This window comes from Mucilaginibacter angelicae, from assembly GCF_042434235.1.
Classification (GTDB): Bacteria; Bacteroidota; Bacteroidia; order Sphingobacteriales; family Sphingobacteriaceae; genus Mucilaginibacter; species Mucilaginibacter angelicae.
Genome location: NZ_JBHLTS010000001.1, coordinates 1 through 53,331 on the forward strand (window position 1 = coordinate 1; position 53,331 = coordinate 53,331).

Annotated in this window: 40 protein-coding genes, 1 tRNA gene and 1 riboswitch; of the genes, 24 read left to right on the top strand and 17 right to left on the bottom strand. The window is 42.8% G+C overall.

Features of this window, described 5'->3' with window-relative positions; translation table 11 throughout:
• The 3 genes from ACFFGT_RS00005 to ACFFGT_RS00015 form a co-directional block, all read left to right on the top strand.
• Positions 1-190: hypothetical protein (locus ACFFGT_RS00005; protein WP_377020431.1), on the top strand; the 190-nt coding region annotated here is incomplete at its 5' end.
• Between the two features lie 235 nt (positions 191-425).
• A complete protein-coding gene (locus tag ACFFGT_RS00010; RefSeq protein ID WP_377020432.1) occupies positions 426-4,130 on the top strand; it encodes an FtsX-like permease family protein in 3,705 nt (1,234 codons plus the stop codon).
• 403 nt (positions 4,131-4,533) lie between these two features.
• A complete protein-coding gene (locus ACFFGT_RS00015) occupies positions 4,534-5,340 on the top strand; it encodes a hypothetical protein (protein ID WP_377020433.1) in 807 nt (268 codons plus the stop codon).
• A 177-nt stretch (positions 5,341-5,517) separates the two neighbouring features.
• On the opposite strand, the gene ACFFGT_RS00020 is transcribed toward ACFFGT_RS00015, so the two are convergent.
• The 4 genes from ACFFGT_RS00020 to ACFFGT_RS00035 all read right to left on the bottom strand — a co-directional run bounded on the left by ACFFGT_RS00020 (position 5,518) and on the right by ACFFGT_RS00035 (position 10,387).
• The gene (locus ACFFGT_RS00020) at positions 5,518-7,209 is read right to left on the bottom strand and encodes an outer membrane protein assembly factor BamB family protein (protein ID WP_377020434.1); all 1,692 of its coding nucleotides are present in this window, start codon (positions 7,207-7,209) and stop codon (positions 5,518-5,520) included.
• 262 nt (positions 7,210-7,471) lie between these two features.
• A complete protein-coding gene (locus ACFFGT_RS00025) occupies positions 7,472-7,879 on the bottom strand; it encodes an EthD family reductase (RefSeq protein WP_377020435.1) in 408 nt (135 codons plus the stop codon).
• Between the two features lie 366 nt (positions 7,880-8,245).
• Positions 8,246-9,121 carry an alpha/beta fold hydrolase gene (locus tag ACFFGT_RS00030; RefSeq protein ID WP_377020436.1) on the bottom strand — a complete coding sequence of 292 codons (876 nt, stop codon included), beginning with the start codon at positions 9,119-9,121 and terminating at the stop codon, positions 8,246-8,248.
• Between the two features lie 135 nt (positions 9,122-9,256).
• Positions 9,257-10,387, bottom strand: a complete 1,131-nt coding sequence (locus ACFFGT_RS00035) for a sensor histidine kinase (RefSeq protein ID WP_377020437.1) — start codon at positions 10,385-10,387, stop codon at positions 9,257-9,259.
• A 230-nt stretch (positions 10,388-10,617) separates the two neighbouring features.
• Here ACFFGT_RS00035 and ACFFGT_RS00040 point away from each other — a divergent pair, with 230 nt between their 5' ends.
• Entirely contained in the window at positions 10,618-13,068 is a 2,451-nt protein-coding gene (locus ACFFGT_RS00040) for a TonB-dependent receptor domain-containing protein (RefSeq protein WP_377020438.1), read from the top strand.
• 30 nt (positions 13,069-13,098) lie between these two features.
• Here the strand turns inward: ACFFGT_RS00040 and ACFFGT_RS00045 are convergent, their stop codons facing one another.
• Entirely contained in the window at positions 13,099-13,470 is a 372-nt protein-coding gene (locus ACFFGT_RS00045) for a hypothetical protein (protein ID WP_377020439.1), read from the bottom strand.
• Between the two features lie 248 nt (positions 13,471-13,718).
• On the opposite strand from ACFFGT_RS00045, the gene ACFFGT_RS00050 reads away from it, so the two are divergent.
• The 3 genes from ACFFGT_RS00050 to ACFFGT_RS00060 all read left to right on the top strand — a co-directional run bounded on the left by ACFFGT_RS00050 (position 13,719) and on the right by ACFFGT_RS00060 (position 20,310).
• Complete coding sequence (locus tag ACFFGT_RS00050) at positions 13,719-14,621, top strand: VOC family protein (RefSeq protein ID WP_377020440.1); 903 nt, start codon at positions 13,719-13,721, stop codon at positions 14,619-14,621.
• 196 nt (positions 14,622-14,817) lie between these two features.
• Positions 14,818-18,468, top strand: a complete 3,651-nt coding sequence (locus ACFFGT_RS00055) for an ABC transporter permease (RefSeq protein WP_377020441.1) — start codon at positions 14,818-14,820, stop codon at positions 18,466-18,468.
• Positions 18,469-18,615: 147 nt separating this feature from the next.
• On the top strand, positions 18,616-20,310 hold the full coding sequence (locus tag ACFFGT_RS00060; RefSeq protein ID WP_377020442.1) for a serine hydrolase domain-containing protein: 1,695 nt from the start codon (positions 18,616-18,618) through the stop codon (positions 20,308-20,310).
• A 200-nt stretch (positions 20,311-20,510) separates the two neighbouring features.
• On the opposite strand, the gene ACFFGT_RS00065 is transcribed toward ACFFGT_RS00060, so the two are convergent.
• Positions 20,511-21,899 (bottom strand): carboxylesterase family protein, encoded by a 1,389-nt coding sequence (locus ACFFGT_RS00065; RefSeq protein ID WP_377020443.1) that lies wholly within the window; start codon positions 21,897-21,899, stop codon positions 20,511-20,513.
• 235 nt (positions 21,900-22,134) lie between these two features.
• On the opposite strand from ACFFGT_RS00065, the gene ACFFGT_RS00070 reads away from it, so the two are divergent.
• The gene (locus ACFFGT_RS00070; RefSeq protein ID WP_377020444.1) at positions 22,135-23,625 is read left to right on the top strand and encodes a serine hydrolase; all 1,491 of its coding nucleotides are present in this window, start codon (positions 22,135-22,137) and stop codon (positions 23,623-23,625) included.
• A 163-nt stretch (positions 23,626-23,788) separates the two neighbouring features.
• Positions 23,789-25,072 carry an MFS transporter gene (locus ACFFGT_RS00075; protein WP_377020445.1) on the top strand — a complete coding sequence of 428 codons (1,284 nt, stop codon included), beginning with the start codon at positions 23,789-23,791 and terminating at the stop codon, positions 25,070-25,072.
• A 41-nt stretch (positions 25,073-25,113) separates the two neighbouring features.
• Here the strand turns inward: ACFFGT_RS00075 and ACFFGT_RS00080 are convergent, their stop codons facing one another.
• Together ACFFGT_RS00080 and ACFFGT_RS00085 are read right to left on the bottom strand one after the other, a co-directional pair.
• Complete coding sequence (locus tag ACFFGT_RS00080) at positions 25,114-26,730, bottom strand: hypothetical protein (RefSeq protein WP_377020446.1); 1,617 nt, start codon at positions 26,728-26,730, stop codon at positions 25,114-25,116.
• A gap of 106 nt (positions 26,731-26,836) precedes the next feature.
• Positions 26,837-27,454 (bottom strand): SUKH-4 family immunity protein, encoded by a 618-nt coding sequence (locus ACFFGT_RS00085; RefSeq protein WP_377020447.1) that lies wholly within the window; start codon positions 27,452-27,454, stop codon positions 26,837-26,839.
• Positions 27,455-27,647: 193 nt separating this feature from the next.
• On the opposite strand from ACFFGT_RS00085, the gene ACFFGT_RS00090 reads away from it, so the two are divergent.
• The 4 genes from ACFFGT_RS00090 to ACFFGT_RS00105 all read left to right on the top strand — a co-directional run bounded on the left by ACFFGT_RS00090 (position 27,648) and on the right by ACFFGT_RS00105 (position 33,086).
• Positions 27,648-30,068 carry a hypothetical protein gene (locus ACFFGT_RS00090; protein ID WP_377020448.1) on the top strand — a complete coding sequence of 807 codons (2,421 nt, stop codon included), beginning with the start codon at positions 27,648-27,650 and terminating at the stop codon, positions 30,066-30,068.
• A 145-nt stretch (positions 30,069-30,213) separates the two neighbouring features.
• Positions 30,214-31,074, top strand: a complete 861-nt coding sequence (locus ACFFGT_RS00095; protein ID WP_377020449.1) for an SDR family NAD(P)-dependent oxidoreductase — start codon at positions 30,214-30,216, stop codon at positions 31,072-31,074.
• An 89-nt stretch (positions 31,075-31,163) separates the two neighbouring features.
• Complete coding sequence (locus ACFFGT_RS00100; RefSeq protein ID WP_377020450.1) at positions 31,164-32,087, top strand: helix-turn-helix domain-containing protein; 924 nt, start codon at positions 31,164-31,166, stop codon at positions 32,085-32,087.
• 150 nt (positions 32,088-32,237) lie between these two features.
• Positions 32,238-33,086, top strand: a complete 849-nt coding sequence (locus ACFFGT_RS00105) for an FkbM family methyltransferase (RefSeq protein ID WP_377020451.1) — start codon at positions 32,238-32,240, stop codon at positions 33,084-33,086.
• An 86-nt stretch (positions 33,087-33,172) separates the two neighbouring features.
• Here ACFFGT_RS00105 and ACFFGT_RS00110 read toward each other — a convergent pair whose 3' ends face one another.
• Positions 33,173-35,116 carry a glycoside hydrolase family 127 protein gene (locus ACFFGT_RS00110; RefSeq protein WP_377020452.1) on the bottom strand — a complete coding sequence of 648 codons (1,944 nt, stop codon included), beginning with the start codon at positions 35,114-35,116 and terminating at the stop codon, positions 33,173-33,175.
• Between the two features lie 226 nt (positions 35,117-35,342).
• On the opposite strand from ACFFGT_RS00110, the gene ACFFGT_RS00115 reads away from it, so the two are divergent.
• Positions 35,343-35,930 (top strand): C40 family peptidase, encoded by a 588-nt coding sequence (locus tag ACFFGT_RS00115; protein ID WP_377020453.1) that lies wholly within the window; start codon positions 35,343-35,345, stop codon positions 35,928-35,930.
• A 114-nt stretch (positions 35,931-36,044) separates the two neighbouring features.
• On the opposite strand, the gene ACFFGT_RS00120 is transcribed toward ACFFGT_RS00115, so the two are convergent.
• A complete protein-coding gene (locus ACFFGT_RS00120) occupies positions 36,045-36,458 on the bottom strand; it encodes a hypothetical protein (RefSeq protein WP_377020454.1) in 414 nt (137 codons plus the stop codon).
• A complete protein-coding gene (locus ACFFGT_RS00125; protein WP_377020455.1) occupies positions 36,455-37,012 on the bottom strand; it encodes an RNA polymerase sigma factor in 558 nt (185 codons plus the stop codon). The genes ACFFGT_RS00120 and ACFFGT_RS00125 overlap by 4 nt, the downstream gene beginning before the upstream one ends.
• Before the next feature lie 125 nt (positions 37,013-37,137).
• On the opposite strand from ACFFGT_RS00125, the gene ACFFGT_RS00130 reads away from it, so the two are divergent.
• Together ACFFGT_RS00130 and ACFFGT_RS00135 are read left to right on the top strand one after the other, a co-directional pair.
• On the top strand, positions 37,138-37,470 hold the full coding sequence (locus tag ACFFGT_RS00130) for a DUF6249 domain-containing protein (protein ID WP_377020456.1): 333 nt from the start codon (positions 37,138-37,140) through the stop codon (positions 37,468-37,470).
• 133 nt (positions 37,471-37,603) lie between these two features.
• A complete protein-coding gene (locus tag ACFFGT_RS00135) occupies positions 37,604-40,027 on the top strand; it encodes a TonB-dependent receptor domain-containing protein (RefSeq protein ID WP_377020457.1) in 2,424 nt (807 codons plus the stop codon).
• 163 nt (positions 40,028-40,190) lie between these two features.
• Here ACFFGT_RS00135 and ACFFGT_RS00140 read toward each other — a convergent pair whose 3' ends face one another.
• From ACFFGT_RS00140 to ACFFGT_RS00155, 4 genes are read right to left on the bottom strand one after another with little or no spacing between them, the layout of a single operon-like run.
• The gene (locus tag ACFFGT_RS00140; RefSeq protein WP_377020458.1) at positions 40,191-40,448 is read right to left on the bottom strand and encodes a Trm112 family protein; all 258 of its coding nucleotides are present in this window, start codon (positions 40,446-40,448) and stop codon (positions 40,191-40,193) included.
• The gene (locus ACFFGT_RS00145; RefSeq protein WP_377020459.1) at positions 40,429-41,097 is read right to left on the bottom strand and encodes a thiamine phosphate synthase; all 669 of its coding nucleotides are present in this window, start codon (positions 41,095-41,097) and stop codon (positions 40,429-40,431) included. Before ACFFGT_RS00145 ends, ACFFGT_RS00140 begins: the two co-directional genes overlap by 20 nt.
• Complete coding sequence (locus ACFFGT_RS00150) at positions 41,097-42,149, bottom strand: AIR synthase family protein (RefSeq protein WP_377020460.1); 1,053 nt, start codon at positions 42,147-42,149, stop codon at positions 41,097-41,099. Before ACFFGT_RS00150 ends, ACFFGT_RS00145 begins: the two co-directional genes overlap by 1 nt.
• 9 nt (positions 42,150-42,158) lie before the next feature.
• Positions 42,159-42,872, bottom strand: a complete 714-nt coding sequence (locus ACFFGT_RS00155; protein ID WP_377020461.1) for a class I SAM-dependent methyltransferase — start codon at positions 42,870-42,872, stop codon at positions 42,159-42,161.
• Positions 42,873-42,968: 96 nt separating this feature from the next.
• A riboswitch (TPP riboswitch) is annotated at positions 42,969-43,070 on the bottom strand.
• Between the two features lie 101 nt (positions 43,071-43,171).
• Here ACFFGT_RS00155 and ACFFGT_RS00160 point away from each other — a divergent pair.
• Positions 43,172-44,197, top strand: coding sequence for a hypothetical protein (locus ACFFGT_RS00160; RefSeq protein ID WP_377020462.1), 1,026 nt, complete (start codon positions 43,172-43,174; stop codon positions 44,195-44,197).
• Between the two features lie 46 nt (positions 44,198-44,243).
• On the opposite strand, the gene ACFFGT_RS00165 is transcribed toward ACFFGT_RS00160, so the two are convergent.
• Positions 44,244-44,660: a nuclear transport factor 2 family protein gene (locus ACFFGT_RS00165; RefSeq protein WP_377020463.1), complete on the bottom strand. Its 417-nt coding sequence runs from the start codon at positions 44,658-44,660 to the stop codon at positions 44,244-44,246.
• 221 nt (positions 44,661-44,881) lie between these two features.
• On the opposite strand from ACFFGT_RS00165, the gene ACFFGT_RS00170 reads away from it, so the two are divergent.
• The 4 genes from ACFFGT_RS00170 (at position 44,882) to ACFFGT_RS00185 (ending at position 47,742) form a co-directional block, all read left to right on the top strand.
• A tRNA-Met gene (locus ACFFGT_RS00170) sits at positions 44,882-44,954 on the top strand.
• A 277-nt stretch (positions 44,955-45,231) separates the two neighbouring features.
• Positions 45,232-45,570 (top strand): hypothetical protein, encoded by a 339-nt coding sequence (locus ACFFGT_RS00175; RefSeq protein ID WP_377020464.1) that lies wholly within the window; start codon positions 45,232-45,234, stop codon positions 45,568-45,570.
• 367 nt (positions 45,571-45,937) lie between these two features.
• Positions 45,938-46,525: a TetR/AcrR family transcriptional regulator gene (locus ACFFGT_RS00180; RefSeq protein ID WP_377020465.1), complete on the top strand. Its 588-nt coding sequence runs from the start codon at positions 45,938-45,940 to the stop codon at positions 46,523-46,525.
• 257 nt (positions 46,526-46,782) lie between these two features.
• On the top strand, positions 46,783-47,742 hold the full coding sequence (locus tag ACFFGT_RS00185; protein WP_377020466.1) for an alpha/beta fold hydrolase: 960 nt from the start codon (positions 46,783-46,785) through the stop codon (positions 47,740-47,742).
• 290 nt (positions 47,743-48,032) lie between these two features.
• Here ACFFGT_RS00185 and ACFFGT_RS00190 read toward each other — a convergent pair whose 3' ends face one another.
• A complete protein-coding gene (locus ACFFGT_RS00190; RefSeq protein ID WP_377020467.1) occupies positions 48,033-50,393 on the bottom strand; it encodes an ABC transporter permease in 2,361 nt (786 codons plus the stop codon).
• Positions 50,394-50,816: 423 nt separating this feature from the next.
• Here ACFFGT_RS00190 and ACFFGT_RS00195 point away from each other — a divergent pair, with 423 nt between their 5' ends.
• From ACFFGT_RS00195 to ACFFGT_RS00205, 3 genes are all read left to right on the top strand, one after another.
• On the top strand, positions 50,817-52,001 hold the full coding sequence (locus tag ACFFGT_RS00195; RefSeq protein ID WP_377020468.1) for an acetyltransferase domain-containing protein: 1,185 nt from the start codon (positions 50,817-50,819) through the stop codon (positions 51,999-52,001).
• A gap of 134 nt (positions 52,002-52,135) precedes the next feature.
• Complete coding sequence (locus tag ACFFGT_RS00200) at positions 52,136-52,534, top strand: (R)-mandelonitrile lyase (protein ID WP_377020469.1); 399 nt, start codon at positions 52,136-52,138, stop codon at positions 52,532-52,534.
• A gap of 10 nt (positions 52,535-52,544) precedes the next feature.
• Positions 52,545-52,994, top strand: a complete 450-nt coding sequence (locus ACFFGT_RS00205) for a putative quinol monooxygenase (RefSeq protein WP_377020470.1) — start codon at positions 52,545-52,547, stop codon at positions 52,992-52,994.
• The last annotated feature ends 337 nt before the right edge of the window (positions 52,995-53,331 follow it).

Consider the following 53,331-nt stretch of genomic DNA (forward strand, 5'->3'; position numbering starts at 1 on the left):
AAATGGCAAAAGGAAAAAACGCTCGTTGTGCCCGTTTAAGTTAAATGAGTTATCCACAAAAAAGGGAGGTCCCACAAAAAGAAAAAAAGAAGCAAAAAAAGAAAAACGCATTAGCATGTGGGAAACTCCTTCAGTTTCCCACATGCTAATGCGACAAACAAGCAACAAGTTATTTAATCCTTATCTTTAAAAAAAAGACCTGTATAGTTCATCTTAGGACTAACAGAATAGCTTGTATAGTATTTACAGGATTTACTCACAAATCTGTATAGCTTTTTCAGGACGGGTCAATCGCCCAAAAGCTATTTCGAAACCGAACGCCTTAATGTCCGTTTTTGTTACAAATGTATATATTAGTTGTGGTGCAATTTTTTATATATCAATGTGTTATGAATTTGGAACATCAATTGAGTTAATTTGCATACTTGAATTCTTACACGCTCCATATCACCCTGTATGATCTGTTTTTCTTCGGAATGATATTTCTCGGGCTGAATTTTGCCGTGCTGCTGGCATTCGTAAAAAGTATAAATCGCAGTGCAAACCGCCTGCTTGTCCTGGCGCTGGTTACGATGATCTTATGGATGATGCGGGTATTAGCTATTGATATCCGGCTGGAAACCTTCCTGCCAGGCTGGGACCGGTTACCCATGCAGTTTTTATTGGCGCTGGGTCCGCTGATGTATTTCTATGTGCTGAAAATAACACGCCCGGAATATAAATTCACCTGGAAAAACCTGCTGCACTTCAGTCCGCTTTTGCTGGAACAGGGCGCCTTCATATTGGAGATGTGGGAAAGCGACAGGATAGGAGTTGCTACCTATGCTACGCCGGCCTTTCTTCAACTGAACCCGGTATTACAACTGCTGATATTTATTTCGATCATAATCTATCTGTATCGCGCACACAAACTCATTGAAAACTTTTACCGGCGATTACAGCCTGTCCTGATGGACCGCTCCCGTCTTGAATTTCGCTGGCTGCGCCGTTTACTGGTGGCAACTGCTTTGCTATGGTTATTGTGGATAGCTTATGCCGCCGTTAATTATTTTGGCTACCGCAATCAATTGGGGATACACGTTTATTATCCTTTTTATATCTTTTTCGCAGTAATTATTATCTGGACCGCCATGGCCGCCTTTTTAAAGCCGCAAGCCGGAGCTATCATACGGCAATCTCCGCCGGCGCCCAGGTCATCACCACCGGCTGAATTTAGGGGAAAAGGCGTCTGGCTCAAAAAAGCAATGGAAGCCAACTTGTATCACCGGGATCCGGAATTAAGTCTTAGTTTGCTGGCCGAACAGCTTGGGATACATCCGCACGAATTATCCCGGATCATCAATACAGCGCTGAAGAAAAACTTCAATGATTTCATCAATGAATACCGTGTACGGGATGTGGCATCAAAAATGCAAGACCCTGCTTATGACAGGATAACCCTGTTGGGCATGGCGTATGATGCCGGGTTTAACTCTAAAGCCACTTTCATCCGGGCATTTAAGCAACTGACAGGAAAAAATCCTGCGGCCTACAAGCTCGAACTTGAAAAAGAGGTTTCAACTTATCATTTGCAACCCCGGTTTCAAACAAGACAGATAATTTTAGTTCCTGAAGTCCCCAAATGGTCTCATGAACAATTAAATTATCATTTTATGTTCCGCAATTATTTAAAGATTGCTTTCCGCAACTTCTGGAAGCACAAAGTTTTTACCCTGATCAATATCATCGGGCTGTCAATAGGCATTAGTGCGTCATTGGTGATCTACCTCATCGTGCACTACGATTTTACTTTCGACAAATTTCATAAAGACGGCGACCGCATATACCGTGTGGTGAGCAATTTTAAGTTCCAGGGCAACGAGAGCCATAGCTACGGCGTTGCCACCCCGATGGCCGCCGGAATAAAAAACAATGTAACAGGGGTTGAAATAATAGCGCCTTTATATACATTGAACCCTGATATAACAGTTGCCGGCAAGCACAACGAGCCCGTAAAATTTAAAGGACAGGACCATATAACCCTGGCCGACCAGAATTATTTTAAACTCATCCATTATACTTGGCTTGCCGGTTCACCCACCGCAGCACTAAATGAGCCGTACCATGTAGTGCTTACGTCTGAGCGGGCAAAAGTCTATTTCCCTTCGCTTAGCTATGACCAGATGCTGGGCAAGACAATTACCTACGACACACTGAAAACGACGGTATCCGGCATAGTTGAGACCATCAAAGAGAACACCGATTTTTCGTGCCACGATTTTATTTCATTTAGTTCGGCCAGGCCAAAAACCAGGCTTGGTAACGATCTGCAACTGGATCAATGGGGAAGCACCAATTCTGCATCCGAAGTGTTTATCAAGCTGCTCCCCCAGGTTAAAGTAGCCGGCGTGCAAAAGCAGGTAAATGCGATGTACAAAAAGAATAACCCGCAAAGCGCCGACGATCTGAAAAACAACAGTTCACAGAGTTACACTGTTCAGCCGCTAAGCGATATCCATTTCAATCAAACTTATGGCACTTTTGATTTCAGCGGGCCTGCGAGTAAAACCAGGGCATATATGCTGCTGGCCATTGCAGGTTTCCTGTTGCTGCTGGGCTGTATCAACTTCATCAATTTAACTACGGCACAGGCTACCCAAAGGGCAAAAGAGATAGGTATCCGCAAAACGATGGGTAGTAGCCGCCCGCAACTCATCGTGCAGTTTTTAAGCGAAACATTCCTGATCACACTTTTTGCGGTAATTATTTCTGTGGGTTTAACGCCATTGATCTTAAAGTTGTTCTCAGATTTTATAGCTCCGGGAGTCAGGGCCGATTTTATTCACCAACCCGATATTTTCCTGTTTCTGTTCATTTTGATTGCAGTAGTTGGTGTGTTATCCGGTTTTTATCCTGCGCTTATGCTGTCGGGCTACAAGCCTGTGCTGGTGCTCAAAAACCAGGCGCAAAGCAACGTCCACAAAACAAGGAATGCCTGGCTGCGCAAATCACTCACGGTGTCGCAGTTTGTGATAGCCCAGTTCTTTATCATGGCTACCATGCTGGTAAGTAAACAAACTTATTATGCATTACACAAAGACCTCGGCTTTAAAAAGGATGCTATAGTTTATGCCGAAACCCCGTACAAAACCCGCAAAGCGGCAACCAACAGGGTAATGGCAAGCAAAATCGCGGCCTTGCCCGGAATAGAAATGGTAAGCGTAGGTTTCCCACCACCGTCTTCCAATTCCACCAATAGTACCATTGCAACATACAAGGATGGGAAAAAGGAAATTACTACGCCGGTAGAATTGAAATATGGCGATGAAAATTACATGAAGCTGTATCATATTAAAATACTTGCCGGGCGTGGAATACTGCCAAGTGATACATCGCATGCGCTGGTGATTAACGAAAAATATGCTAAAATACTTGGATTTAAAACCCCAGGCGATGCCATCGGCAAAATACTCGGAAAAATGAATAGTTCAACCGATATGCGCATTGTTGGTGTAGCCGGCAACTTTTACACGCATTCGCTCCAATCTCCAATAAGTCCGGTCGTGATACTGGCCGCTGGTGATAAAAACAATTACCAGAACGGAAATATCCACATTGCGCTGAAATCGGAAACTGCTGGTGGCGGCGAATGGGCAAAAACCATGGCCGCTATGACAAAAATATGGAAAGAGATGTACCCGGATGACGATGCCAATTTCCAGTTTTACGATAAATCGATAGCTCAGTTTTATAACCAGGAAAGACAAACTTCAACCTTGTTAAGCTGGGCCACCGGGCTGTCGGTACTAATCAGCTGCCTTGGATTGCTGGGCCTGGCTATTTATACTACAAGCCAGCGCACCAAGGAGATCGGCGTACGCAAAGTTCTCGGCGCATCCGTGGCTCAAATCGTAACCCTGCTATCTACTGAATTGGTATTGCTCCTCCTGCTGGCATTCGCCATAGTAACACCATTGGCGTGGTATGCTATGAACAAATGGATGGAAAGCTATGCAGACAGGACGATCATCAGCTGGTGGATTTTTGCGGTCAGCGGGGTGGGCATGTTGCTGGTTGCGTTCATAGCCTCCAGTTTTCAGACAATTAAAGCAGCTATTGTGAACCCGGTGAAAAGTCTGCGTGCTGAATGAATGAGCCAGCGCTGCCGAAGAGAAAGTTTGAGAATTGAATGATTTAAACAGATCGTCAAATACTGGCTTTATCATCTGCCATTAAGGGGGGCTGTTCTTGAAGTTTTGGAAAAACGATTTCGATATGAATCATTGCTCGCCGACCGGATTCAAATCAAGGAGGTAATTGTAGATACAAGTCTCATACTTTTAACCAGGAGGTTCGATTTTAGTCCTGCTCCCGTTACAAAACAAAAGCCGCAAATCGAAAGATTTGGGGCTTTTGTTGTTTTCAGAGTTGCGCTTGCAGGTTAGTTTGTGCCTAAAATCCCGGCTTCGGGCGCAGCCCTGAAGCGGTTATCTTATTGAATTAAAATGTTGATTATATTGGATGCAGAAATAACACCAATAAAGGCTGTATTTTATGGGAAGGGAAACGTATACTTTTAGATTGAACGAGCAGGCGCTTTCAACCACACTCGCCGATACTCTCCAAAACGAACTAAGGGGCAATTTATCATTCTTTGAATATGTTTTGAGAGAAAATGAACAGTTAATTAAATATGGATGGAAATATATTAATCTCCAACAGTATTTAAGTGCAGGAGAAATAATTACGACTTTTAGAAGCGATCCTGCAAAGGCAAACGTGCTATACCTGGGTGTGGCTATGGATTGGCTATGGGAGTCGGATATGATAGAGTATTCATCAATTGATAGATTTAATTCAAGTTTTGCTAAGTATGGATTTGAGCAAATTTATGAACTCGGACAAAAGGATAAATGCTGGGTCTATCTTAATCAACTCTATACATATACTGACATGAATGATTTAGAGAATAAGATAGATACCTATGACGGGCATTACTACTTATGGGAGAATGATGTATATAAAGATGGCCTGGATTATCTGCTTGTACTTTTAAATAAAGTTTGCCTGGATAAGGATTATAAGTTTAGCGATGGAAATTATTATACAGAAAAAACATTGAATTTCTTAAATGATTATAAGAAAGATCGCCGATTGATTGAGCAGGCAGAACTGGCTTTAATCGATATCAGGGCTGAAAATGAAGAAGCTGATCTTAAAGAAGAAGCTAATCCTAATTATCGACGCTCTTATACAAATAATCATTATGGCGTTGCAGAAACAATGTTTAGCCAAATAAAGGAAGTACAAAAAAGTATTAAGGAGTACTCCGGCAAAATATTTATACTTGATAGTCAGTAATTATATATGATAATACAGCTTTGGAGGTATCTGTGATATAAGCGAGGAGCTTCTTTCAAAATCAAATCTTTTAAGGCATCCATTAATAGTTCGATTTTAGTCCTGCTCCCACTACAAAACAAAAGCCTCAGTCGAAAGATTGGAGGCTTTTGTTTTAATCAGTATATAAAATTCCACTCAATTTTGTTCACCGCTGTTTCCCGGGCGGGTGATATTTCCGCTTCCGTCAATAAATAATGGCGGCGCAGCAACTGCAGCAGTGGCTACAAATTGCCATTTAGTTGCACCGTGATACGGATCAAATGCCCATAAGCTTTGCCCCTTATCCGGCTGGAATAAGGTATTACCGGCCATAAACGGATCAATGCTGGTAGTGATCGGTAGTTTAAAAGTTGTTTTTTGCTGACCGGTTTGGGCATCCAGTATAAAAATGGCGTCGCGGTTAATGTCGGTTGTCCAGATAGAACCATTTTGTACAAGTGGTGCGCGTTGATAGGTGTGCGGTGCATACCATTTTGGCTTGCCGGTAATGGCATCAAGTGCATAGATCCCGAACTCGCCGGTGTTTTGGCCATAACCGCAAAAATAAACGATGCCATTATTTACAGTCGGATCTGAAGAAACAGGTATTCCGGCCACACCGGGCAGGTTATAGGTCCACAAAGGGTCGAGACTGCCTGCTGTAAAGGCTTGCAACAGGCTTTCGGCACCCTGCGTGTAAACCCTTCCGTTTGCCACTGCCGGATTGGGGAGTCCGAGATAGGAAACGCCTTTTGCCGGCAGCTTTTCGCCCGTTAAGGCGTTGTAGATGACAAGTCCATAATAAATCGAGCCGTCTGTAACATAAGCTATGCCGCCACTCACCGTTACACTTACCGAACCTCGGTAACCAACGTTCCATATTTCTTTACCGGTTCGGGCATCCAGGGCATAAAGTGCAAAGCCGGCAACGTAAATCATATCGTTGGCTACGCAAGGCGGCTCCGCTACTCCGCCTTCCACAAATGCTTTCCATACCAGTTTCCCTTTAGCTGTATCAATTGCATAAACGTAAGCATCGCTGCTACCCGCAATCAACGTATTTTTATAAACAGTAGGCGTAGCTGCAATAGCGCCGCCGGTTTGAAACTTCCATTTAACGCGGGCCGTTACCGCATCCAGGGCATAGATATAGCCGTTGTTATCGCCAAAATATAAGGTGCCCGGTGCGCCGGCAAATACCTTATAGGTAACGCTTGTGATGTCTTCGGCAGTAAGGGAATAGCTCACCGTTCCGTTAAAATCCTGGGCTGTTTTATTTGCGGGCGATATAGTTTGGCTGTTATAGGTGATATCAGGTACCAGCTTGCTCAAATCAGTACCGGGTGGAACGATGGCTACAATAGAATCATTTTTGATCTTCGCCGTTATGTCTTTGCTTAGTACGCCGTTATTGTCGGCAGCTTTGAATACAAAGGAAGTAATACTTTTTTTCGATGAATAAAATCGAACCAATACCACATAGCTTTTAGTGCTCCCATCCTGCGCAGTGATAGTGTAGCGAAGAGGTTTGCTAAAATCCTCGCTTGATGTTGCCGAAGGACTGATACTTTTTCCCTCAAATGTGACAGTCGGCGTGAGGCCGGATAGCGAAACGCCCGGGGAGACGCTGATGGTAACGGTATCATCGCCGATATGGGTTTGTTCTAAAGCTCCCGGACTCCCTGGTATTGGTAATACGAACCCGGTAAGATATTTATTAGATGATAAATCAGGCTTCGGTTTTTTGCAGGAAATTATCAGCAACAATGCTAAAATCAAAATACCGGGGCGGTAAATGATGTTCTTACAGGTCGTTTTACCAACGACGGTGTTCGGGTAATAAGGCATATCGAAGGGGGGCGTCTACTATACACTAAATGTAGCAAATTATTTAAAGCATACCATGCGTAAATGAGATCAAAACAGACTGTTTAAAATTTGATCTTGAGATACGCCATTATGTGGTACCGATTCTGTACCGGCAAGTGCAGAAATATCACAGACAGCATGCATATAATTAGATATTGGGCCCATTCCTGTTACATTGCAGAAAGCCTCAGATCGAAAGATCTGGGGCTTTTGAGGTCGCCATTTTGTGAAAATGTTATGTTTACTTTATCACTTCACTTACCAAAATGACAGGACTGATATTAGTGTAATTTGAAAAATCCGCACGAATGGCGTCTCTATTCGGCCCGATAGCCGCTTGATAGTCGCTTAGGCTTTTTACATAAAAAGTGCCAATAGCCATAAAAGGCAGTGGTTGGTTAGGAATACCACTGGCAAGTCCTTTTTCAATGGTGTATTTAACCAAATTTGATCCTAAAAACCGTGCTACCATAGGCATGTGCTTAGTTTCATAATATTCCATATTAAAGGTTTTACCTTCGGCATAAGGGTACATGATGGATACTTTAATTAAGCCTTTTTCAACAATAACGGCGTTCTGCTTTTCTTGACTAAACGCGGTAAAACAAGTGCTTAAAAGGAAAAATGATAAAATTAGTCTTAATTTCATAATTGGTTTATTTAACTGGTAAAGTGTTCAATTTTAATGCATTATGCAAATATTAAAATATTGCCTTTATTCACAAAGCGTTATGCTGACTAAAATTTGAAGTTTTACACCATACTTTTTTGCCTTTGGTGTGTTTTCACGATAACCGTGATAGTCACTACTTCAGCTGGATATGCCTTGCTGCTTAAAGTTTATACTTTCTTCGAATGGATATGCCGGTAAATTGCATTTACAAAATATAATCAAAAGCCTCAAATCGAAAGATTTGAGGCTTTTGACTTTCCTCCCTTTATCGTTATCTATGCAAGTATAAATAGTTAGAACATATTTATCGATGCATCTTTTTAATACCAGATATAATTGTGTTTACTTTAAAAAGCCATCCAGGTAACCTAATATGGTGTTTGCCTGCATCATTAAGCTAACATGACTCTGTGAAGGAACAACGGCCAAATGCGATTTTGGCATCGGTGCCATATCAGCAGATATACCGCCTCCCAATAGTTGGTATGTTTTCATCAACTCAACTTTATCCAGGCCATCATTGTCGCCCGAGATGATCAATACCGGCATCGGAATTTTCGCAATATTGTTATCTCCCATGTTAAATGGTTCCTTTACAAAATTAAGCATCTGTTCTATGAACTTCGTCCATTTTGTTTTGTCGGGCGCAACCGCATCGTAGGCCGTTTTCATAGGACTATCTGTAAATAATTCAGGTTTCATGCCTTTAAACGCATTGAGCACTTCTGGTCGCCAGCCGGCACTTTTATAGGTAGAAGAAATGATCACTAATCTTGTTACCCGTTTAGGGCTTGTTACTGCCAACTGGTAAGCCACGGAACCACCCATGCTATATCCTACAACATCAGCACTATCAACTTTTAGGTGATCCATTACTCCTTCCACATCGCTTGCCAGGGTAGCCAGGGCCATTTTTCTGTCTGAAAACTGCGTATGGCCATGCCCCTGGAATTCAATGGCAATCACTTTTCTTGTTTTTGACAATTCAGGGATTAGCTGGCCCCAGTTTCCTTCAATGGTCATAAAAGCGCCATGCAGTAAAACAATAGGCTTACCCGCTCCATATACTTCGTAATAAACTTTAATACCATTAACAGGTATGTAGCCACTGTCGGCAGGTTTAAGCTGTTGTCCTTTAGACTGAAATACTGTAAAAAGAAGCATAGCAATTATTAACGCAGGTTTTTGGACATCAGATCCTTTGAATACTCTTTTCATAAAACGTTATTTAAATGGTTTGATTTTATTGACACTACAAAGATCGAAAGCAATTCAGGATTTTACGCTGTGTAAAAGCGACAGCTTAAGGGGTGGATCGCGACAAATTATTGCCGTTTTACAGTTTTGCGATTATTATTTGTCCATAAATTCAAGCGAAGCACTCACACTAACTTCTGCCAATTGCAGTTCAAAAATTACCCTAAAATCTTCGTCCGACTGTTGAATATCTAATTGATAACATTCCGGATATAACAGGTCTAATCGCCGCTGTACATTTTTCAAGCCAATACCACCGTAATGGATCACCTGCTGTGAATCATTATCGGCCCTGCTGTTGGCAATAATCATTTTCAAGCTCTGTCCGTCAATTTTAAGATCCATCCTGATCCAGTTTGGGCTATCCTTGTGTTTGGATACGTGTTTAAATGCGTTCTCTACAAAAGTCATCAGGATAAAAGGCGCTATGCCTAAGCCGGGCGAATAATCATCATCGATATTAAACACTGTTTTCAGATCGGGACTTTGCCGTAATTTTTCCAGTTCGATAAAGTTTTCGAGGTAAGCGATTTCCTTTTTTAAGGGTATCAGGCTATCGTTCGATTCATAAAGCTGGTGACGAAGCAAGTCGGAAAATTGGGCCAGCGAAGCCGAAGCAATGTCAGGATTTTTATGGATCAGGAAAAAAATGGAGTTGATGCTATTGAACAAAAAATGCGGATTAAACTGGTATTTCAAAAATTTAAGTTCCGTTTCCAGCTTTTCCTTCTCCAACTCTCTCTGCCGCCGTTGCGTTTCCATCCAATTTTTGGTCAGTTTAATGCTCATGCCCAGCGTAGTAGCAGCTATGGTTGATTTTAAGGGGTCGGATTTGGCCAGGTGATAAAAACTGTTCCAGTCGCCGTTGAGGCCAAACATAGTTCTTGCACTGCCGCCGGCTAACCAGGCGCTCAGGTAATAGCCCGGTATGATCAGCACAGAAGAGGCAGCAATGGTCAGGGCCAGGAGAAAGAAATACCAGCCGTAGTGTCCTTTTTGCAGAAAATGCGGGATCAGAAAGTATAAATTTAAATAAACGGCAAATGCCGGAAAGAGCACATAAAAGAAACATTTGACAAAGTAGACAGAGAAAAAATATTCGTGAGCTGCCTGGGTAGGACTGTCAATAGCTAATGAAAACAGCAGGTAGTTATATAACACCCAGAACGGTATGTGATACAATTTGTACCTAACGAACCAGCTTTGATTGAAGTGACTAAACGCCATAACACTAATTTAGGTTAATTGACTGATATTAACCCTGATTGCATACCAATGGAATTAAATAATTGACGAAATGCATCTTGCAGCTTATATCTGGTAATTAACCGGGTTGAAATACCGTTCCTCACCAAATTCGTCATGTTTGTGCATTTCATCAATCGGGCACAGGTGCTCATCAATCCGTTTTTTCGGTCCGGGATAAGATGAGTTATTTAGGCTGAAATAGTCAATACATGAAATCCTTCATCATTTCCATATTATGCCTATTTATTGCGGCCGGTGCTTTTGGCCAGGTAACAGGACGGATAGCCGATACCACCGGCAAGCCCGTTCCGTTCGCTACTATCGCATTGAAGCGGTCGGCCGATAGTGCCATCATCCGATCAGCCGCAGTAACTGATACCGGCACTTTTCATATCAACAGTGTGCAGCCCGGAAAATATATCCTGCTTGTAACTGCTGCAGGATATCAAGCCTACAGATCGGCAATTTTTGATGTAGGCCGGGGGCTACAGGCAAACCTGGGCCGGTTGATAATGAAACAAACCGGCAGGCAGCTGCGCGAAGTGGTGATCCGCGCGTACAAGCCACAGGTACAGCAAACAGCCGAAGGCGTAACGGTGAACGTACAAAACAGCATCATGACGCAGGGCAGCTCCATACTGGACGTATTGCAGCGGTCGCCGGGTGTTATCCTCGATCAGCATAACAATACTATCTCGCTCAACGGTAAAACAGGTGTAATGGTGATGATAGACGGGCGGCTCATGCGTATGTCGATGGATCAGTTGATAACTTTATTAGGCGGCATGAGCGCGGATAATATCGATAAGATAGAACTGATGAATACCCCCCCGGCAAAATACGATGCAGAAGGCAATGCAGGCATCATTAATATCGTGACCAAAAAAAATAAAAAACGTGGCACCAATGGTTCAATTACACTTACGGGAGGCTATGGCATGTATGAAAAAGCTTCGGCTGGTTTCAATGTCAATCACAATACCAGTAAGGTTAACCTGTATGGGGCATATTCCTACTGGCACAGTCATGACTACGGCGGCCTTTATGCAACAGGCTCCGAGAATGCGGAGATAGTAGGCGGACAAGCAGATTTTAGTTACACGGGTATCAGCAAGCCAATTTCTAACTTTAACGACGGCACGGTGGGTGCAGATATAAAACTTGATACAGGAACCACTATTGGCGGCAGTGTCAATTATTGGGGTGGCGGCAATACTAACAACCCTCATAACTATGGCTATTACCTTTTTGCGAATGCACCGTCATTGACTTATAATTCGTTATTTAACAGCTCCGCCCACCTCGGTAACGCCATCACCAATTTTTATCTCGAAAAAGATTTGGCAGGTAAACAGAAGATTCGCGCTGATTTTGATTACCTGTATTATAATGCGCGGTCACAGTCTGGTTCGCAAAGTTCTTTTACCGATGATAGGGGTAATGCGGCGGGTAGTGCCGATAGCCTTTATTCGCCTATGCAGCGCAGTTTTGGCAACACGCTGATAAAAGTGCTGATCGGCAAGCTTGATTATTCGGCACAAGTGAATAAAAAAATAAAGCTTGAAGCCGGCGCTAAAGCCACTTACAGTCGTACCGCCGCCCGCTCTGCTATTGAGGATTTGGAGAACGGCATTTGGGTACCCAATACAGTAGGAGCAGCTAATAACTTTGTAACGTATGAATCGATTAATGCGGGTTATTTTAGCTTCAACATGCAGCTCGATTCGGCTACCAGCCTGGTTGCAGGTGCCCGTTATGAATACTCGCATAATTACACAGACAAGTCAGCTGATACCAATTTCCGGGTAGACCGTAAACTGAGCAGGCTTTTTCCATCCGTGTTTTTTTCAAGAAAACTGAACGATCATTCATCATGGGAGGCTTCCTACACCGAACGGATCACGAGGCCATCGTACAGTGAGCTGGCTTCCTATGTGAGCTATAACGACCCGGTATCGGTTTTTACGGGAAACCCGCTCTTAAAACCGACCATTACCCGCAATCTTAAATTTGGCTATAATTACCATGACTACCTGTTTTCTTTATTGTTCAGCCGCGATGATCATCCCATCCTGGGGATCCAGGGAACCACAGGGCCGGTAAAAGGAGTGGTTTATTTGCGGCCGGAAAATGCCGACTGGCAAAATTCAATAACCTTACAAGCTACAATTCCTGTCAAAATAAACGATTGGTGGGATATGAATTATACCATTACAGGCGGATTAAGGCAATACAAGATCTCATTTACGCCGCAACCGTTTGAGAAAATTTTTGTTGCCGGCTCCTTTAATTTCAGCGAGAACTTTAAGTTAAAACATGGTATCTCTGCTGAGTTATCCGGATACTATAATTCGCCTTCTTATAGTGCCAATTGGCGATCTTATAGCAATACCATCCTAAACTTTGGCCTGAAGAAAGAAATAGGCAAGGGTAATTTAAAGCTGTCGGTTACCGATGTGTTCAGGTCCGGCAGGTACCAAAGCGATGTAGGCCTGCTTACTACAGATGCCTTTAATACCAGGGTACATGTAATTTATAATACAGAATCGAGGTTGGGGACTATTGTAAAATTGACTTATTATCGTCCGTTTGGGTCAACAGGTATTAAAAACCGGGAGAAGAGGGATAGCGGTTCCGGGGATGAGCGGAGCAGGTTGTGATTGGTTTTGTTGTCACAAATCAACAAGCTACTACTCAAACATCGCTATACTTTTAGGCGTTACTTTGCCAATCCTTTTGTCCTTACGCGAAACCATTTCGCAGAGCTGTATGGCCGCGCTCTCAAAATCATCGTTGTTGTTGCTGAGCAGCAGCCAGGCGGTATCAAAGGCTTCGTCCAATACAAAGTCGGTGATTGCAGATATTTCTGCTTTCAAACTGGCATGATCTTCCCGCTTAGTGGAGATCCAGATGCCATTGTGCTGCGGGTTTTTGCCAACCTGCCGGAATATCAGCACAATCTTTCGATCAAAATAAATGTAGAACATGCCAACAGCCGGTTTAACGATTACGCCGGCAGGTAAATAATCCAGCAGGAAATCAAATGGCATCGGCTTTTTCATAACTCAGGAATAAATGTTATTTTTCAATGATGCAATATAGTTTACCGTTATGAAAAATAAACGGCTTTTCATACAGTTTGACAATTTGAGTGCATGTTAAATCCTGTCGCAATACACCCCTTAAAATGTCCCGAATCCCCCACTTTAGCAGCAAAAAACCATTTAATTTTGAAATAGTTAAATAATGCTGTCAAAACAATTAACGCTTACGAGTTTTAACCATATATCAACACCAAAATTATTTACCTATGTTACCCATCAAACCACACCTCTGGTTCGACCAGGATGCAAAACAAGCTGCTGAATTCTACGCGTCGTTCATGCCTGATTCGGCCATTAATTATGCCAATCACTTTTCAATGAGCGATGGCGAATGCCAGGTAGTAGAATTTACTATTGCCGGCCAGTCGTTCTTCGGCATTAGTTCCGCACATAAGCTTGGCATCAATCCCTCCATTTCCTTTATGATCAATTTTGATCCTTCACGTGATCCTGATGCAGCTCAACATATCGACGAAGTTTGGAATAAACTGATTGAAAAAGGCAAAGTGATGATGCCATTGGATGCCTACCCTTTCAGCAAACGTTACGGTTGGGTTGAAGACAAATACGGCATATCATGGCAGCTGATCCTGACCAATCCGGCAGGTGAGGAGCGGCCCGTGATTGTTCCTTCGCTGATGTTTACCCCACCGGTGGCAGGTAAAGCCGATGATGCAATAAATTTTTACTGTGCTGTGTTTAAAAATAGCAAACGCGGCACCACGGCACCGCGTCCGGAGGATATGGGGCCCGATAAAGCAGGCACACTCATGTTCGCTGATTTTTACATCGACCAAACCTGGCTGGCCGCTATGGATAGTGCACATCAGCATGGTTTCAATTTTAACGATGCTGTATCGTTATTAATCCCATGCGAAACCCAGGAAGAGATCGATTACTACTGGGATGCACTTACAGCCGGTGGCGAAGCCGGGCAATGCGGTTGGTTAAAGGATAAATACGGCGTATCATGGCAGGTGGCTTCCACAGTTATGCTCGATGCACTCAAAAATGGTACCGCTGAACAGATCGCACAGGTTACGGAGACTTTTATGACGATGAAGAAAGTAGATGTCGCAACCCTGCAGCGGGCCTATGCTGGTGAGTGATCAATTAATTGGGGTTATCCTGGTTAAATCAAGAGTCATTAGTCGCAATTTCAGCAGTATCCGGAAGGCCAATTGGTCTTCCAAAACCGGACAGCAGGCTGTCCGGTTTTGTTACAGTGATATGTAAGGGCAGAAGTAATTTTTTGTATATCAGTTTGTTGTAAATTTGGAACAGGGATTGATCCATTTCAACTGATTGAAAACTTATACGTTCCATATCAATGCCTACGACCTGGCCTTTTTAGGAGTTATTTTCCTGGGGATGGGCTTTGCCGTGCTTTTATGGTTCACCAAAAGAATAAGCGGGGCAGCGAACAAATTTTTTGCCATGGCACTGCTCACTATCGTTTTGTATATAGCCCGCATATTGGCTATTGATATCCATCTGGAAGCCTATATGCCCCACTGGAGCCTGCTGCCGCTACAATTTTCGCTGGGATTTGGCCCCCTGATTTTCTTTTACGTACTTAAATTGACCCATCCTAAATATAAACTCCGATTTAGGGATCTGCTGCATTTCATTCCGTTATTGGTTGAATTGTGCGCTCAGGCACTGGCGATCAAAGAAAGTATCAGCACGGGTGCAGCTACCTATGATACACCGACCTTTCACCGGTTTAACCCAGCATTGCAGTTGCTGGCGTTTATCTCGGTCATCAGCTACCTGTATGCGTCACACAGGCTGATAGAAAAGTTTTACCGGCGGTTGAAATTTAATAATGGCGACCGGTACGAAATGAGATGGCTGCACCACCTGCTAATCGGTTTCGGTCTTCTATGGCTGTGCTGGATGCTCTTTGCTGCCACAGATTATTTTTATTATCACTATCAGTTAAATATCCATGCCTATTATCCCCTGTATCTTCTTTTAGCGATACTGGTCATACGGACGGCGGCTATCACTTTTTTAAGGCCTGATGTTGGCTTGCCCTTAGTTGCACCTTCGTTTTTCAAACCAGCGCCTCCGGCGGAGATAAAGCTAAAGGCTCTTTGGCTGAAGAGGGAACTGAAAACAAACCGGTATTACCAGGATCCGGAGCTAAGTTTAAGCTCGCTGGCCGAAAAGCTTGAGCTAACTACCCATGAATTATCCCGGATAATTAATACGGTGCTCAAAAAAAGCTTTAATGATTTCATTAATGAATATCGTGTGGCCGAGGTGGCCCGGAGAATGCAGGATCCTGCTTATGCCCACATAACACTGCTCGGCATAGCATTTGAATCTGGCTTTAATTCAAAAACCACCTTTAACCGTACTTTTAAACAAATGAGCGGGAAAAGCCCGGCAGAATATAAACTTGAACTGAAAAAAGAGCGACCAAATTATAACCTGGGGCGCTCGCCCCGTTTTGCGACGGTAATTTCGTACCAGGAAACGGCTCCGAGTTGGACCGCCAAGAAATCAAATCGCAATTTTATGTTCAAAAATTACTTCAAAATCGCCTGGCGTAACCTCATGCGCAATAAAAGCTATGCCACTATCAATATTACTGGTTTGGCAATAGGTATTGCAGCCTGCCTGCTCATATTCCTGGTTGTTCAGTTTGAAACAAGCTTTGACAATTTTCATACTAATAAAGACCGGATCTATCGTGTTGTAACGGTAAACAGTGGCCCAGACGGAACACACGCCGGCCCCGGAACGCCATTGCCTTTAACTGAAGGTTTGAAGCTTGATTTCCCACAAATAAAGCAGTTATCCAGCATTATGCTGAACGATGGTTCGCACTATGCTGTGGGTGATGGGAGCAAAGGTGGTGCAGTGAAGAAGTTTAAAGAAGATCTGGCATATTATGCTGATCCCTGGTTCTTTCAGATTTTTGATTTTAAGTGGCTGGCAGGAGATAAAAATACCGCTTTGGCAGACCCTAACACTATTGTACTATCGCGAGACGAAGCTGGTAAATTTTTCGGCGATTGGCACACAGCTATGGGGAAAATAGTGCGGTACGAAAACAAACGCGATTTAAAAGTGACCGGGATCTTTGAAAATACTCCGGCCAATACCGATTTCCAGATGAAACTGGCCGTGTCATGGGTCTCCCTTATCGGAAAAGGAGGGGACCTTAGCGGCAATGCACAGGATTGGGTAAGTACTTTCAGTGACAGAAATTGTTATATTATTTTACCGGCTGGTATCAACGAAAAGCGGTTTAATGCCGACCTTGCAGCCTTCGCAAAAAAGCATGTACCGGCGCCTTACAATAAAAATGAGATCTTTCAATTACAGGCATTGAAAGACATGCATTTTAATACCGATGTGGGTGTGTACGGTGGTCACCAGTTCAGCAAGCAACTGATCAATGTTATCAGTTTGATTGGTTTGTTCCTGCTGGTTATTGCCTGCGTTAACTTTATCAACCTGGCTACTGCCCAGGCTGTAAACCGATCAAAAGAGGTTGGCATACGCAAAGTTTTAGGCAGTAAGCGTTACCAATTGTTGCTGCAATTCATCAGCGAAACTTTGATCATTACTTTATTTGCCGTTATACTTGCTTCAATAATTTCATTGGTGACTTTACCAATGTTGAATAGGCTGCTGGAGATCCGGCTGAGCGGCAGTTTCCTGGGGGACCCTATGGTGATCTTGTTTTTAGCAGGAGTGGTTATCGGAGTTACCATTTTGGCCGGATTTTACCCGGCACTTGTGCTATCAGGATTTAACCCGATAGAAGCATTGAAGAATAAGATCAACGCCGGACGCGTGAGCGGGATCTCATTGCGCAGGGTGTTGGTTGTGGTGCAGTTCTGCATAGCACAGTTCCTGGTGATCGGGACACTGGTATTGATTTACCAGATGAATTATTTTAGAAACAAATCGCTTGGCTTTAATAAAGATGCTGTGATCACTGTTCCTTTCCCCGGGGATAGCACCAGCAGGACAAGGGTGAATGCATTGAAAGATGAGCTTTTACAGCAACCGGGAATAAAAGATGTAAGTATTAGTCTATCCGCTCCATCTGATAATGGCGGTTGGTTTAGTGACTTTAAATTCAATAATGCGGCCAAACAGGTTGACTTTGGCGCATGCCTGAAATGGGCCGACGCCAACTATTTCAGGTTATACAATATTCAATTTGTAGCCGGCGGTCCATACAATAAAACGGATACCATATCAGGTTATGTTGTCAATGAAACTTTGATGCATAAACTTGGTATTACTGATCCAAAACAGATCATAGGCAAATACATTATGCTATGGAACAATGCAAATTTGAATGCGCGGGTAACAGGCGTTGTGAAGGATTTCAATATAGGCTCGCTGCGAGGTGCTATTCCGCCGGTATTGATGGGCCCATGGAAGGCACAATATTCAAAGTTGAACATCAAAATTCAGCCTCAAAACGTGAGCCGCACACTTGCAAGTGTTGAAACTTTGTGGAACAAAACTTATCCGGCGGGTGTGTATGAATATCAATTTCTTGATAAAACGATCGCTGATTTTTATAAAAGCGAAGACGAATTATCCACGCTTTATAAAATATTTGCGGGTATAGCCATATTCATTTCATGCCTTGGCTTGTATGGCCTTGTAGCCTTTATGGCTTTACAACGCACTAAAGAAGTGGGCATCCGTAAAACTTTAGGAGCCTCGGTTGGCCATATTGTGTACCTGTTCTCTAAAGAATTTACAGTGCTTATCGTTATCGCATTTGTAATATCTGCTCCAATCGGCTACTATTTCATGCATCAATGGCTGCAGGATTTCACCTATAGAATTACTATTGGCCCGGATATATTTATGGTGGCGATATTGGCATCAGTAGCCGTTGCCTGGACATGCGTAGGCTACAGGGCTGTAAAAGCGGCGCTGGCTAACCCTGTGACGAGTTTGAGGAGCGAATAGCAGTTAACAGGAACATCAACCGGAGTCCTGCTCCCTCAACAAAAAAATGAAAGCCTCAAACCGACAGATTTGAGGCTTTTTTTATTACATTTACTTTAGTCGCCATCCGGCAGCTGCACTAACCTATAATCAGCCTATTCACGTAAAATGCTTAAAGCACGCTTATTTGGACTTTTCTTTGCTCTGATTTTAACGAGTAGAACTAAATTATGGGCTCAGGCTCTGCCCGGGCCGGTTGTAAAAAAGATCAACTCTCTTTTTTATAACTGGGACAAAACTCAAAGCCCGGGATGTGCAGTGGGCGTTGTCAGAAACGACTCACTTATTTTTTCCAAAGGGTATGGTATGGCAAATTTGGAATATGCTATATCCAATTCGCCGCAAACTGTTTATCATTTGGCATCGGTGTCTAAACAGTTTACCGCCTATGCTATTATTTTGCTGGCTCAACAGGGTAAACTCAACCTGGACGATGATATTCGTAAATATCTTTCCTGGTTCCCAAACCTTAAGCAGAAAATAACTATTCGTAATCTTTTGAACCATACAAGCGGAATACGTGACCAATGGCAGCTTCTCGGCATTTCGGGAACCAGGATCGACGATGTGATCACGCAGGAACACATTATAAAGGTTTTAAGTAAGCAGCAGGCACTTAATTTTATCCCGGGCGAAAAATTTATGTACTCAAACAGCGGGTACACTTTACTGGCAGAAATTGTGAAGTCCGTATCCGGTCAGTCGCTTAGGAAATTTACAGATTCTGCGATATTTAAACCTTTGAAAATGACCCAAACTCATTTTCATGACGACTATACTGAAATAGAAGGAAACAGGGCATACTCTTATGACAGAAAAGATGGTACACGGTTTAGCAATAGTATTTTGAGTTATTCTACAGTGGGCGCCACCAGTCTTTTGTCAAATATTCCTGACCTGGCAAAATGGGTTATGAATTTTTATGACACTAAAATTGGCAATCAACAGGCCATATTACAACTTACTCAAAAAGCTAAATTAAATGATGGCACAGAATTAGGATATGCGTCAGGAATTTTATCTGAAAAGTATAAAGGTTGGAAGCAATTTAGCCATAATGGAGCAGATGCGGGGTTTCGTACATCAGTTATTGTTTTTCCTGAGTTGAAGACGGGCATCATCGTTTTAAGTAATTTGAGTGAGATAAATGCCCAGGAAAAAGCAAGCCAAATTGCGGATATGATAATTTCTGAAAGAACAGGTTTAGTAAGGCCGGCAGAAGAAAAGACAAGAAATGTAAAAATACCGGCAACAGAGCTACTTTTCCTGAAAGCGCAATCGGGGAGTTATTTTAGCGATGAAATGAATACCGTAACAAGCCTAAGACTTAAAAATGATAGTTTATATCTGCGTATCGGGACAAATGATAACCTGATGGCAAGAGAATCTGAGCATACTTATTCAATGTTTTACGTACCCCAGATTAAGCTGATTTTCGATAAAAAAGGAGATTCCCCAAACGTAAGCCTGAATATATCAAATGATACGCTTCATTTTACAAGGATCCCCAATCAACTTAAGGCTGATGATAAAAGCATGTTGGAATACACTGGTACTTATAATAATACGGAGCTTGAGTGTACCTATAAGATTATATTAAAAGATCATCAGCTTTATTTGACAAACAGCAAATACAACGATGAGAGGCTGACACTATTTGGATCAGATCATCTAATTAATGACACCTGGTATATGAAACACCTTGTGGTAACGCGGAATAAATCAAATAAAGTTACAGGTTTTGAGGTGAATAGCTGGAGGGTAATGCATTTGAAATTTGTTAAAATTAAAACAGATAATTAAAGGCAATATTAAATTCGGATACATTGATAATGGAATTATACATCAAAATTCATTAGAATAAATTATTTAAGGGTTCCGAATCCTCGATATTTTGAGTCGGGCCTCACAGCTTTAAAACAAGAAGCCTCAAGTCAAACGATTTGAGGCTTCTTGTTTTGATATGTCTGGATAAAACTACCAGGGCTAAACTGTAAATTTTATTACTCCCGTTTCTGGGCAAAAAGCCAATCCCATAAGCCCGGTGTTTCAATAACTTTGTCCCAAATGTTGTGCGCGCGGTCGGCGTACTCTGTATACCGTGGGTGCCCGCCAGCTTTTTTTATGGCCGAAATCATATCCCGCGAGCCACTGACCGGCACGTTCCTGTCTTTTGCACCATGGAAGGCCCATATAGGCATATTCACAATTTTTGATGCCAATTCAGGGTCGCCGCCTCCACATATTGGTATGGCTGCGGCAAACAGATCAGGCCGCGTACAAATAAATTGCCAGGTTCCATATCCACCACGTGATACGCCAGTTACATAGCGTCTTTTTATATCTATTCCCGGCTCATTTAGTCCGCTAATGGCTTCATAAACTAATGATTCCAGTGAAGCGGTCCCGGAAATACCTCCCCAGCCCGCACCTTTCGGGCAATAGGGCACAAAAATAAATGCAGGGTGTGTGTTTCCGTCAATGCCGGCTAATGACTCGGCCGCCGAGGCTTCGTAACCACCATAAGGCAGGCATACAACTAATGGATACTTTTTTTGCCGATCGTAATTCTGCGGTTTTATTAAAATATAATGCAAACTGTCTCCGTCGCTATCAACAAAGGTTCGGTCCCCGCCCGCTAACTTAACCAGCACTTGCGCTTGTTCAGCATTATAATTTTGCCAATCTGGTTGCGAACCACCTTCATGCGCCAATGATGTTCCTATTGTTATCATCATTACAACAGCAACTACCGCAGACAGCCCCAATAAAGGTTCTAAATATTTCTTCCCGCGCACATTGGCATTTTCGTTTTTTAGTCTTGTGATCTCATCCAGGAAATTCATAATAAACATAGCATTAATCATGCACGAGGCTATCGACCCTCCACGGATGATTTTTTGTAACATGCCGATAATCCTCACATCTTTAGAATAAGCACTCCCAATAGATGCCAATGCTACAACCAGGGTAACGATCAACCCGCAAACTCCGGCAAGCCTTAACCAATACCTTTTTTGCAGGTTTGAAAATATAAGGCTTACGGTGTATACAATAATGGCACATAGATAAAAAGCCAGCGCGGGCATGTAATAACTTCTTAGCCCTCCTGAAATTAAGTTAATATAACAAACGGCAACATAGCCGGTGTTTGCTATAACTGCAATGACTCCTGTTAAAAAGACGGGCCGGTAGTTGTTATGGAGATAATACTTCAGCAGCAATATTGACCCTGCAATTGCGGTAATATTCCCCCATAAAAACCATGCTGTATAGGAGTTCAGTTTATAAATTTCGGCCCCTGTTTGATCCGTTAGTATGACGTTCCAGATACCGAAAGCAGTGGTTATGCCCAAAAAAACAATTAACAAAGTGTACAGGATTTTATTCATTGTTTCCTTTGTTTATTTATCTGCCAATTTCAACGGGGCATTGCCTGCAATATTGTCTATTCTTATTAAAGTTGATTTGTTGGATCTATATGTAATTTATAAAATTAAACGATTGAATAATAAGCTTATCAAATGCAGTGTAAATTAAAAGTTTGTATAACATAATAAATAATGGGCGCTGTGTAACCAGATGCATACTTTAGCATCTTAAACCATATCGACTATTTTTAGCTAAATGAAACTTAAAGCTTTTACATCACTTTTTCTTATTCAACTTGGCCTGATGGCTGCACCTGTTAAAGCACAGCAACTTTCCACTTCCGACAGCATAGATACTTTTTTGAAAAATAAAATGCGGCAGCGCCATATTCCGGCCATGCAGATTGCAGTTGTACGCGGTGGTAAAATTATCAAGGACACTACTTTTGGCGTTGCTAACCTGGAATACAATATTAAAGCATCTGGCGAAACCGTGTTTTCTGTCAATTCTATCACCAAAGCTTTTGTTGGCGTAGCCGTAATGCAACTGGCCGAAGAGCACAAGCTGAAAATCACCGACCATTTATCACAGTACCTGGATAGCCTGCCGGATACATGGAAAAATATCACCTTACAACAAGTACTGACCCATACCTCGGGGCTGCCTGATGTGATGGATGCCGAAGAGCAGGTAATAGGACATAACGATGAGCAGGAAGCTATGCGAAAGGTAAAGGCCCTGCCCATTGAATTTAAACCGGGAGAAAAATTCCGTTATAATCAAACCGGTTATGTGTTGCTGGGACAGATCATTACCAGGCTAAGCGGTATGCACTTTACCCGCTTTATTGAAGAGCGGCAGTTTAAAGTAGCGGAAATGAAATTAACCCGCTTTGGCGATTCATATGATGTGATCCCCAACTATGCAGGTGCTTATACCATGACGAGGCAGCAAGGCGACGGTTTTGTGCGAAACAGCACACCCGGCCAGGCTTACATGCAATTCCCGGTGTTTTTCAGAACTGCTGCCGGGATCCAATCCACAGCTACCGATATGGCTAACTGGATCATTGCCTTAAAAAGCGGAATGCTTTTAAAGCAGCCATCCAGCATAGATTTGCTATGGAGCCCGGCTATACTCAATAATGGCAATATTGGAGGCTTCAACCGGTTAACCAATGGTTATGCACTGGGCTGGCCAACCGTAACCCGTGAGGAACACCCTGCAGTTGGCCCTGTAGGCGGCGGAAGATCGGCCCTGTTTGTATACTTAAAGGATGATCTCTCCATCGTAGTGCTTACCAATTTATTGCAAGGCAACCCGGACCAGTTTATCGATGAAATTGCAGGTTACTACATCCCCGAAATGCATGAAGCCAATGGTTTTGGCTTACCAAAAAATCTGAAAACGTTAAGGGCCGCGCTGTTGAAGCAGGGTTTTGACAAAGCTATCCCCGTTACCGCACAACTGAAAAAGAAAGACCCGTCTTTCAGCCTAAGTGAAAATGAGCTTAATGGCTGGGGCTATCAGCTTTTGAGCCAAAAAAACGCACAGGCTGCGTTGTCAATCTTCAAGCTAAACGTGGTCCTGTATCCGCAAAGTGCAAACGCCTATGATAGCCTGGCCGAAACGCTTGAAGCAACGGATAACCGTGCGGAAGCGCTTGTTAACTATAAGAAGTCGCTGGCACTGGATCCGCAAAACAAACATGCGGCTAACAGGATCCAGGCACTTGCCGACAAATAGTTTGATTTGTAGTACATTTCAAAAACTGCAAATCGCGCATTATTGGTTCGGATTAGCCTTGTTGCACCTATTTGAAAAATGAAAGCCCCGAATTAAAAAAATTGAGGCTTTCATAAGTAGCTTGCAATTTGCGCATTCGCTCAAATTTGATATGTTTGAGGCTATGAACCAGCAACCTGCCGCCGGGAACCCGGTTAGCCGAATCCTTACTGCAAGCCTCATCGGTACTACCATCGAGTTTTTTGATTTTTACATATATGCCACCGCTGCGGTGCTGGTATTTCCTAAGTTATTTTTCCCATCTGCCGATCCCACTTCGGCTACCTTGGAATCACTGGCTACATTTGCACTGGCCTTTTTTGCCCGACCTTTGGGGGCTGCAATATTCGGGCATTTTGGCGACCGGAAGGGGCGCAAAGCCACGCTGGTTGCAGCATTATTAACCATGGGGCCATCAACCGTTGCTATCGGGCTTTTGCCTGGTTATGCTTCCATTGGTATAGCCGCACCTATATTGCTTGCCCTGTTCCGTTTCGGGCAAGGCCTTGGCCTCGGCGGCGAATGGGGTGGCGCAGTATTGCTGGCAACCGAAAATGCCCCGGCACATAAAAAAGCCTGGTATGGGATGTTTCCACAGTTAGGGGCGCCTATTGGTTTCCTGTTATCCAGTAGTACTTTCTTTATCTTAAGCAAAACCATGAGCGAAGATAATTTCATAAGCTATGGCTGGCGTGTACCTTTCATCGCAAGCGCACTGCTGGTTTGGGTTGGCCTTTATGTGCGGTTAAAAATATCCGAAACGCCTGAGTTTATGAAGATGGTCAATAACGAAGAACGATCAAAAGTGCCTTTTGCCGACGTTTTTGTAAAACATACCGCTGCCATTACCTTAGGTACACTGGTAACCATTACTACCTTCCTGCTGTTTTACTTAATGACGGTATTTACCCTAAGCTGGGGCACTACGGCGCTGCATTATCCTAAAAGCTCGTTCCTGATCATTCAAATGATATCGATGCTGGCTTTTGGTTTAGGGATCCCGCTATCAGCAGTACTGGCAGATAAATATGGGCGCAACCGCATGCTGATTGTGGCAACTTTGTGCATTATTGCCTTTGGACTTGTTTTTGCTCCTTTGTTTACTACAGGCAGTTTAACCATAACGGCTATATTTTTGTCGATAGGCATGTTCCTGATGGGGCTTACCTATGGGCCGATAGGCACCGCGCTTGCGGGTATTTTTCCGGCAGCGGTACGTTACACCGGTGCTTCGCTGGCCTTTACCCTGGCTGGTATTTTGGGCGCATCGCTTACTCCATATCTGGCAACCACATTGGCGCATAAATATGGGCTTGCTTATGTGGGTTATTACTTAACGGTAGCGGCAATAGTTACTTTGTTGGCTTTGCTGGGGGCTAAAAAACTGATGAAGGAGCAGGTGGAGTAAGCGGGGATATATGAACTGGTTACTTCAATAATACCGGGAGTTTAATGGCGTTGCTTAATTTTCCCCGAAGTTACTTCTGCTATTTCCAGCAAATTATTTTTTACAATATAATCATACTGTTGTTGGGTGAGGTAAATTACATCATCAAAATCAAGCTGATAAAATTTGCCGGGTAAATTATTTTCCATGCTCAGGCTTTTCAGCAATTTGGGAAATTTGGTATCAAGCCAACCATTCGCCATATTAAAGATATGTGAATGAACTTTTCCCCTATATGAGTATTTTAACTCTGTGTTACCTTTTACTTTTTTCTGGCTGATGTTAGTAGGGGTAAATACCCCATGCGTGATCCTGCCAAGGTGTTTTAACAAATTAGCATAAGGGTGGCGGGGATCCATCCACGCGGAGTCTGAACGATAAATTATCCCAGGAAAATTTGTCAGCAATCTGTTCATCGAAAACCAGTCGTCTGCAATAGCATTATCCGTAGCGGTATCAATTTGTGCTTTCGTAAGATGCGCGAACAGGCCGATTTTTTTCCAAGTTGCTATAGTGCTATCAATTTTTGCAGATGTTAGCGTGTTGTCGTAGTTCTCCATACCTACTATCATGTAAGAAAGAGTGGGGTCCGTCATAAATACTTCGGCTTGTTCCCCACGCAGTGCGATAGTGGTTGTATATTGGGAGTCGTTGTCTGCTACGTAGGGTCGGCTAAAAATGACACTGTTCAGTCGCAATGGTGATTGCTGATCAGCCAAGACCTTATTAAATATACGATGAAAAACTCCAAGTTCAATGTTTGAAAAATGGATTTTGCCCTCTCTGTTTTTGTAAAAGAGAGAAACAAATGTATGTTTATAGACTCGCCCGTTGCAGTTAAAACTGATCTTGAACCTTGTTGCTGGTATTTTTCCTATTGATAAAGAAGTGTCCGGGGTTTCGGTATAGCTAAAGTCTGTAAAATTCAGTCCCGGTAATATTGATGCAATGTCACGATGAATTTGTTCTAATAAAAGATGTAGGTCGTTGGGGTATTTATCAATATTGATTGTCTTGCTCAATTGCCAATATTCGCTCAACTGCGATATCGATTCGATTTTACGTTCCCGGATATCATTTTCCAATCGTAAAAACGATGAATCATTGACAATGCCATTTTTATGCAGTTGTTCTGCTATTGGCAATAATCTTTGGGGCGCCAGTAATTCCAAACGTGCGCTCATTTCAGCCAAAGCCCCAATTAGCTGTAGTTCAACCATAAACCGGCTGCTATCTATGCTTTCGCGCGTATAGTTATAAACCCTGTTAGTGAGCAAACCCGCTTTATTGATTTTTGTCAGCAATAAGTTAAGCGATCTGTTAGCACTATCCCGTTGCGTTTTTTTAGGGTAATTGCCACTGTAAGAAATCATGATACCGGTTTTGTGCGGATTTACATGAAATTTTTTTTGTAACATGATGCTTTCTAAACCGGCGAGGATTGCGACCTGATTAGAAAAATGCCCCCTATCTTTGAGCTCCCTTTCCAGTACAGGCCTCTCTTTGCTTGTTATAACCCCGTATTTGATAAGGCTGTCAATGGCACCAGAGGGAGATTGAGCATAACTGTTGTTTAACAGAATGATAAAGGAAATCAGGGTGATAAGGCAATATTTCATAACACAATGAAGATAGGTATTATGTCACGATTTATCAACGAAAGGAAAAGGTGCAGGGGTGAGCATCATAGAGAGCACTGGGCAACAGATAGGTATAGTGTTTCGCCTAAGCAGGAAATTTCTCCTGCCTGAGAGAATACATTATTTCCAGCTCATCTTTCCAAAACCCGTGTTCTGTTATTGCCTTGCTATCCACCGCATACATGTTATTTATAAGCCGCTCAATCTGTTCATCTGTGAAATTATAGCATTGGAAATTGTCATCCGGGTCTTTATCCTGCAATACTTCTGCTTCAAAATCGCGGTAGAGGATTAAAAAGTTGGCCAGGGCCGCTATCGAACTGTTAAAATACATGGAGCTGAATGAATCCTCATGGTCAAGCTCAACAATTTTGTCATTGTCGCCCGTATCTATGGCAATAACGTCGCCGTCACGGCAGGAGCCAATAACAATATATTTATCGAAGGCCGGTTGGTTGTCTTCGGGCTCATATTCTTCTGTCAGGTAATCATATAGATCCGTCAGCTTATGAATACTATAAAAAATGTCGTCTGTATCGTTTGCAAAAGACAGGTTGGGCTCGCAATAGGCTGGTAGTCCCGCTATGTGGAGAAAGTCAAAAGTGGCTTTTTGTAAATCAAATTTTTCAAGACGTGATTTGCTTAAAGGCGAAAGAGGTTCGCCTGTGTTTGTCCAGCTATTTTGAAATTCCTGAGGTGTCATTTTATGTTGATAGGTATGTCACAATTATAGGTAATTATTTTATTGATTCAAGAGAGGTAAAACCTGTTGATCCATTCAGGCTTAAATTAGTTCAATAAGCTGGGATAAAGACTATCGAAAATATATACCATATAACAACCAATCTTTTGTCAGTATATATCAATATATTAGATAGATAATAATTCTGTTGCTCATGATATTACTTATTTTTTCCAGGTACAGGATCTTTAAAATAAGTCAAAAATACATCGTGTGCTGTGGCCTCAAATGTATTGCTGTTATTATCCTTATCACTCATTCCTGTTTTGCGCAGGTTGGTGATTTAAAAATATCCGATGTTACTATCCATCAAAAAATTAGCAAAGTATACCTTCATTTCGACAGGGACAATTATGCACCGGGTGATACCGTTTGGTTCAAAGCTTACATAGTTGAAGGGGGGAATAGAAAAGCGGTATCTAAAAATTTTTATCTCGAAGTTTATACCGGGGATAGACGGATGCAACAACGGCTTACTGCCCCGATTTTTGAATCTACAGCTTCCGGTAGCATTATTTTACCCGCTAATAGTGACTTGAAAGATGTGTATTGCCGTGCTTATACTGCCGAACTTTTGAAGGAAACAGCTGGAAATGGATTTGTTAAAAGGATAGCCATAACTCATGATAGTCCTAAAAACACACAGGATTCCACTATTGCAAATCCGCATTTTTTGCCCGAAGGCGGTGACTGGATAAATGGGCTTCCTTCACTTGTAGCCTTTAGCTTCACTGATAATAACGATATGCCTGTAAATATTTCGGGTGTAGTAAAATGTGAAGATAAAGTGCTTGTTAACTTTGAAACGCATCATGACGGAATGGGAAGTATGACCATGATTCCGGAAGCGGGTAAAGATTACATTGCCGAATGGAAAACAGCTGATGGAGTACAACACAGTGCCATGCTTCCGCAGAGAAAAGAACAGGGCGTGGCAATACACGTTAATGATGTGAAGGACGGAAAAAAGTTTTTCGTATACCGGACAAAATCCGTTGAGGAGAATAATAAAGACCTCGCTATCATAGCAACGATTGAGGGAGAACCAGTTTACGAAGCAAAAATTAACCTCGCCCAAAATGAAGCCGCAAATGGTGTCATCCCGCTGAAAGGCCTGCCAACAGGCATTATGGAAATAAAATTGTTGAATGCAAACCGAATTCCAATAGCCGGGCGGCTAACTTTTGTAAATAATATGAACTATGCCTTTGAGGTAGATACACAATTTATAACGATAGATAAACGAAAGCGCGGGCTTAATAAGATCAGGTTATCCGTAAAAGATACGCTTAGGTCAAATATTTCGGTATCGGTATCAGATTACAATTGGTGCAATCATTCATCCTGGAGTGACAATATCATTTCAAGCCTGCTTTTAACCGGGGATCTGCGGGGTAAAATAATCAACCCTTACTATTATTTTTTGAGCAGCAGTGAAAAGGTATCTGGAGAGCTGGATCTGGTAATGCTGACGCATGGCTGGAGAAAGTATGACTGGGCAGACACAGTTCAAAAACAAAAGATCAGTTCACTTATTGATCACAATTATTTGACTATAAACGGAAAGGTAAGTACTGGTGCAAAATCACCCAACGGGTTTTCGGAGGTAAATATGAACGTCATTGTTCAGGCAGCCGATTCAAGTTCTGTTTTGGTACCGCTTAAAATGGATAGGTCGGGGGCTTTTTTTAAAGATGGCCTTATATTTTATGGAGATGCTAAATTATATTTCCGGCTGCCTGATAAATCCATACAAGCAGCACTGTATCAGGTGCCATTAAGTAACGGGCTGATAGATAGTGTTCAATATTTAAATTATGAGCCTCAAAATGAACAATCCCAACTGGCCGACAGTAATAGAAATTTATCAGCCATACCTGTTGAGTACCGCTCACATGGCAATGTTAAGGCATTGAAAGAAGTAAAAGTTACTGCTAAAGCCATAACTGAAAATCAAAAAGTTGATGAAACGTATACTTCTGGACTCTTCAGCGGTGGTATCTCCCGAAATTTTAACATCGGAAATGATAAAAGGGCTTTAATTTTTGTCTCCTTGTTTCAATACTTTTTAGGAAAGATACCCGGCCTGGAAATATCAAATGCAATTTCGCTTAATCCAACCGTACAATGGAGGAATATTCCTGTTACTTTCTTTCTTAATAATCAAAGAAGTTCCGCATACGATATCCGCAACATCAGCATGGCAGAGTTCGCCTATGTCAAGGTGTATGACCCGGCTATGGGTGGCATTTTTGGTGCGTATGGTGGAGTCATTGCTGTTTATACCAAAAAAGGGAAGGGGTACGATTTTAATAACCGGGATGATCAATATGTTACCCTTAGGGGATATACACCGGTCATGACATTCTATTCGCCCCAATATGCAACAGTAGTGAACCTTGAGGTACCGGATACTCGGAAAACTCTATATTGGAACCCTAATATCATTTTTGATGGTAAAACGAAAGAATATATCATCCAATTTTATAATAATGATCTGGCCAAAAAGTTTAAACTGGTGGTAGAAGGATTAAGTTCAAACGGTAAATTGACGCATATCGAAAAGGTTTTTTGACAGATGCAACATCATAGCTGTATGTTAAAACCCGACAAACTTTCAGTGTTACCCTAAATTCTCATTTCAACTACAAACTCCCTCAGTTAGGCTACAAACCGGGAATGGCATCTGCCGACCTTTGGTGTATTCAAAATATAAAATTATGGAACATCAAAATGATAGCTTAAAAGGCACAACTAACAAAGTATGGTTTATTACAGGCGCTTCCCGCGGTTTCGGACGGGTTTGGGCCGATGCTGCATTGAAACGGGGCGACAAGGTTGCCGCTACGGCACGCAAATTGGAAAGCATTGCCGACCTTAAAGAAAAGTATGGTGAAAACGTGCTGACTCTGGAACTCGATGTGACCAACCCCGACCAGGCAAAGAGGGCAGTGGAGCAGGCACACGCTCATTTCGGCAGGCTCGATATCGTGCTTAATAATGCAGGCTATTCATTGGTAGGCACTATTGAAGAAGCCAATGCCGATGAAGTGAGAGCGATGTATGAGACGAATATCTTCGGTACACTTGCGGTTATCCAGACGGCTTTGCCCTTGCTACGGGCGCAGGGTGGAGGCCATATCCTGGGCACATCAAGCGGGCTTGGGCATGTGACATTGCCGGTGATCGGTTATTACTGTTCGTCAAAATGGGCCTTCGAGGCAATTCACGAAAGCCTGGCTGCAGAGGTAGCGCTATTTGGTATTAAAGTGACCATCATAGAGCCCGGCGCTTATGCTACCGAGTTTGGAAGCCAGGAATCATTGAAGTTTGCAGCCGGTATGGACATCTATACGGATTTTAAAGCACAGTTTGTTGAGCGGTTAAAAACCTCGGAAAGGGGTGATCCGGAGGCAACGCCGGAAGCCATCTTCAAAATTGTGGATGCGGAAAATCCACCGCTGCGGTTCTTTCTCGGCAGTAATAATTTGCCATGGGTACGTGCCGCCTATGCCGAACGATTGGCGATGTGGGAAGAGTGGGAAGCTGTTTCAAATGCCGCTCAGGGGAAATCAAAGTAAGCTCGCCAAGCAAGGGAAATCTTGGTAATTGACCAATGATAACCGATATTTAAACATATTATCGGTTATCATTGCATTAAGTTTTCAAAATGAAAAGAGAAGAAAACAGTCCTCATAAATTTGAGTCGCTATCGGATGCGCATCGTGCGTTAGGCTTGCCCAAGCCCTTGCACCCTTTGATCAGTTTGATAAATAGTGCGGATAACCAAAATGTAACAAGCAGGCCTCCCGGCTCGCATGTGCTTAGTTTTTATAAAATTTCATACCGGCCCAAATTTAGTCCGAAAATAAAATACGGGCAGGATTATTATGACTTTGACGAAGGCGGTCTTTTGTTTGCTTCTCCCAACCAGGTTATTGGCGGCAATAACGATAGTAATGAACGCGAATGCTCCCTGTATACTTTGCTCATCCACCCGGATTTTTTGTGGAATTATCCCTTAGCAAAAAAGATCAAACAATATGGCTTTTTTTCCTATTCGGCCAATGAGGCATTGCACCTGTCTGATAAAGAAAGAACAACCATTATTTCCATCTTTAAGATCATTGAAGAGGAGCTCAACAGCAGGATAGATGATTTTAGCCAGGATGTTATTATTTCGCAAATTGAGTTGTTGCTTAATTATGCCAATCGCTTTTACAAACGCCAGTTTATTACCCGCAAAGCTGCAAGCAATCACTTGCTTCAAAAGCTGGAAGAAATTTTAGACGAATATTTTACAGGTGAAAGATCCTTAAGCCAGGGAATCCCCACCGTTCAATATCTTTCCGAAAAGCTGAATATTTCAGCAAGTTATTTAAGTGATATGCTGCGTTCGCTTACAGGGCAAAATGCCCAGCAGCACATTCACAATAAACTCATTGAAAAAGCGAAAGAAAAGCTATCTACCACCAGCTTATCTGTAAGTGAAGTTGCCTATGAGCTGGGCTTTGAACACCCGCAATCGTTCAGCAAATTATTCAAAACAAAAACCAATCTTTCCCCGCTCCAATTCAGGCGGTCTTTTAATTAACGGACATCAATCTGTTTTCGCTCTTTATTTTTTATATGCATCTTTAGCTGCTATTTTGCTTTCGCTTTGTAGGTTTCGTTGCAAAACAAAATCAGTTGTAACAACGTAAAGAGGGGCATCTAAAAGGATAGCAGAGCGAAGAAAAAATAAATGAAACGCACCGATCGTATAAAATTAAACTTCACACGCAGCTGGCGGTTTCCAGGCAAGGAGCGTTTATCAAGCATTTTTAAACCGTCTGATCAGCTGAAAGCCTCGTTAACAAAAGGCATAACCTGGTTAACAGACGAAGATATAGCTATATATACCTCGGCCGATAATTTCATTGAGCTCACCATCCTCGGAACGGGAACCTACGAGGAGGAGATCAATAAACTAATGCGAATCTCCTTAAAAAACGGCGGTAACGCGCTGGATATCGGTGCCAATTTTGGCCTGCAAAGTATCCGCATGTCTCAGTGCGCCGGGAACACGGGCAAGGTGCTGGCCTTTGAACCGCTTGCTCATCTGCAGGAAAAGTTCAGGAAAAACATGCAGCTTAACCGGGTTGACAATGTTGTTTTAATCCCTTATGCCTTATCGAACGAAGAGTCGGAAACCGAGTTTGCCATAAATAAAACCGCCTGGAACCAGGGCACTTTTAGCCTCGGGAATAAAAGTGATGGCAATGAAAAGCAGCTGGTGACTATAAAGATAGGCGATAATCTACCGGAGGTGCAGCAACTGGAATCATTACAGCTGATTAAAATTGATGTGGAAGGATTTGAATATCCCGCGCTACAGGGCTTGCGGCAAACCATTCAAAAGCACAAGCCCCGCATCATTTTTGAATACGATGCTCCCGGTTGGCAACACGCAGGCCATGAAGTTAGCGCATGTTATCAATTTTTACAGGCTATGGATTATACCTTGTACCAGATAAGCTATGTAGGCTGTGAGCTATTGGAAGATGCCGGCAAAATACAAAGCGGATATATTTTTTGTATCCCTAACGCCTAACCCGATAGGCTTATAATTAAACGGGGAAAGAATTTAGTGAATTCTTTCCCCGTGCTTTGAGCAATGCTCAACAAAAAGTTTAGTAACTAATTTCCCGTACTTTTCAGATTACCCTGGTGCCAATAGATCATGTACCGGGCATCATGTAATTTGTAAAAAGGGATTAGTTCCAGACCCTTGAAGTTTGCCGGACTGATCAGCTCAGGTGCCATAAAGGTTTGAGGCTTCCCGGCCACAGGTTTCAGGTAGCTTTCGAGATTAGCCTGGTTGCTTGCCAGTACCGGTGCCGACTCTAAAGGATACAATTTCCCCCTGGCGCGGTAGCCGCCAAACTGATCGCCATCGGCAATTAAATTATCAAGATCGGTAGTATCCGTTTTTGCTGCCAACACAATAGGCCCATGTAAAAATGCTACATAGTGTGAGCTGTCTGGCAGTGCTTCCGTGCTCAACTCCATTGGTAAACGGACTTCAATTTCATCGCCTTTTTTCCATAACCGGTTAAGCTTTACATATGAGCCTGGCTGGGCTTCAACAGGTATTTTGCTGCCGTTGATTTTTATTTGAAGCTTACCGGCCTTTACCCAATGAGGGTAGCGGATATTGATATCGAACTTACCGGGCTTCACCGCCTCAACTAAAAGTTTTGTAGTTTCCTCGTCCGGAAATTTGGTTTTTTGAGAAAGCACCAGCCCTTGTGCAACCCAGTTTAACCGGGATGCAATAAACAGGTTTACATAAAGGTTTTTTTGCTGATAGCTGTAAATGAGTTCGCCATACTTACCATGGTTTTCCATTCCGGAGCCAACGCAGCACCACATATCTAACTGGGGCTGCGAGTAAACCCGGTAATGCCGTGGGCGCATTGAAGTGTAATAAACAAAACCGCCGTGTACCGGGTGCTGGCTCGAAAGGATATGGTTATACAGCGTCCGCTCGTAAAAATCCATATACTTAACATCTGCGGCCTTTTCAAAAAGATGGCGGGTTAGTTTAAGCATATTGTAGGAGTTGCAGGTTTCGGGCCCGGCAATATCTGTGATCATTTTTGTGAAGTTGCCCTTTGGGTTAAAATGCTCATTTACACTGTTGCCTCCTATTACAACCGAACGGTTATTTACCACAGTTTCCCAAAAAAACTGTGCAGCCTTGCTATAATCGGCATCGCCACCCACTTCCGAGATCCGCTGAAAGCCTACAGCTTTGGGAATCTGCATATTGGCATGCAAGCCATTAAGCTGGTCATTGCCCTGGATCAATGGGTTTAAGATTGCTTTATGCGAGAACCTCCGGGCCAGGCTTAGGTATTTGTCCTGCCCGGTTATAACCGATACATCGGCAAAAACTTCGTTTAGGCCACCCTGTTCTGAAATCAGCATGGTTTGGATTTGCTCGTCACTCAATTTGAGCGAAACGCTGTAGATATAGTCTGTTAACCGTATCAGTATTTCTTTTGCTTCACTTTTACCGGCAATCAGGTAGGCATCCCGCAGGCCGGCAAAAAGCTTGTGGATATTATAAAGGGGCACCCATTTTTTATTAAGCGAAAAGGTATCGGCTTCAATTTTACCTGCGGCAATATCCTTCCACATTGCTGTTCCGCCCGGCGTGCCGCCAAGGTAGCCGCTCCCTGTTTTATCCTGGCAACGTTTTAGCTGGGCCAGCATATAATCCAACCGCCTGTTTAATTCCGGATCGTGGGTGGATGCATACATAAATGACAGGGCCGACAAGTAATGCCCGCCAATGTGGCCGTCCAACCCTGTGTTTTCCCAGTTTTCATAGCTTTTCTTTTTGGGCTTAAGGCCGGCTTCGGTAAAATATGGGGCCAGCAGCCGGTCTGGATCCAAAGCCAGCATGTAGGTCTTATCTGTTAACTGGGCATCTTTAAATACACCGGGTAATAACGTAACCTGCTGAAGCGGAAATGAATGTAGAGGGGTTTGGGCCTGCGTTTGAAAGGGCACAGAAAAGCAAACTAATATTGAAATCAGCGTTAAAAAACGGTGAGTTATCTTCCTGGTTATCATGGTTGGGTATTATAATCGGGTTAGCCGTACTAAATTAAGCAATGTTTTTAATAATTGTTATTTTAACACACATTTGATTTTTTTGATGAAGCAATTGAAATAATAGTATCAGACCTCTACCATCTTTTTTACATTTTGATTACTATCCGTGGAATTTTTTACCTATCATTACAACATGCATTTTGTAGTTGGTTCCAAACTCCTCCTTGTAGCTTGTCTATCACTTATGAAGCCGGTAAAACCTGCCGTACTTCACGCAGCAAAAAAACATAAAGCAAATAAAACGGTAAAGTTGCATAGCCATTCGCGGCTGAGGCAGCATTATGCCGAAATCGAGGCCAATTACGAAACAGGCGATGTTACACCTGCCGAACTGGTTGAGTTTGCCCAAACCCTTAAAGGCATCAGGTACAGGTACGGATCAACCAATCCCGAAAAGGGGTTTGATTGCTCCGGCTTTGTTAACTATGTTTTCACGCATTTCGGTATTTCCATCCCCCGCAGCTCTTCGGATTTTGCACCGGTTAAGGGTATTGATATTAAAGATGCCAAATTTGGCGATCTGATATTGTTTACCGGAACCAAAAGCCATAATTACCGCAGCGCAGGCCATATCGGTATAGTGATATCACAGCCTGGCGAACCTTTGGTATTTATCCATTCTACATCGGGCGATGAAAATGGCGTTACAGAAACGGCCATGAATGATCGTTACCAGCGCAGGTATATTAAAACCATTCGCGTGTTTAAGGAAGAGCCTCAAAATATAGAGGAAGAAGATGCAGCTCCTGATGCAATAGAAGAAGCCCGTTAATATTTCTATGTAGAGACGCATAATTGCATCTCCCGTTTGCAGATTATCAAACATGCAGGTCTGCCCTGTATTTTCAGAGGTGCAATTATGCGTCTCTACATCATTGCATTTTGTTCAATAACTTCTTTTCACCAATCGCTGATCGATAAAAAGAAACGCGATGAAACCTACAATAAGAATTCCCAACAACCATTTAAAGCTGATAACAGCATTTAGAAACATATCGCCGCTTTCCGGGCTAATGACAGAAAGCAGACCATAAGCGAGCGTTAATCCCACCACAAATATTGATAGTGCAATTAAATTAAAGCGCAGGTCGCTTTTACGGTTAATCTGTTCCTGCAATTTTCGCCTTACGTTTGCTGCGAAACTCATAGGCAGGCCTCGTTCGGGCTCGGTGCCAAGCGTGGTAAATAAGTTTTGATAAGCAAGCAGATCGCCCCTGTCATCTTCGGAAAGTGTTTTGTTATCCGGAACCAGGCCATTGTTCAATAGTTCCTGTAATTCGTCGTCATCCAGCTCTTTCATATATTCTCTTTCTTAAGGTCTTTTTCAATTTTCTCTTTCAATAATTTTCGTGCCCTGAAAAGGTGGCTTTTAACCGTTCCTTCGGGGATGCCGGTGATCTCCTCAATCTCGGCACATGAAAACTCATTGAGGTGGTACAGCGTCAACACTGTTTTATATTGATGCGGCATTTGTTCAATAAGCAGGTTAACATAAGCCGCGGTATTCTTTTTTATCAGTTCCTGCTCCGGGGTTTCATCTGTAAAATGATAATTATCTATATTTTCAGGATATTCGGAGGGGGAATTGTTTTTGTTCTTTTTTAAATAGTTTACAGCAGTTAAATAAGCTATACGGGCTATCCAGGTTGATAGTTTTGACTGAAACTCAAAGCGGTGCAGGCTTTGGTGGATCTTGATAAAAACTTCCTGGCATATATCTTCTTTGTTTTGCCGGTCTTGCACCAGGCGGTTTATCACAAAGAAAACCAGCTTTTCATACTGCTTTACCAGCAGTTCAAAAGCCCGGAGATCTTTATTTAATATCCTGGATACAACCTCTTGTTCATTAAACATATTACAGTAGTCAATATATAAGGTTTAGCGGTTGCAAAAAAGAAATAAAAAATAATTTAAAATAATTGCAACCGGGTCAACAAATATGTTGACTACTGTAGCAAATAACTTAAACAAACAATATCATGAAACAGTTAATGCCATTCATCATAATCATCGTATTTTTTATACTGATAGCCATATTCATACTTGCCCTTTATAATTACAGGTTAAAAAAACGTATTATCAGTTCAGGCCCGCTGGATGAAAACAGCGTTAAATTTTTAGCCCAGTTAGGTTCCGGTAACGAAGCCTTAAAATGGGGGCTCATCCTGCTTTGCGCCGGCATAGGTTTTATAGTAATGGAATTTATCCCTTACAGCGCCGAAGACTCACCCGTTCCTTACGGGGTTGAAATGATCTTCATCTCGGCAGGTTTCCTGCTTTATTACCTGCTGCTTCGCCGCCGCAAGGATTAAATAACCAGCTTAATTTATTGTACTGAACGGGCGGTTTGGCCCGCCCGTTCCATCAAATTTTAAAGTGGGGAATTTACTCTCAGGGAACCCCTTTGCCTAAAAATTATTGAAAAAATCTAACACCATCACATATATGAAAACTAAACAAACCATAATACGGCTCATCATCATGATAGCTGTATTTATCGCCCATAACCTAAATAGCTATAGCCAAACCCTGGTACAATTAAAAGGGACCGTTGCCGATTCGGTAAGTAAAGCAGCTTTGCCCCTGATAACCGTACGGTTAAAAAATGCCGCTAATGAAACCATAATGGTTGCCGTTACTAAAGATGACGGCTCTTTCAGCTTTGCCTCGGTGCAACCGTCAAACTATTCACTGGTGTTCAACGCTATTGGCTACAGTTCAAAAACAATATCCCTTGATCTTACACATCAGCAGCAAACACTCGTACTAAAACCAGTTTATTTGAGCGATGCAATGACCAGCCTGAGAGAGGTTACCATAACTGCCGAAAGACCGATCATAAGGCAAAAGGCAGATCGGATCATTTACGACCTGAAGGCCGATCCTGAAAGTAAGGGCAACAATGTGTTAAGCATGATGAGGAAAATCCCTTACCTGTCGTTAGATGGGGATGATAATCTGTTGATGAAAGGGAACTCAAGCTTCAAGGTACTTATCAACGGCAAGCCGTCAGGAAGTTTGGAAAGCAACCTTAAAGCGGTTTTAAAAAGCATTCCGGCATCAACCATTGAGCGGATTGAAGTGATCACCACCCCGCCCTCAAAATACGATGCCGAAGGTTTGGCTGGCATTATCAATATCATCACCAGCAAAAAGATCAATGATGGCATCAGCGGGTCTGTAAACATTAATGAAAGCCTGCCCACAGGCGGCCCCGGTGTTGGCGCTTCTGTTACCGCTAAAAAAGGTAAATTCGGTATTTCGGCATTTGGTGGTGGGAGTATTAATAATTCACCGCAAACAACCAATAACCGTAAAACAGTAGATACTGCCGGTAACACACTGGCGCAGAACGGCTACCAGCGTTCAAATAATAAAACAGCCTATTTCGGTACCGAATTAAGCCTGCAGATAGATACCCTGAATTTATTGACTGCCCAGTTTAACTATAACGGCAGCCGGGCAACTGATCATAACGGGCAGGCCTCCCTGCTAACAAGCAATAACCAGCTTGAGCAATACACCTTTCAAAACAATGACAAGGCAACCAGCCATGGTATTGATGCGGGTATCAATTATGAGCTGGGTTTTAAAGGGATTAAAAACAGATTGCTTACTTTTTCATACATGTACAGTGCCAATGCTAATACCAAAAACGGTGGTGTTCAATTTTTTGACCAGGTAAATTTCCCAACCCCTGATTTTCAGCAAAGCGATAAACAAAAATTTAAAGAACATACCGTACAGGTTGATTTTGTTACCCCGGTGAATAAAGTAAATGTTGAAGCCGGCCTTAAAGCGATATTCAGGAATAACAGCAGCGATTTTAGTTATCGCTCCCTAAATGATTCAACCGGGCAATATCAGTTTGATACAGCACAGTCAAACGCTTTTACCAATACCCAAAATGTATTCAGCGCTTACAACTCGTACCAACTGGCTCTAAACAGCTGGAATATCAATGCCGGTGTTCGGGTAGAAGAAACTGTGATCCGCGCCAATTTCATGAGCACTGCATCTGTAGCCGACCAAAATTACTTTAATGTTGTCCCTGCTGTTTCGGTAAGTAAAAGATTTAAGGACGAAAGCAGCATTAACTTTGGCTTTTCACAACGGATCAGGAGACCGGGCATCAACAGGCTTAACCCCTATGTTGACCGCTCAAACCCCAATTATGAAGTTACAGGGAACCCCAACCTGAGGCCGGTTTTATTGAACGATATCCAGTTTGGTTATGGCAGTAATAAAAAGCTGTCGGTAAATATCGGACTTGATTATTCGTTCATGAACAACCTCGATTTGCAGGTGGTTAATTTTGACCCGGCCACCCAGGTTACACAAATAACTTATGCCAATACCGGTAAGGCCAGCAGTGCAGGTGTGAATTTCAATTTGAGCTATCCCGTAACCAAAATCTACAACGCGAGCATTAACGGAAATATGATGTACCTGTGGCTGCAAGGCGAAGCTGATGGAAAAATGGTGAACAATAACCTGCTGATGTATGGTGTTGCCCTATCAAACGTAGTGCGCCTTGCTCATGGCTGGGCTCTAAATGCCGATCTGGGTGTGAACAGCCGCAACCCTACAGGCTTACAGGGATATACCAATGGCTTTTTTTTCAGCGCGTTCAACTTCAATAAGGATATTGTGAAAAACAAGTTCAGTATCTCTGGTGGTATCAAAAATCCGTTTACCAAATATCGTAACAGCGTAAGCAAAACTTTTGGCCCGCAGTTTAATCAAACTTATCAGAGCATGAACTATTACAGGTCATTCAGCATCAGCCTTAACTATAACTTTGGCGGCTTGAAAGACAGGATCAATAAAAACAGGGTGGGGATTGAAAATAATGATGTGGCTAATTGATAAGGTGAAGTCCTAATATCAAGGAGTCGTCATTGCGAGGTACGAAGCAATCCCCGACTTTACAGAGCGGATTTATTTAGCGGCTCTGCTCATATAGGATTGCTTCGTGCCTTTCAGTAATGACGTGGTATTTTAAACCCGGAATAAGCTACAGGCTTTTTATTTACGGCAACAATTTAACATCAGCCAAATCATGCTCCAGTTTCCATTTTTCAACAATGGGCTGCTCCAGCTGGATCTGGCGATATTCGTCAGGTGCCATAATAGGCACGCCATAAACAATGGGATAGTTGCGCTGGCAAACGGTACAGCTAAGGATCCCTTCAATAATATTTTGTGCTGTATCTTTTACCAATACCTGTAAATTGAGGTCGCTTTTATCAAAGGGGCAGCATAGTTTTTCAATTGTTTTGAGTTGCATGTTGGGTGGGATTTATGCTTAACGCGTTTTTAAATTCTTTAACTTTTTGCTGCGGATCGGCAGCGCTTAATATGCCCGAGATAACTGCCACCCCATCAAAAGGTATTTCCTGTTTCAGGGCGATCATATTTTCGGGTGTTATGCCGCCCGCAACAAAAATGGGCATCGGGGTAAGCGCGCGGGCCTGCCTTACGGTTGCGGGCATTACAATATCACAGCTCCCTGCCGATGACGAAGGGAACATGGAGCAAAAGGATACATAATCAAGCTGGTTATCCTCGGCCCAGATTACGGGATCCAGGTTATCCGAACAGGTAATTCCGGTCATGAATGGCCGGCCTATACTTGCTTTAATCGCTTCAAAATTGGCAGGGATGCCATCAAAATGTACGCCCTGTAAGGCCGAGGATTGTTTGAGCAAATCCCAATCTTCATTAATGAACAAAGGAACGCCATGCAGCCTGCAAAGCGGGCCAATGCTTTCAATCAGGCTGAGCTTATCGGCACCGGGCTGCCAATGGTTCCATAATTGTACCACCTGGATGCCAGCTGTTAATGCTGAAGCCAGTTTGTTTAATAAAGTAGCTTTATCCATTGCGGGGTCAAGCACCAGGTAAATGCCACCGGTAATTTTATATGTATTTTCCATTATTTCCATCCGTTTTTATAAGCGTTAAAAAAGGCTTCCCAATAAGGGTCTTTACTAAAGTAGGGCATGTCTTTTTCAACACCGTTTTCGATTAGTTTATAGCTGTGTGCCTGGTTGGTAAACTCACCAATGATGGTAGCAGGTATATTATTCCCGTGTAAACGGTGCAGCACATTTTGGCCCCATTGTTTTTTTACTGCTATTATCATTGCCCCGGCACCAATGCAATAACGGGGATCGATGTTGAATAAGGAGCAAATTCCACCCGCTACATCATCAACAGGGAGCAGGTCATTATCTATGATCACGCCATTGCCCGATGCTGCCGCCATTTCATAAACCGCGCCCAATACGCCGCCCTCGGTTACATCGTGCATGGCCGTTACTTTGTTAAAGCGGTTACCTGTCCCGGCGGCGGTTAAGCCGTCTTTTAAGGATGATGTTTGATAAAACATTTCGCAGCCAAGATTATAGATCTCGTTACCCAGCTTGTTTTTTACCGTTTCGGGAAAACTCATGGCCAGGATAGCTGCTGAAGACATGGCGCATTGCTTGGTAACGATGATCACGTTGCCAGCTTCGGCATTTTTACTCAGCAAGATCTCATTCAATGGTGCCGTGAGCAGCATGGTGCCACCGCCCGCGATGGTTGAGTTTTGCCCTTCAATACTGCCCGTATGCCCACCGGTTATGGCTACGCCAATGTTGTCACAATAGCGGTGGATGTGGTCCCAGTAGGTAGTAAAATCTGCCTGGCTCAAACCCGGCGGCAGGTTAAGTACCATTTGGGCATACTGCGGGGCAAAGCCGGTAGTAGCCATGTCATTGGCCATTAAATGTACCGACAGCCAGGCCGACTCCTGCAAACCCAAAGAGGGGATGAGCGACAATGGGTCGCTGGTAAGCGCAAGCCCCAAGCCACCGGGCAGGCTGATCACCGATACATCAACGCCGAAAGCCGGGCCACCGATAACTTCAGCACGCGGACGGCCGCAGCGGGGCAGGATGATCTGCTCAAAACCATCTCCTGTTATTTTTCCGGATAGGGACATAGCTCTATGTTAATCAAGCAGTTTAACATACAAGCCAAAAAAGTCGCCCACAGGAACACTCCACTGTTGTACCGGGAACCATTTGGGTAAACCGGTACAGGTCCATTCAATGGTGTACTGGCGACCTTTTAAAGCTTCATCAATTTTTTTAATGAGCATAGCCGGGGTATAAAAAGTAGCTGTTACATAAAAGGGGTTTTTGCCGAACATTTGCTGCACACGGCGACGCAGCACTTTGGGTGAGTTGCGGTTCATCATACCGAAAGCAATACCTCGTTTGCCCACCCTCGCTGCTTCCCTGATCACCTGTACCGGGTCGCGGTAGTACTCAAAGGTGGTGATGAAGGCCACGGCATCAAAAGTATGATCCTTAAAAGGCATAAAGTGCGAATCGGCATTTACCAGGTCGCCTTTAAACAAATGTACCGCCTGGCCAAGCATAAAAGGGGAGAGGTCGCCGCCGGTGGCGTCAATACCTATCTCGTGCCACCAGCGGGTAAAGCGGGTTGTGCCGCAGCCAAACTCAAGCAGTTCCTTTATCCGGCTATCGGTACCAACTAATTGCGACATTACCTTTTTTTGCCATACTTCGGCGCGTTTATAGCGACCCTCGTACCATTGCTCGTAAGTATCGGTGTGTTCGCGGTTAAAAAACCATTCTTTGCGGCCCTGCCAGTTGGCAAGGCTTTGGGTCATGAGGCCAAAATTGTTTCCGGGTTCCATGTGTTTTTTCATTAAATAAAAAAGCCTTGTTTCCAGCCGGTAATACCGGTACAGAAACAAGGCCATGTATGAATAAACAGCAAACGCCGAAAATCAACTGAAGAGCCAGTGCATCCCTACGCCGGTATTATCCGTGTCAGGTTGTGCGGGTATTATCTCAGCCTTAACCCTGCGGTTAAAGCACCCCGTGCTATATAAAACGAAGGTAGTTTATTTAAGCTAAAAACAATAACATGAATTCATTATTCGACCCGAATGTGGTTATATTTGATGACTGTTCCTTTTAACCCTTCTTTATAATGACCTTATCCTTATCATCCGTTCACAAAAATATCTGGTTAATAACTTTTACCGCTTTTGCCATTTTGGGGGCCGGTCTGTTTTTAATGCATCACGTTAACCCGCAAAAAAGCGGCGCCGCTGCAACCGGTTTTATGGTTGATATGGTAGTTACTTTCCCGGTAGCCTATTACTTCCTGATCATTAAACCGTTTAAGCAAAAACTGTGGCGGATTATGCTGGTTGTTACCTGCTGCTGCGGTGTTGCCTATTTGATTTTACCTGCTGCCCAGCGGGGCTATATTATCCAGTTGAGAAAACTAACAGCCGGTTTGGAACTGGGGATGCTCATTTACTGCATCAGTAAGATCAGGCACATCAAAAAAGCATATGATGCGTTACAGGCCGAATTTCCGGATGTTGCTTTTAATCTGCATAAAAGTATGGCTATGGTATTGGGCGACGGGATGCCGGTAAAGATCATGGCTTCGGAAATAACTATTGTGCGGTTTGGACTACTTTGTTTTAAGCGAGAAAAGGAAATTTCACCAGAGATCAAACGCTTCAGTATTCACAAAGACTCGGGCTATGCTGCTTTATTTGGGGTGATTATGGCAGTGTCGGTTATTGAGATGGTAGCTTTCCATTTGTTTTTAACACGCTACAGCATCATAGCTGCTATTATCGTTACCATATTGAGTATTTATGGCTGCTTGTTCATCACCGGTGATTTTTCAGCATTGGTAAAAAGCCCGGTATTATTGCTTGAAAACAAGTTGCTTTTACGTGCCGGTTTACGCTACAGGGCATTAGTTAAACTGGGCAACATAGCTTCGGTTGAAAAAGTAGGAGGGAGCTTTGAACCGGGTGTGCAGTGTTTTAAGGGAGGAGTGATGAAAAATACCTTTAATATATTGATCACTTTTAAGGAGCCCGTGACTGTTGAACGTCTTTATCGAAAGCCGGCAGAAACCAGCCAGATGGTGCTGAGTATTGATGAGGTGGATGAATTCATAAAGATTTTAACAGGTAGCAATCCTGTATAAGAAGCAAAAGCACCGTTTTAAAACGGTGCTTTTGCTTTAATTTAGATTATTTAGTTAAATCAGCCAATCCGTTAGGGAACATCCCTTTGGCCACTATGGCCATATCCAGCGCTTCGCGGATCAGTTTGATCTTGCCGTTTTCGGCTACTAAACGCCCCATATAGGTTTGCGGATAAGGCCTGCCGGTTGAGTTAGCTATAGCATCCACATCGTATTCGCCGAATGCCTGATCTGGCGTATCAATATGGATCCTGATGTTTTGAAAATGGAAATTGCCGAAGGTTTTGGGCAGATTTTTAAGGAAATTGTAGATCATGTCCCTGCCTTTCCACTGCCAGGGCAAACCTAAGCTTGCCAGGTAAGGTAGCTCGAACACGGCATCATCGGCAAAGAGGTCAATAGCTATATCGGGATCGTTGATCAGCTCAAGATAGTTGAGCAATAATTCTTTCGCGGTTTTCATTTTGTTAAGATTTAATTTTTTTGTCTGTCCATTAATCTTTCGGACATCACAAAAGTGCAAAGTGTCCGAAAGCTGCACATTGATGTATCGTAAGAAAGAAATTGATATATATCAATGAAATTAATGGGTTAGATGATAGTGTGTTAAGCGAATGTTAATGACGCTGGCCCATTTTTACACTCTGGTGTTATAACTTATCGTACATTTGCATCACAAAACAATGCGGGATGGAGCAGTTGGTAGCTCGTCGGGCTCATAACCCGAAGGTCGTAGGTTCGAGTCCTGCTCCCGCTACATAGAAAGCCAAAAGCCTCAAGTCAACAGATTTGAGGCTTTTTTATGCGTTTTATTTTACGCAGTGTCTGAAGAAGGCCCGGGCTATCTGCTGTATCTTTTTTCCCGATACTCCTGACAAACGCTAAAAAGGATACCGCTTCTATAGTACCCGCAATTTTTTCTTCCTTTCGCAGTGCTGAGCCAATTAAGAATAATTTTATTTGTGCTTTGAAATGCAAAGTACTTTTATTTACTTTGTAACACAAAGTCTTTTCTCAATCAAAAAATCAAGATTATGAAAATTTCAAGAAAAAAATTTGTTTCCCTATTCCTCATTTCCGGGTTTGCTTTTCTTTTTATCTATAACGTAATTCTTCGATCAGTAGTCCGGCTCATTCCTGAAAGTGGAGCGTCTTTTCTGGGAACGGGATCACTAACAGGCTGGAGGAGCACCGTGTCCACAATTCTATATCCTGTCAAAATTGTTTTGGCAGGCCCCATGCTTCCTCTTATCAATTTGCCTGATCCGCCGCCTCCATTTTTGGTTATTGGATTTGCTTTCTACTGGACTATCCTCGCCCTAATAGTTCACTATCTCATCGGTAAAATTAAGCGCCCGCAACTAAAAGCATAATTTTTGTGTCGGCCCTTTTTCGCCCGTCATTGAACACCGTTATTATTACCAGATTTTTGCAGATGCAGGCGGGTTCCCAATTCAGTTCACCACTTTACAAATGGGGCAACCTTATCAATTACCGTTAAATCTGTATCATGGGATAAAGTTCCTGCAGGTTCTTTTTCTACTCCTGTAGGTTATGATAGAATTACAATATCGGATCTTAGCACTTTAGGCGGAGGACAATGCTAAGAGAAAAATCGATTTTCTATTGGCTCATTGTCAGTAACTTGTAAAGATGCCTTGTTTCCTGAAAATACTTATTGGTAAATTTCATAAATGACCGAAAGGTCATTTATATTTGTGCCATTATTCAGGAAAGAAAATGACAAAGGCAGAAAAAACCAAACAGTTTATCCTTGAAAAATCGGCCCCCATCTTTAATACAAAAGGTGTGGCGGGGACTGCAATGAGTGATATTATGGAAGCTACTAAACTGGCCAAGGGTAGTTTATATGTACATTTTGAAAACAAGGAGGAATTATCATATGCCGTAGTTGATTATAACCTGGATTTTTCGGCCCAAAAAATGTCAGAGGCAATTAGCAAACAAAAAACATTTAAAGATAAACTGTTCGCCTATTTTAATTTTTTAAGCGACCCGCTTAACCCACCTCTTGTAGGAGGCTGCCCGATGATGAATTTTGGAATGGAGGCTGATGACACTAACCCTGTTATCAAGTATAAAGTGAACAGGCTTGTACAGCTTTCGATACAAAGGGTTACATCAATTATTGAGCAGGGAATTGTTAATGGCGAATTTAAAAAAGAGTGGGATGCAAAGGAATTTGCCACAAAAGGATTTGCCATGATTGAGGGGGGCACATTGATCTCGCGCGTTTCGGGAACAAATGAACATATGAACATTTTAATAAAGGCTATCAAAAAAGAAATTGAAGAGAACAGCATATAATTTTTTTGCCCAACAAATGACCGATCGGTCATTTGTTGGGCAAAATGAAATCATAAAATTTTGTAATCCATTTAAAAAATAAAACAATGAACAAGAAAAAAGTACCTATTGCACATAAAGCTACACGGGGTAATATATGTCAAGATTAAACTGATCTGAACTGGATAATTTAAAGAGTTGCCCTATTTGACAATTGTAGGCGGGGCAATTTATAGCACTGATGAAATTAAAAAATACTGGTTTAAATAAGTAAAAACATGAAAAATAGAAGAATAATCAAACTAATGAAAAGTGCGGTTGCAGTGGTACTGCTCGCTCTGGGAATTGTATTTGTATCATGCAAAAATGATAACACAATAACTAACACCCCTGCCGGGGGCAGCAAAGATTACCACCAGACAGCCGAAACGAAATTTATTACAGCTGATGGAAATAAAATTGCCTACCGTATTTTGGGAAACAAAGCGGGGACTCCGCTGGTGCTTCTATCTCCTTTGGGCAATGCAATGGACGATTGGGACCCGGCTATTACCAATGGCCTCGCCCAAAAATACAAAGTGATCATCTTTGATCTTCCGGGTGTAGGTACATCAAGCGGGGCAACACCTGATAATATCCCGGATATGGCCAAAGAGTCGGTTTCCTTTATCAAAGGCCTGGGTTATAATAAGGTTAACTTACTGGGCTTCTCTATGGGGTCATTTATCAGCCAGCAAATAGCGTTGACCGAGCCTGCCCTGGTTAATAAGATCATCCTGACCGGTACCGGCCCCAAAGGGAGCGAGGGACTTTCTGATCTTCCCAAATTCTTAGCTGCCTCAGCCAATTTAACCCCTGAACAAGTTTTCCTGGCCTCGTTCTTCGCTTCATCAGCAACCAGCCAAAGCGCAGGTAAAAGTGCTTATGAAAGGGTACAGGAACGCCAGGTGAACCGGGATGCACCGATAAGTCCTGAAGGTTTCACCAATGAAGTAAAAGCAGTATTAGGCTGGGCGCAGCCAAATACCGGTGCGCTGACAGAATTGAAATCAGTAACACAGCCTGTACTGATTGTTCAGGGACAGGAAGATGCACTGGTTCCGGTAGTGAATGCTATCAACATGTCTAAAAGTTTACCTAATGCCCGTTTAATCGTTTACCCTGACGCCGCCCATGCTGCTTTTTTTCAGTATCATGACGACTTCGTTAAGAACGCCCTTGAGTTTTTAGGAAAATAACAATTTATATCATCAGTTCCAGGCAGCTTCCTCTGATCTTTTTGAAAAGAAGGAGCTGCTATAGCCTATAGATCAGGCTCTCCGCCCGTTTAACTTTTATGTTGAACGGGCTTGAGTATTTTATCCCATAACTTGCTTTAAATAAAATGGTTCGGGTTTAGCCCCTGTTTGGGCTACCGGAAAAATAAAAGCGCCTTCCCGGATCAGAAAGGCGTATTTTATTTATCCAAAATCAAAGCTGCATCGTCGGCAAAAGTTCAGGCCGCGGGTTTTCATATTTGATAATCAATTTATTCTGTACGCAGACTTTTAACCGGGTTTGCCAGGGCCGCTTTTATGCTTTGATAGCTGACGGTTAGCAGCGTTATAGTTATGGCGCCTAAAGCAGTAAGTACAAAAATCCACCAGGCTATTTCAGTACGGTACTGATAATTTTGCAGCCAGCTGTGCATGAAATAGTAAGCAAGCGGTGTGGCAATCAGCAAGGAAATGAAAATAAGCACAACAAACTCCTTTGATAACAATTGCCACAAATTAAATACAGTTGCACCTAATACTTTTCTTACGCCGATTTCTTTCACGCGTTGCTCTGCTATAAAAGAGGCCATGCCAAATAAGCCCAGGCATGAAATAAATATAGCCAGTACCGCAAATACCGTAGCTAAGCTCCCAATTCGCTGCTCGTCCGAAAACTTCCTTGCATATTCATCGTCGATAAATTTATATTCAAACGGACTGCCAGGGTTATATTTTTTAAATACAGGTTCAATTTTGCTTAAAGCTTCACGCATTGGCATTTGAGGGTTTACCCGTACTGTAATAAATTTTACCCAATCGGGTTTCATTTGAAAAACGGTGGCTACTGTTTGCTGATAGGGCGATTCCATAATCATATCCTTCACCACGCCTGTAACCACATGGTCTTTGCCAAACCAATGTATCGTTTTGCCTATTGGGTTTTTGATCCCACTAAGTTTTACTGCTGATTCATTCAGAATAAAAGCCCCCGAATCAGTTGGAAAGCTGCGGGAAAAATCACGCCCTTCTGTTATTTTCCAGCCGATGGTTTTGCCAAAATCAGTGCTGACAAATACATTAGCAAAGGTAGGGTTAAAGCCGGGCGCTTTTCCTTCCCACTCAAAGCCTGTGTTATAAGCAAAGATCTGGGTTGTAGCATTGCTTGCTTCGGCCATGTTTTCAACGGCGCCAGTTTGTATAAGGTCGTTTCTTAATACCTCATAATGCCCGTAAATTTGCGGGGTATTCATTTCAATGGTAATCAACCCCTGCCGTGTGTAACCTACAGGGCGGCTCCTGGCAAATTGGATTTGCCTGAATACAACAATGGTACCTATTATTAAAACTATGGATACCGTAAATTGAACAACTACCAATATTTTACGCGGTATCGCTGCTAAGCGCCCTACCTTAAAAGTGCCGTTTAAAACCTTAATTGGTTTAAACCCGGATAAATAAAATGCCGGGTAGCTGCCCGATATCAATCCTGTAAAAAAAGTAAAACCTAAAGCAGATAACCAAAATGAAGGGTTGCCCCAGGGCATGGATACCTGCTTGCCGGTTATATGGTTAAAATATGGGATAGTTAGCCATACCATAACTATGGTTAAGATGAAAGCTAAAAATACAACAAGGATAGATTCGCTGAGGAATTGCCCGATGAGCTGGCTGCGCAGGGAGCCAATAGCTTTGCGGATGCCCGTTTCTTTTGCTTTTTTTTCGCTTCGGGCGGTGCTCAGGTTCATGAAGTTGATGCAGGCCAGCAGCAATACAAAAAAGCCAATAATACCAAACAGCCTCACAAACTGAATGCGGCCGCCAACCGATTTACCGTTTTGAAATTCGCTATATAAATGCCACCTCGCCATCGGAAACAACTGTATTGTTTCATTGATGGCTTTGTTATACGGTTTTGTAAGCTCGCTGATTTGGGCAGATACTTTGTTAAAATCAACATGAGGGTTCAGTTGTACATACAGCTGGCATCCATGATTGTCCCAGGCGGCAGGTTGCCTGCTCCAAAAATTTGCCGGGTTGCTCCATGGCAACATAAACATTGTTCCGTTTAAGGTTGTATTATTGGGCAGGTCCTCGTAAATCCCTGTGACCTTCAAATCCGTATTGTTGTCAACACGGACCACCTTATTTATCGGATCGGTATTGCCAAACAGGGCTGTAGCGGTTGAGGCCGACAGGAGTACGGAAGATGGATCTTTAAAGGTACTATAACCACCTTTTACCATTGCCAGCGAAAGTATTGCCGGGAGATCGGCTTCGGCCCAAATACCTTGCTGGGATATTTTAGTTTCGCCCGCGGCAAGTATGTGTGCCCCGCCCGAGGTAAGGGCAGTACGTTTAATGCTGTTACCATACCTGGTACGCAGCTCATTGCTAAGCGGTACAACTGTTGATCCGAAGGTTACTGTTTGACCGTTGGATGTTTGCGAGGTCATCACCTGCCCTATGCTTTCATAATTCTGATGATATTTATCATATGATACCTCGTCCCAAATCCAGAGGCCAATCAGCATGGCTATTGCCATACCAACGGCAAGGCCACCAATGTTTAATAACGAAGAAAACTTGTTTTTAACGGTATTGCGCCAGGCAATTTTAAAGTAATTCTTGATCATGCTGTTAATGATTTATAAGATTAATTACATTCGTTTTTTGTTTCCGTCCATTCAGTCGGATGCGGGATTTATCGCTAAAATACCACTTCTGTATAGTGCAGTTGTTTAACTTATAATTGATATACGAATTTGTTCGTAAATATCATGCCGTGTTTTTAATTATTGATTTACAGGAGTTTGTGTTTTATTTAAAAATGGTGCTGTATCGAAAGCGTACACAAGGTGTACTCAAACGTACTACGGTAAAAATTGCTCAGATTAACATACCCCTCCTCCGGGTACCCAATAAGCTGGCAAGCCACCCGCTTGAAAATATTATCTAAGAGGGTAGATGTTGGTCAGATAATAGCAATACTAATGATCAAACAGTTATAAAATTCATTTGATAAATTGATACCTTTAACTTCATCTTCAAAAACCTGAATGAGCACAATTTTAAAAAACCGGATAACATCAATTGATTTTCTTCGCGGTACTATCATGATTATTATGGCCCTTGATCATGTAAGGGATTATTTATACTCAGGATCATTTTTTTTCGATCCGCTTGACCTTACAAAAACAAGCGCCGTATTGTTTTTCACCCGGTGGATCACCCATTTCTGCGCACCGATATTTATGCTGCTTGCCGGAACGTCGGCATACCTTATCGGACAAAAGAAGTCCAAAAAGGAATTATCCGTATTTCTGGTAAAGCGGGGCTTGTGGCTCATTTTTCTCGAAATGTTCGTGGTTAACTTCGGCTGGAACTTCAACATTGCGTTCCCCATGTTTTTCTTTATTACCATTTGGGCCTTAGGTTTAAGTATGATCGTGCTGGCGGCCTTGATCCATCTGCCTAAAAAATTGATATTGGGCATTAGTGTTGCAATTATATTAGGCCATAACCTTTTAGATCATGTTCATGTGCCGGGCAGCTCTTTAGAGGCTTTTGGCTGGTCGCTGCTTCATGATCAGCAGTTTTTTATGTGGCATAAGGAAATTTTATTGGTGGGGTACCCAATTGTTCCGCTGATGGCCGTTATGTCATTAGGTTATTGTTTGGGGGCCTGGTATACTACAGGTTATGAGGTTAGCAAAAGGCAAAAAAATTTATTGATTGCCGGTTGCTGCTGTCTTGTTTCGTTCATTATATTACGTTATACCAATGTATACGGCGATCCGGTGAAATGGAGCATACAGAAAGACGCATTATTTACCTTCCTGTCGTTTATTAAAGTAAATAAATATCCGCCATCGCTGCTGTACCTGCTGGTGACATTGGGTTCGGCTTTTCTGTTTCTTTCATTTACCGAAAAATTAAAAGGCGGCATTGTAAAAGTTGTTTCGGTATATGGAAGGGTACCTATGTTCTATTACCTTATCCACATTTATGTAATACACCTGATAGCGATTATCGCATCAGCGCTCACGCCCGGACAGAATTGGACAATCTGGTTCCTGAAACAACCCATCTGGTTTACTACCGACCTGAAGGGTTACGGATTTTCATTACCCGTTGCTTACCTTATTTGGATAGGAATAGTAATTGCCATGTATCCTTTATGCAAACGCTATGATGCTTACAAGCAGGCCAACAAAGGCAAATGGTGGCTGAGTTATTTGTAAGTTATTTACTGAAAGTTGCGACATCTTTTTGGAGGGGAAGAGTAAATATTGAAACACTTCAGAAAGCTAAAGCGTTATCTTTATGAACGGGGATAATTCTTTCGCCCAAGTAGTGTAAAACAAAGAGAAATTTTATGGAAATTAAACGCAGCGGCTCACAGCCTTCGGGCAAAGGGCCAGGAGCATATTTTACCGGAACAGTACGCATAGATCCGCTTTTTACCACGCCCGACCCTGCCCGTGTGGCCATGGCCTTAGTAACTTTTGAGCCGGGTGCCCGTACTGCCTGGCATACCCATCCGCTTGGCCAAACCCTTATTATAACCGCAGGTTTTGGCTGGGCGCAGCGCGAAGGCGGCCCGGTAGAAGAGATCCGTCAGGGCGATGTTGTGTGGTTTGCACCGGATGAAAAACACTGGCATGGCGCTACGGCTACCACTGCCATGAGTCATATCGCTATCCAGGAAAAACTTAATGGGTCGCCGGTTGATTGGCTGGAGCAGGTAACTGACAAACAGTATAATAACCAATAACCCTGAAAAAATGAAGGCAATAAATGTAACCGCAGGCGTATCGGGAAAACATACCCGCCTGCCAGTTTTTGGGAGCGGGTTATTATCAGTTTTAATAATTTTTATGTTATCAGTATCTTCACCAGGAAACGCCGCTGCACAGGATAAAAACAAGGTGGTGCGCATAGCCAGGCTCCGGATTGATTCGGCTCAACTGGATAATTATATGGCTGCGCTGAAGGAGCATGCCGAAACAGCCGTACGCGTTGAGCCGGGAGTGTTAACCCTATATGCAGTAGCCGAAAAGAATGACCCAACCCGGATCACGGTTTTTGAAATATATGCCGATGCCGCCGCATACCAGGCCCATTTGCAAACTCCCCATTTTAAAAAATATAAGAGCACGACAAAGGATATGGTTAAATCGCTTGAATTGGTGGAAACCGTTCCGATAGTCCTTGCTGCTAAACCACGGTTATAGCATTTAAACAAGGCTTTATTGATGCTGTCGGTGGATACCTCCAATGCAATTATTTAAGCAGTTGATAAGCTGCACCAGCTATCGTGTACCCATAAGTTTTTAATAAAAGAAAATGTCATTTCGATGGAGCATGGGGAGGCATAAGCATTGGGGTGAAAGAGAAATCTTATACACCCTGCAATGCCGACTTGCATAGTTCGCCGTCCAGATCGTATAAGATCGTATGCATGAAATAGTTAAAGAAGAGTTCTTGAAAGAAAGGTTGTAGATTAAAGTGAAAACTAAGAACAAACACTTTAAATCAAGAACTCATGAAACAAGTTACACAATTAGACTT

Excerpts from the sequence above, each read along its gene's own strand:
- ACFFGT_RS00075 (WP_377020445.1), top strand. The coding sequence starts at position 23,789 with ATGAACCAGCAACCTGCCGCCGGGAACCCGGTTAGCCGAATCCTTACT.
- ACFFGT_RS00115 (WP_377020453.1), top strand. The coding sequence starts at position 35,343 with ATGAAGCCGGTAAAACCTGCCGTACTTCACGCAGCAAAAAAACATAAA.
- ACFFGT_RS00140 (WP_377020458.1), bottom strand. The coding sequence starts at position 40,448 with ATGCAACTCAAAACAATTGAAAAACTATGCTGCCCCTTTGATAAAAGC.
- ACFFGT_RS00190 (WP_377020467.1), bottom strand. The coding sequence starts at position 50,393 with ATGATCAAGAATTACTTTAAAATTGCCTGGCGCAATACCGTTAAAAAC.
- ACFFGT_RS00180 (WP_377020465.1), top strand. The coding sequence starts at position 45,938 with ATGACAAAGGCAGAAAAAACCAAACAGTTTATCCTTGAAAAATCGGCC.
- ACFFGT_RS00030 (WP_377020436.1), bottom strand. The coding sequence starts at position 9,121 with ATGAAAAGAGTATTCAAAGGATCTGATGTCCAAAAACCTGCGTTAATA.
- ACFFGT_RS00135 (WP_377020457.1), top strand. The coding sequence starts at position 37,604 with ATGAAAACTAAACAAACCATAATACGGCTCATCATCATGATAGCTGTA.
- ACFFGT_RS00195 (WP_377020468.1), top strand. The coding sequence starts at position 50,817 with ATGAGCACAATTTTAAAAAACCGGATAACATCAATTGATTTTCTTCGC.
- ACFFGT_RS00080 (WP_377020446.1), bottom strand. The coding sequence starts at position 26,730 with ATGAAATATTGCCTTATCACCCTGATTTCCTTTATCATTCTGTTAAAC.
- ACFFGT_RS00060 (WP_377020442.1), top strand. The coding sequence starts at position 18,616 with ATGCTTAAAGCACGCTTATTTGGACTTTTCTTTGCTCTGATTTTAACG.
- ACFFGT_RS00130 (WP_377020456.1), top strand. The coding sequence starts at position 37,138 with ATGAAACAGTTAATGCCATTCATCATAATCATCGTATTTTTTATACTG.
- ACFFGT_RS00035 (WP_377020437.1), bottom strand. The coding sequence starts at position 10,387 with ATGGCGTTTAGTCACTTCAATCAAAGCTGGTTCGTTAGGTACAAATTG.
- ACFFGT_RS00090 (WP_377020448.1), top strand. The coding sequence starts at position 27,648 with ATGATATTACTTATTTTTTCCAGGTACAGGATCTTTAAAATAAGTCAA.
- ACFFGT_RS00025 (WP_377020435.1), bottom strand. The coding sequence starts at position 7,879 with ATGAAATTAAGACTAATTTTATCATTTTTCCTTTTAAGCACTTGTTTT.
- ACFFGT_RS00070 (WP_377020444.1), top strand. The coding sequence starts at position 22,135 with ATGAAACTTAAAGCTTTTACATCACTTTTTCTTATTCAACTTGGCCTG.
- ACFFGT_RS00045 (WP_377020439.1), bottom strand. The coding sequence starts at position 13,470 with ATGAAAAAGCCGATGCCATTTGATTTCCTGCTGGATTATTTACCTGCC.
- ACFFGT_RS00185 (WP_377020466.1), top strand. The coding sequence starts at position 46,783 with ATGAAAAATAGAAGAATAATCAAACTAATGAAAAGTGCGGTTGCAGTG.
- ACFFGT_RS00095 (WP_377020449.1), top strand. The coding sequence starts at position 30,214 with ATGGAACATCAAAATGATAGCTTAAAAGGCACAACTAACAAAGTATGG.
- ACFFGT_RS00050 (WP_377020440.1), top strand. The coding sequence starts at position 13,719 with ATGTTACCCATCAAACCACACCTCTGGTTCGACCAGGATGCAAAACAA.
- ACFFGT_RS00020 (WP_377020434.1), bottom strand. The coding sequence starts at position 7,209 with ATGCCTTATTACCCGAACACCGTCGTTGGTAAAACGACCTGTAAGAAC.
- ACFFGT_RS00175 (WP_377020464.1), top strand. The coding sequence starts at position 45,232 with ATGAAAATTTCAAGAAAAAAATTTGTTTCCCTATTCCTCATTTCCGGG.
- ACFFGT_RS00165 (WP_377020463.1), bottom strand. The coding sequence starts at position 44,660 with ATGAAAACCGCGAAAGAATTATTGCTCAACTATCTTGAGCTGATCAAC.
- ACFFGT_RS00120 (WP_377020454.1), bottom strand. The coding sequence starts at position 36,458 with ATGAAAGAGCTGGATGACGACGAATTACAGGAACTATTGAACAATGGC.
- ACFFGT_RS00150 (WP_377020460.1), bottom strand. The coding sequence starts at position 42,149 with ATGTCCCTATCCGGAAAAATAACAGGAGATGGTTTTGAGCAGATCATC.
- ACFFGT_RS00125 (WP_377020455.1), bottom strand. The coding sequence starts at position 37,012 with ATGTTTAATGAACAAGAGGTTGTATCCAGGATATTAAATAAAGATCTC.
- ACFFGT_RS00065 (WP_377020443.1), bottom strand. The coding sequence starts at position 21,899 with ATGAATAAAATCCTGTACACTTTGTTAATTGTTTTTTTGGGCATAACC.
- ACFFGT_RS00160 (WP_377020462.1), top strand. The coding sequence starts at position 43,172 with ATGACCTTATCCTTATCATCCGTTCACAAAAATATCTGGTTAATAACT.
- ACFFGT_RS00145 (WP_377020459.1), bottom strand. The coding sequence starts at position 41,097 with ATGGAAAATACATATAAAATTACCGGTGGCATTTACCTGGTGCTTGAC.
- ACFFGT_RS00155 (WP_377020461.1), bottom strand. The coding sequence starts at position 42,872 with ATGGAACCCGGAAACAATTTTGGCCTCATGACCCAAAGCCTTGCCAAC.
- ACFFGT_RS00200 (WP_377020469.1), top strand. The coding sequence starts at position 52,136 with ATGGAAATTAAACGCAGCGGCTCACAGCCTTCGGGCAAAGGGCCAGGA.
- ACFFGT_RS00105 (WP_377020451.1), top strand. The coding sequence starts at position 32,238 with ATGAAACGCACCGATCGTATAAAATTAAACTTCACACGCAGCTGGCGG.
- ACFFGT_RS00205 (WP_377020470.1), top strand. The coding sequence starts at position 52,545 with ATGAAGGCAATAAATGTAACCGCAGGCGTATCGGGAAAACATACCCGC.
- ACFFGT_RS00100 (WP_377020450.1), top strand. The coding sequence starts at position 31,164 with ATGAAAAGAGAAGAAAACAGTCCTCATAAATTTGAGTCGCTATCGGAT.
- ACFFGT_RS00110 (WP_377020452.1), bottom strand. The coding sequence starts at position 35,116 with ATGATAACCAGGAAGATAACTCACCGTTTTTTAACGCTGATTTCAATA.
- ACFFGT_RS00040 (WP_377020438.1), top strand. The coding sequence starts at position 10,618 with ATGAAATCCTTCATCATTTCCATATTATGCCTATTTATTGCGGCCGGT.
- ACFFGT_RS00015 (WP_377020433.1), top strand. The coding sequence starts at position 4,534 with ATGGGAAGGGAAACGTATACTTTTAGATTGAACGAGCAGGCGCTTTCA.
- ACFFGT_RS00085 (WP_377020447.1), bottom strand. The coding sequence starts at position 27,454 with ATGACACCTCAGGAATTTCAAAATAGCTGGACAAACACAGGCGAACCT.